Origin of the sequence: Enterococcus sp. E5-162, from assembly GCF_035725965.1 — a bacterium.
Classification (GTDB): Bacteria; Bacillota; Bacilli; order Lactobacillales; family Enterococcaceae; genus Enterococcus_B; species Enterococcus_B lactis.
The window spans coordinates 115,343-173,013 of record NZ_JAPRFV010000005.1 but is presented as its reverse complement, the minus strand read 5'-3'; the positions used below and the strand labels follow the sequence as shown (position 1 = coordinate 173,013).

General features: G+C 38.8%; 57 protein-coding genes, 1 pseudogene and 1 other annotated feature (2 of these 59 running past the window's edge). Of the genes and pseudogenes, 17 read left to right on the top strand and 41 right to left on the bottom strand.

All coding sequences use genetic code 11. From position 1 onward, the window contains the following. The 8 genes from OZZ83_RS07130 to OZZ83_RS07095 form a co-directional block, all read right to left on the bottom strand. Window positions 1–63 carry the start of an ABC transporter ATP-binding protein gene (locus OZZ83_RS07130; protein ID WP_002314060.1) on the bottom strand. Its footprint begins 690 nt before the window's first position, so the window shows 63 of its 753 coding nt (coding positions 1–63); it begins with the start codon at window positions 61–63; its stop codon lies off the left edge, out of view. Window positions 64–75: 12 nt separating this feature from the next. Next, the gene (locus OZZ83_RS07125) at window positions 76–438 is read right to left on the bottom strand and encodes a YxeA family protein (RefSeq protein ID WP_002310770.1); all 363 of its coding nucleotides are present in this window, start codon (window positions 436–438) and stop codon (window positions 76–78) included. 170 nt (window positions 439–608) lie between these two features. Next, entirely contained in the window at window positions 609–1,481 is an 873-nt protein-coding gene (locus OZZ83_RS07120; protein WP_002314059.1) for an SPFH domain-containing protein, read from the bottom strand. Window positions 1,482–1,530: 49 nt separating this feature from the next. Then, window positions 1,531–2,019 carry a DUF5348 domain-containing protein gene (locus tag OZZ83_RS07115; protein ID WP_002293229.1) on the bottom strand — a complete coding sequence of 163 codons (489 nt, stop codon included), beginning with the start codon at window positions 2,017–2,019 and terminating at the stop codon, window positions 1,531–1,533. Between the two features lie 137 nt (window positions 2,020–2,156). After that, window positions 2,157–2,987 carry a DUF4097 family beta strand repeat-containing protein gene (locus OZZ83_RS07110; protein WP_002310768.1) on the bottom strand — a complete coding sequence of 277 codons (831 nt, stop codon included), beginning with the start codon at window positions 2,985–2,987 and terminating at the stop codon, window positions 2,157–2,159. A 14-nt stretch (window positions 2,988–3,001) separates the two neighbouring features. After that, window positions 3,002–3,610, bottom strand: a complete 609-nt coding sequence (locus tag OZZ83_RS07105; protein ID WP_002310767.1) for a DUF1700 domain-containing protein — start codon at window positions 3,608–3,610, stop codon at window positions 3,002–3,004. Beyond that, a complete protein-coding gene (locus OZZ83_RS07100; RefSeq protein ID WP_002310766.1) occupies window positions 3,603–3,920 on the bottom strand; it encodes a PadR family transcriptional regulator in 318 nt (105 codons plus the stop codon). The genes OZZ83_RS07105 and OZZ83_RS07100 overlap by 8 nt, the downstream gene beginning before the upstream one ends. Window positions 3,921–4,075: 155 nt before the next feature. Continuing rightward, the gene (locus tag OZZ83_RS07095) at window positions 4,076–4,804 is read right to left on the bottom strand and encodes a DUF554 domain-containing protein (protein WP_278023838.1); all 729 of its coding nucleotides are present in this window, start codon (window positions 4,802–4,804) and stop codon (window positions 4,076–4,078) included. A 161-nt stretch (window positions 4,805–4,965) separates the two neighbouring features. On the opposite strand from OZZ83_RS07095, the gene OZZ83_RS07090 reads away from it, so the two are divergent. Next, window positions 4,966–5,847 (top strand): LysR family transcriptional regulator, encoded by an 882-nt coding sequence (locus OZZ83_RS07090; RefSeq protein ID WP_002310764.1) that lies wholly within the window; start codon window positions 4,966–4,968, stop codon window positions 5,845–5,847. A 262-nt stretch (window positions 5,848–6,109) separates the two neighbouring features. On the opposite strand, the gene OZZ83_RS07085 is transcribed toward OZZ83_RS07090, so the two are convergent. The 4 genes from OZZ83_RS07085 to OZZ83_RS07070 form a co-directional block, all read right to left on the bottom strand. After that, entirely contained in the window at window positions 6,110–6,403 is a 294-nt protein-coding gene (locus OZZ83_RS07085; protein ID WP_002310762.1) for a hypothetical protein, read from the bottom strand. Between the two features lie 35 nt (window positions 6,404–6,438). Beyond that, window positions 6,439–6,633: a hypothetical protein gene (locus OZZ83_RS07080; protein WP_002310761.1), complete on the bottom strand. Its 195-nt coding sequence runs from the start codon at window positions 6,631–6,633 to the stop codon at window positions 6,439–6,441. A gap of 365 nt (window positions 6,634–6,998) precedes the next feature. Continuing rightward, window positions 6,999–8,042, bottom strand: coding sequence for a HAMP domain-containing sensor histidine kinase (locus OZZ83_RS07075; protein ID WP_002316668.1), 1,044 nt, complete (start codon window positions 8,040–8,042; stop codon window positions 6,999–7,001). Between the two features lie 2 nt (window positions 8,043–8,044). Further along, a complete protein-coding gene (locus tag OZZ83_RS07070) occupies window positions 8,045–8,713 on the bottom strand; it encodes a response regulator transcription factor (protein ID WP_002310759.1) in 669 nt (222 codons plus the stop codon). Between the two features lie 141 nt (window positions 8,714–8,854). Between OZZ83_RS07070 and OZZ83_RS07065 the strand changes: the two genes are divergently transcribed. Continuing rightward, entirely contained in the window at window positions 8,855–11,191 is a 2,337-nt protein-coding gene (locus OZZ83_RS07065) for an ABC transporter ATP-binding protein/permease (protein WP_002314054.1), read from the top strand. Between the two features lie 263 nt (window positions 11,192–11,454). Here the strand turns inward: OZZ83_RS07065 and OZZ83_RS07060 are convergent, their stop codons facing one another. Beyond that, a complete protein-coding gene (locus OZZ83_RS07060) occupies window positions 11,455–11,766 on the bottom strand; it encodes a hypothetical protein (protein WP_002320403.1) in 312 nt (103 codons plus the stop codon). A gap of 179 nt (window positions 11,767–11,945) precedes the next feature. On the opposite strand from OZZ83_RS07060, the gene OZZ83_RS07055 reads away from it, so the two are divergent. Genes OZZ83_RS07055 through OZZ83_RS07045 form a run of 3 tightly spaced genes read left to right on the top strand, consistent with a single transcriptional unit; the run spans window position 11,946 to window position 14,473 of the window. After that, window positions 11,946–13,421: a UbiD family decarboxylase gene (locus OZZ83_RS07055; RefSeq protein ID WP_002314053.1), complete on the top strand. Its 1,476-nt coding sequence runs from the start codon at window positions 11,946–11,948 to the stop codon at window positions 13,419–13,421. A 46-nt stretch (window positions 13,422–13,467) separates the two neighbouring features. After that, on the top strand, window positions 13,468–14,052 hold the full coding sequence (locus OZZ83_RS07050; protein ID WP_002293209.1) for a UbiX family flavin prenyltransferase: 585 nt from the start codon (window positions 13,468–13,470) through the stop codon (window positions 14,050–14,052). A gap of 1 nt (window position 14,053) precedes the next feature. Further along, window positions 14,054–14,473: a prenylated flavin chaperone LpdD gene (locus tag OZZ83_RS07045; protein ID WP_002310750.1), complete on the top strand. Its 420-nt coding sequence runs from the start codon at window positions 14,054–14,056 to the stop codon at window positions 14,471–14,473. A 42-nt stretch (window positions 14,474–14,515) separates the two neighbouring features. Here the strand turns inward: OZZ83_RS07045 and OZZ83_RS07040 are convergent, their stop codons facing one another. From OZZ83_RS07040 to OZZ83_RS07030, 3 genes are all read right to left on the bottom strand, one after another. Then, on the bottom strand, window positions 14,516–14,800 hold the full coding sequence (locus OZZ83_RS07040; RefSeq protein WP_002310749.1) for a DUF1905 domain-containing protein: 285 nt from the start codon (window positions 14,798–14,800) through the stop codon (window positions 14,516–14,518). A 467-nt stretch (window positions 14,801–15,267) separates the two neighbouring features. Then, the gene (locus tag OZZ83_RS07035; RefSeq protein ID WP_252706924.1) at window positions 15,268–15,978 is read right to left on the bottom strand and encodes a DUF4811 domain-containing protein; all 711 of its coding nucleotides are present in this window, start codon (window positions 15,976–15,978) and stop codon (window positions 15,268–15,270) included. Then, complete coding sequence (locus tag OZZ83_RS07030; RefSeq protein ID WP_002293204.1) at window positions 15,975–17,447, bottom strand: MDR family MFS transporter; 1,473 nt, start codon at window positions 17,445–17,447, stop codon at window positions 15,975–15,977. The genes OZZ83_RS07035 and OZZ83_RS07030 overlap by 4 nt, the downstream gene beginning before the upstream one ends. A gap of 137 nt (window positions 17,448–17,584) precedes the next feature. Between OZZ83_RS07030 and OZZ83_RS07025 the strand changes: the two genes are divergently transcribed. Continuing rightward, window positions 17,585–18,058 carry a MerR family transcriptional regulator gene (locus tag OZZ83_RS07025; RefSeq protein WP_002293203.1) on the top strand — a complete coding sequence of 158 codons (474 nt, stop codon included), beginning with the start codon at window positions 17,585–17,587 and terminating at the stop codon, window positions 18,056–18,058. A 156-nt stretch (window positions 18,059–18,214) separates the two neighbouring features. Here the strand turns inward: OZZ83_RS07025 and OZZ83_RS07020 are convergent, their stop codons facing one another. Beyond that, the gene (locus tag OZZ83_RS07020) at window positions 18,215–18,769 is read right to left on the bottom strand and encodes a PadR family transcriptional regulator (RefSeq protein WP_002293202.1); all 555 of its coding nucleotides are present in this window, start codon (window positions 18,767–18,769) and stop codon (window positions 18,215–18,217) included. 104 nt (window positions 18,770–18,873) lie between these two features. Between OZZ83_RS07020 and OZZ83_RS07015 the strand changes: the two are divergent. Further along, window positions 18,874–19,404: pseudogene (locus OZZ83_RS07015) on the top strand (phenolic acid decarboxylase). 486 nt (window positions 19,405–19,890) lie between these two features. On the opposite strand, the gene OZZ83_RS07010 reads toward OZZ83_RS07015, so the two are convergent. Next, window positions 19,891–20,334, bottom strand: a complete 444-nt coding sequence (locus OZZ83_RS07010) for a GNAT family N-acetyltransferase (protein WP_002310743.1) — start codon at window positions 20,332–20,334, stop codon at window positions 19,891–19,893. A 15-nt stretch (window positions 20,335–20,349) separates the two neighbouring features. Then, a complete protein-coding gene (locus OZZ83_RS07005) occupies window positions 20,350–21,510 on the bottom strand; it encodes a class C sortase (protein ID WP_002314050.1) in 1,161 nt (386 codons plus the stop codon). A 503-nt stretch (window positions 21,511–22,013) separates the two neighbouring features. Here OZZ83_RS07005 and OZZ83_RS07000 point away from each other — a divergent pair. Beyond that, a complete protein-coding gene (locus OZZ83_RS07000; protein ID WP_278023697.1) occupies window positions 22,014–23,714 on the top strand; it encodes a hypothetical protein in 1,701 nt (566 codons plus the stop codon). A gap of 101 nt (window positions 23,715–23,815) precedes the next feature. On the opposite strand, the gene OZZ83_RS06995 is transcribed toward OZZ83_RS07000, so the two are convergent. Continuing rightward, window positions 23,816–24,646: an endonuclease/exonuclease/phosphatase family protein gene (locus tag OZZ83_RS06995; protein ID WP_002320399.1), complete on the bottom strand. Its 831-nt coding sequence runs from the start codon at window positions 24,644–24,646 to the stop codon at window positions 23,816–23,818. 188 nt (window positions 24,647–24,834) lie between these two features. Next, window positions 24,835–27,000 carry a PTS transporter subunit IIBC gene (locus tag OZZ83_RS06990; RefSeq protein ID WP_278023696.1) on the bottom strand — a complete coding sequence of 722 codons (2,166 nt, stop codon included), beginning with the start codon at window positions 26,998–27,000 and terminating at the stop codon, window positions 24,835–24,837. A gap of 258 nt (window positions 27,001–27,258) precedes the next feature. Here OZZ83_RS06990 and OZZ83_RS06985 point away from each other — a divergent pair, with 258 nt between their 5' ends. From OZZ83_RS06985 to OZZ83_RS06965, 5 genes are all read left to right on the top strand, one after another. After that, window positions 27,259–29,553 (top strand): glycoside hydrolase family 65 protein, encoded by a 2,295-nt coding sequence (locus OZZ83_RS06985; RefSeq protein WP_002310737.1) that lies wholly within the window; start codon window positions 27,259–27,261, stop codon window positions 29,551–29,553. Further along, window positions 29,546–30,211, top strand: coding sequence for a beta-phosphoglucomutase (gene pgmB, locus OZZ83_RS06980; protein ID WP_002310736.1), 666 nt, complete (start codon window positions 29,546–29,548; stop codon window positions 30,209–30,211). Before OZZ83_RS06985 ends, pgmB begins: the two co-directional genes overlap by 8 nt. Continuing rightward, window positions 30,204–31,211 (top strand): aldose epimerase family protein, encoded by a 1,008-nt coding sequence (locus tag OZZ83_RS06975; protein WP_002316657.1) that lies wholly within the window; start codon window positions 30,204–30,206, stop codon window positions 31,209–31,211. Before pgmB ends, OZZ83_RS06975 begins: the two co-directional genes overlap by 8 nt. A 21-nt stretch (window positions 31,212–31,232) precedes the next feature. Beyond that, window positions 31,233–32,258, top strand: a complete 1,026-nt coding sequence (locus tag OZZ83_RS06970; protein ID WP_002312769.1) for a LacI family DNA-binding transcriptional regulator — start codon at window positions 31,233–31,235, stop codon at window positions 32,256–32,258. A gap of 315 nt (window positions 32,259–32,573) precedes the next feature. Beyond that, a complete protein-coding gene (locus OZZ83_RS06965) occupies window positions 32,574–34,595 on the top strand; it encodes an RNase A-like domain-containing protein (RefSeq protein ID WP_325066031.1) in 2,022 nt (673 codons plus the stop codon). Here the strand turns inward: OZZ83_RS06965 and OZZ83_RS06960 are convergent. The 6 genes from OZZ83_RS06960 to tyrS form a co-directional block, all read right to left on the bottom strand. Continuing rightward, a complete protein-coding gene (locus OZZ83_RS06960; protein ID WP_252706959.1) occupies window positions 34,581–35,189 on the bottom strand; it encodes a hypothetical protein in 609 nt (202 codons plus the stop codon). The genes OZZ83_RS06965 and OZZ83_RS06960 overlap by 15 nt on opposite strands. A 38-nt stretch (window positions 35,190–35,227) precedes the next feature. Then, on the bottom strand, window positions 35,228–35,824 hold the full coding sequence (locus tag OZZ83_RS06955; protein WP_002345412.1) for a hypothetical protein: 597 nt from the start codon (window positions 35,822–35,824) through the stop codon (window positions 35,228–35,230). Window positions 35,825–36,066: 242 nt separating this feature from the next. Continuing rightward, window positions 36,067–37,434 carry a Na+/H+ antiporter NhaC gene (gene nhaC / locus OZZ83_RS06950; protein ID WP_278023695.1) on the bottom strand — a complete coding sequence of 456 codons (1,368 nt, stop codon included), beginning with the start codon at window positions 37,432–37,434 and terminating at the stop codon, window positions 36,067–36,069. A 108-nt stretch (window positions 37,435–37,542) separates the two neighbouring features. Continuing rightward, the gene (gene tyrP, locus OZZ83_RS06945) at window positions 37,543–38,940 is read right to left on the bottom strand and encodes a tyrosine-tyramine antiporter (RefSeq protein WP_002316652.1); all 1,398 of its coding nucleotides are present in this window, start codon (window positions 38,938–38,940) and stop codon (window positions 37,543–37,545) included. A 266-nt stretch (window positions 38,941–39,206) separates the two neighbouring features. Then, on the bottom strand, window positions 39,207–41,084 hold the full coding sequence (gene tdc, locus OZZ83_RS06940) for a tyrosine decarboxylase (RefSeq protein ID WP_278023694.1): 1,878 nt from the start codon (window positions 41,082–41,084) through the stop codon (window positions 39,207–39,209). 291 nt (window positions 41,085–41,375) lie between these two features. Next, window positions 41,376–42,632, bottom strand: a complete 1,257-nt coding sequence (gene tyrS / locus OZZ83_RS06935) for a tyrosine--tRNA ligase (protein WP_278023693.1) — start codon at window positions 42,630–42,632, stop codon at window positions 41,376–41,378. Window positions 42,633–42,737: 105 nt separating this feature from the next. After that, window positions 42,738–42,943: a binding site (T-box leader), on the bottom strand. 263 nt (window positions 42,944–43,206) lie between these two features. Between tyrS and OZZ83_RS06930 the strand changes: the two genes are divergently transcribed. Beyond that, window positions 43,207–44,508 (top strand): polysaccharide deacetylase family protein, encoded by a 1,302-nt coding sequence (locus OZZ83_RS06930; protein WP_002316650.1) that lies wholly within the window; start codon window positions 43,207–43,209, stop codon window positions 44,506–44,508. A 69-nt stretch (window positions 44,509–44,577) separates the two neighbouring features. Here the strand turns inward: OZZ83_RS06930 and OZZ83_RS06925 are convergent, their stop codons facing one another. Continuing rightward, window positions 44,578–45,177, bottom strand: coding sequence for a TetR/AcrR family transcriptional regulator (locus tag OZZ83_RS06925; RefSeq protein ID WP_002292597.1), 600 nt, complete (start codon window positions 45,175–45,177; stop codon window positions 44,578–44,580). A 252-nt stretch (window positions 45,178–45,429) separates the two neighbouring features. Between OZZ83_RS06925 and OZZ83_RS06920 the strand changes: the two genes are divergently transcribed. Further along, complete coding sequence (locus tag OZZ83_RS06920) at window positions 45,430–46,311, top strand: ABC transporter ATP-binding protein (RefSeq protein ID WP_002310716.1); 882 nt, start codon at window positions 45,430–45,432, stop codon at window positions 46,309–46,311. Between the two features lie 12 nt (window positions 46,312–46,323). Beyond that, window positions 46,324–47,934: an ABC transporter permease gene (locus OZZ83_RS06915; RefSeq protein ID WP_002310714.1), complete on the top strand. Its 1,611-nt coding sequence runs from the start codon at window positions 46,324–46,326 to the stop codon at window positions 47,932–47,934. Window positions 47,935–48,013: 79 nt separating this feature from the next. On the opposite strand, the gene OZZ83_RS06910 is transcribed toward OZZ83_RS06915, so the two are convergent. The 10 genes from OZZ83_RS06910 to dhaM form a co-directional block, all read right to left on the bottom strand. Next, window positions 48,014–48,673, bottom strand: a complete 660-nt coding sequence (locus tag OZZ83_RS06910) for a Crp/Fnr family transcriptional regulator (RefSeq protein ID WP_002314039.1) — start codon at window positions 48,671–48,673, stop codon at window positions 48,014–48,016. Between the two features lie 34 nt (window positions 48,674–48,707). After that, window positions 48,708–48,905, bottom strand: coding sequence for a hypothetical protein (locus tag OZZ83_RS06905; protein WP_002310711.1), 198 nt, complete (start codon window positions 48,903–48,905; stop codon window positions 48,708–48,710). Window positions 48,906–49,131: 226 nt separating this feature from the next. Then, window positions 49,132–49,395: a hypothetical protein gene (locus OZZ83_RS06900; RefSeq protein ID WP_325066030.1), complete on the bottom strand. Its 264-nt coding sequence runs from the start codon at window positions 49,393–49,395 to the stop codon at window positions 49,132–49,134. A gap of 18 nt (window positions 49,396–49,413) precedes the next feature. Then, window positions 49,414–49,725 (bottom strand): hypothetical protein, encoded by a 312-nt coding sequence (locus tag OZZ83_RS06895; RefSeq protein ID WP_002310709.1) that lies wholly within the window; start codon window positions 49,723–49,725, stop codon window positions 49,414–49,416. 16 nt (window positions 49,726–49,741) lie between these two features. After that, complete coding sequence (locus OZZ83_RS06890; RefSeq protein WP_325066029.1) at window positions 49,742–51,103, bottom strand: DUF2974 domain-containing protein; 1,362 nt, start codon at window positions 51,101–51,103, stop codon at window positions 49,742–49,744. Further along, the gene (locus tag OZZ83_RS06885; RefSeq protein WP_065763774.1) at window positions 51,103–51,624 is read right to left on the bottom strand and encodes a hypothetical protein; all 522 of its coding nucleotides are present in this window, start codon (window positions 51,622–51,624) and stop codon (window positions 51,103–51,105) included. The genes OZZ83_RS06890 and OZZ83_RS06885 overlap by 1 nt, the downstream gene beginning before the upstream one ends. A 380-nt stretch (window positions 51,625–52,004) precedes the next feature. After that, entirely contained in the window at window positions 52,005–52,664 is a 660-nt protein-coding gene (locus OZZ83_RS06880) for an HI_0552 family protein (protein WP_002345419.1), read from the bottom strand. A 125-nt stretch (window positions 52,665–52,789) separates the two neighbouring features. Next, window positions 52,790–53,395 (bottom strand): dihydroxyacetone kinase subunit DhaL, encoded by a 606-nt coding sequence (dhaL, locus tag OZZ83_RS06875; protein WP_002312751.1) that lies wholly within the window; start codon window positions 53,393–53,395, stop codon window positions 52,790–52,792. A gap of 28 nt (window positions 53,396–53,423) precedes the next feature. Continuing rightward, window positions 53,424–54,434 (bottom strand): dihydroxyacetone kinase subunit DhaK, encoded by a 1,011-nt coding sequence (gene dhaK, locus OZZ83_RS06870; RefSeq protein WP_278023690.1) that lies wholly within the window; start codon window positions 54,432–54,434, stop codon window positions 53,424–53,426. Continuing rightward, window positions 54,409–54,855 carry a dihydroxyacetone kinase phosphoryl donor subunit DhaM gene (gene dhaM / locus OZZ83_RS06865; protein ID WP_002316646.1) on the bottom strand — a complete coding sequence of 149 codons (447 nt, stop codon included), beginning with the start codon at window positions 54,853–54,855 and terminating at the stop codon, window positions 54,409–54,411. Before dhaM ends, dhaK begins: the two co-directional genes overlap by 26 nt. A 101-nt stretch (window positions 54,856–54,956) precedes the next feature. Between dhaM and OZZ83_RS06860 the strand changes: the two genes are divergently transcribed. Next, window positions 54,957–55,277, top strand: a complete 321-nt coding sequence (locus OZZ83_RS06860; protein WP_002292575.1) for a putative heavy metal-binding protein — start codon at window positions 54,957–54,959, stop codon at window positions 55,275–55,277. Between the two features lie 110 nt (window positions 55,278–55,387). Here the strand turns inward: OZZ83_RS06860 and OZZ83_RS06855 are convergent, their stop codons facing one another. From OZZ83_RS06855 to OZZ83_RS06845, 3 genes are all read right to left on the bottom strand, one after another. Then, the gene (locus OZZ83_RS06855) at window positions 55,388–56,245 is read right to left on the bottom strand and encodes an LPXTG cell wall anchor domain-containing protein (protein WP_002310702.1); all 858 of its coding nucleotides are present in this window, start codon (window positions 56,243–56,245) and stop codon (window positions 55,388–55,390) included. 106 nt (window positions 56,246–56,351) lie between these two features. Continuing rightward, entirely contained in the window at window positions 56,352–57,656 is a 1,305-nt protein-coding gene (locus OZZ83_RS06850) for a glycosyltransferase family 2 protein (protein WP_002310701.1), read from the bottom strand. After that, window positions 57,653–57,671: the end of a hypothetical protein gene (locus tag OZZ83_RS06845; RefSeq protein WP_002310700.1), read on the bottom strand. It continues 491 nt past the right edge of the window; 19 of the gene's 510 nt are visible here — the last part of the coding sequence; its start codon lies off the right edge, out of view; its stop codon occupies window positions 57,653–57,655. The genes OZZ83_RS06850 and OZZ83_RS06845 overlap by 4 nt, the downstream gene beginning before the upstream one ends.

Sequence of the window (57,671 nt, the reverse complement as noted above, 5' to 3'; positions counted from 1 at the left end):
CTTTTTCTCATTGTTTTTCCCGTATACTTTTGTTACATTCTGTACTTCGACTATTTTGTTCATTTCTTTCTTTCCCTACCCTTTAATTAGTTTTTCTAGTGCTGTTTTCGGCACATCTTTTTTTTCGACTTCTTCATATGAAGTGACACCTTTCTTTTTATTCCAGGTGATTTTTAAATATGCTCCTTTACGAAGCGGTCGAGTTAATTGCCCATTGAAATCTAGTTCTTTTTCCTTACCCTCTTTTGTATAACCAGGCAGGATATATCTATAGTTGACTGTTTCTTGTCCAGAGTCTGCTTTGGATACTGTTTTTGCACCATCTGTCGTAATCTGTACATAGTATTCTTCTCCGCCCATCACTACGTAATCTGCGATTTTCACCCCTGCAAGTGCCACAACGATGAAAACAAGTAGTCCGATCAGAAGTTTTTTCACTTTTTTTCCTTCTCTCTTACTTTATATATTGATTATAGAAAAAAAACGAACAATTCTGCCTTCGAATCATCTATCATTCTTCTTTCAATTTTGTCATTTTCTTTAAACAACTAAAAAAGAGTTTAAGACAATCGTCCTAAACTCCTTCTTCCTATTTTACAAAAAGTATGTCACTTACGTTCTTTCATGTCGCCTGTATTGATAACGGGTTGCGTTCCTTTGTCTGTAATGATTGAGACAAGTAAATTATTGATTAATTGGACTTTCCGGTCATCGGTGAAATTGATTTCTTGTCCTTCTTCGATTTGCTCCAAAGCCATTTGAGTGATCGTGACAGCTCCTTCAACAATGGTTTGTCGAGCAGACAAAATAGCTCTTGCTTGTTGACGTTGCAGCATGGCGCTGGCGATTTCTGTTGCATAGGCTAAATGGTTCAAACGTGTTTCGATTACTTCGACACCTGCTACTGCTAAACGCTCTTGCAACTCCTTTTTCAACTCGTCAGACACTGCCGTAGTGTTTCCTCGAAGCGTTAAATCATCATCATTGAAGGTATCATACGGATATTGGCTAGCGATATGCCGGATGGCCGTCTCACTTTGGATTTCTACAAAATCTTGATAATACGCTACATCGAATAATGCCTTTGCTGTATCAATGACTTTAAACACGACTACCGCTGAGATTTCGATGGGGTTTCCGTCTAAATCATTGACTTTTAAAACAGAACTGTTGAAATTCCGAACTTTCAACGAAACAGTCATTTTTTGTGCCAAAGGGATCGTAAGGAAAAAGCCATTTTCCCGGATCGTACCTAAATATTGTCCAAAAAACAAAATCACTTTTGCTTGATTAGGACTGACTACAGTTGCCGAACTTAGCAACAGTAACGCGATCAACCAAAGAAAAATACTTAAAAATAGTGCCCAAACTTTCGCTTGCCACATGCCTAAATAGAAGAAAAATAAACCAACTAAAGCTAATACGACCAAACCGACGATTCCTGCATAACCATTGATATAAATTGCTCTTTTTTCTCTCATTCTACTTTCTGCGCTCCTTTATCCTTCAATAAATATATAGCGTTGCTTTTTAATCCTTTTTTCGAATTCGCGCCATTGCACCTTCTAGTTCCAAATCTTTGTCTTCAGTGATGTACCAACCGCTTGCCTGTGTTCCTCCGGCTGCTTGCGGCAAATAATCCAATCTTGTTCGAACCCAGTGTTTTTCTTCTGTAAAATAGTCTTCTACCAAGATTTCTAGATCCATCCCTGCTGAAAGAGGCAAATCTTCCCGAACAGATTTAAAGATAAATCGTTCCTTCTCCCCATCATACTTCAATATTCCTGTATCGATAATCGGTAAAGAATAATAGTCCAGTTCTTTCTTCACCGTCAATAAATGTTTGAAAACTTCATGGTATACTTGCTCTAATTGACGACCTTCTGAATTGTTCGGATAGTTGACCATCACTTTTTCTTTATCTGGATCATAGAAGGTTTGACTTAGTTGAGTGATATAAGTATGTAATCTTTCCATTTCTGTTTTTAACTTTTCTCTTTGACCTTCTTCTGCCTTCATATACTTTTTCACCCTGTTTTCTTTATAGATATGTTCTTACTTATTTTACTATAGTTATGTGTGTTAAGCGATGAAAAACAGCAAAGATCCTTCCGATCTTTGCTGTTTTTTCTTAAACTATCCAGTTGATTGTAGAATCAATCTGTTTCATTGTCCTCTTGATCTGTCATGATATTGATAGAAGTGTCTTTGGCAGTAATCTTCAGCCGTTTCTGTCCTCGCTCTAACAACGTATTTGTTATTGGCTGGTAGTCTTTTTCAATATGAGATTCACCAGATGTTTGGAGAGTATAGCCACTGTTTTCCATCTCATGCAAAGATAAATTACTACTGTTTAGAGTAACTTTTCCTTCTTTACTGACCAAACTGTCTTCTAGATGTAAATTGCTGCTTTCTCCTATGACGGTCAAGTTATCCACCTTGACTTCATCTAAACGAAGAGAACCTAATTCATCTTTCGCCGTTATTGTTCCTCCCGTAAGTTCATTGAATGATACCCAACCATCGTGTGTCGTAGTATTCACTTTTTTGATTGATACTTCATTGATGTCAATCGCACTATTATTCCCTTCAATCGTCAATTCAGATAATTCCTGATCTGTAGGGACAACAATAGTGATTTGTGCACTGGTGTCTTCCAAACCAATAATCGCACCTTCTGATTTTTTGACTGCATTCACGGTCAATACACCATTTTTCTCCTTTATTTCTGGCTTTTCTGTCTTATCGTAGGTCGTTTTTATCTCAAAATCCAATCCGCGTATGACTGACACTGTTTGATGTTCTGCATGGATGACGATTTTGTTTGCCTCTTTGATTTTTTTCGTCTCCGTCACCATATTGATCAATCGAGGACCATTATCCCAAGTCAGACTCTTTTGAGCGCCTAATGTATAAGTTGCACCTGCTAGGAGTCCGCCAGTAACCATCAGGATAATACCGGTAATCAAAAAATGTTTTAATCTCATTTATCTGTCCTCCTTCAAACGCCCGCTGAATGTAGATCTCTTTTTGTAATAAAACGCCGCCCCATCCATTTAACAAAGTTCATCATGACATAAAAAAGCCATTTTGTTCCTTTCAGCAACAGTGGCGAAATAAATACTGCGCTTCCCGTGGCGAACAGACCGACACCGATAAAGAACAACCCACTCAGAATCGATTGACCAAACACACTGATTCCTGAGATGATCATGAATAAGCCAATACCTAAGATACTGATACATAGGACATAGATACTAAAAATGAGCGCCAGCAAAGCAATCAATAGTCCCCCAATAACCAATATAAACCCCAATGCTAGTGGAATGAGGACAGGAGAAGCAAATAAACCGATAATGATTAACCAAATCAGACGTATTTGTCTTTTTGGACTTCTCACTAACTCATCTTCTGCTTGTTCTTCTTCTGAAAAGTAACTGATTTTTAATTTTAAAGCAAACTGCTTTGGTGTACCATATTCATCAATGACCTGATCTAATGTTTTTCCGGAATCTAAAAAATATTCCTCATAATATTGGATCAAATCAAAACGATCGTCTTCAGGAATTTCTTGAAGATGATCCACAACTTCATTCAAATAATCATTCATTTGTGTTCTCCTCCAATAACCGGTCTAAAGAATCTCGAAAAACAATCCATTCATCAATAATTTCTTCTAAATGACGACTTCCTATTGGTGTCAACGAGTAATATCGACGGTTCCTGCCTTCAAAAGGTTCATCATAGGTCTCAAGATACCCTTCTTTTTTCAATCTTCTCAAAACCGGATACAGTGTAGATTCACTGACTGAGAGACTTTCTTGTACGATTTTTGTTAAGGCATAACCATACATATCTTCTTTGCTTAATGCTGCTAACACAGTACCATCAAGAAGAACAGTTGGAATCTGGATGTGCATTACGTCACCTTCTATTCTCAAGTGTAATATTTTATTCCAATCTATATTATACAACATATAATATAGTTTCAAAATCAGTTTGTCAAATACAAAAAAACTGACTAAAAGGTTTGATCCCTTTTAGTCAGTAAAAAATGGCTTCTCTTTGATTATTATTATAACAGTGGCATAATCCAATTCGTCCACATCCAACTTAGTGGCATAATAACGATCATCGCTGGTATCATGTCAGCTACTGGGAACATTTTCACGTTGATCATTCTAAAACCGGTAGCAACCATCAAGAATCCACCGCAAGCTTTAAAGTCTAAGATCATATCTGGTGTAGTCAATGGATAAATAAATTTTGCTAATAAGAACAAGATATAAAAAATAATGAATTGGGGAATCGCTACTACAGAAACGACATATCCTAAATTACATGCAAAAATTGCTGCTGTGAAAAAATCAAGGACAGATTTAGAAATCAAAATCGTACTGTCTCCAGTCATCCCAGAATCTAAGCTTCCATAAATCCCCGTACCACTTGCACAAAATAAAACAATGACCGTCACTAATGTGCTGATAAATTCATCGTGGGTCATACCAAGCTTTTCGCTAGGGAAGATTTTAGAAATAGGTACTTGCATCAACGCAGCACCCTTGTTTATCCCATTACCTAAATGAACAATCAGTCCAATCGCTGTTCCTATCACCAAAGCGAAAATAACAGCTGGCATATTTTTCATTGGCGCAATGGAATAGATCCCCATCCCCATCGAACACACACCAAAAACCATCGTCATCTGCGCTTTAAAGTGTTCGCTTAATTTATTTCCTACTAATCCGCCAATTAGTCCGCCAAGCAAAACGGAACCTACATTGATCAAAACTCCAGTTGGCATCAAAAAAACTCCTCTCTTTCTCTATAAAGCGAAAATTATTACAGAAAATTTTCTGCAATCATTGCTTTCATTGCAAGAAAGATTGTACCAGACAGAGTAGGTTACACCAATTCATTTTTTGTGTTAAAGTATTCTTTATTGGAATAAGTAGGAGGAATATGATGGATATCCATAAATTTGAAGTTTTTCTTGATTTAGCCGAAACAATGAATTTCACCAAAACTGCTGAACGACAATTCACCACCCAAGGAAACATTTCTAAACAGATTCTTTCGTTAGAAACAGAACTAGACGTCAAATTATTCGAACGTGCCCATAGAAAAATCGAGTTGACCGAAGCTGGAAGCTTGTTGCTCCCTTATGTAAAAAATGTCGTAGAACAATACCATGCCATGCAAGAAGTGCTTGAAACCTATACGCAAGAAAACAATCTTTCATTAAATATCTTAACGATACCAACCATGATCAATTACCAAGGCTTTTCCAAAATTACCGAATTTTTGAAACGCCATCCTGAATTTACGGTCCAGTTGAAAGAAGTGGAAAGTATCGAACTGACTTACGACGATACAAATGAACATAGTGATACGATCCACTTTGCCAGAAGCTTCCAGGCCCCACCAAGTTCGATTGAGTGGCTACCTACTGAAACAGACGATTTTGTAGCAGTTCTGCCTAAAACCCATCCTTTAGCTGCTAAAAAGAAATTGGATCTAAGTGAACTGAAAAAGGAAAATTTTTTGGTTCTTGGCCCTACTACGAACTTGTATCAACCTGTGCTGAACTTGTGTCGCGAAGCTGGATTTGAACCGAGAATCTCTTATAAAGGATCTAGGATCGACTTGATCATCAATATGATTGCAAATGACATGGGGATTGCTATTGTTATGGAAAAAACAGTCAGAAATCTGTTAAAAGAAAATACTGTGATCCTCCCCATCTCTCCAACAAAAGAAAGTTATCTCGCATTTACGCGTAAAATCGGTGAACATTCTTTGGCTTCAGATACATTTTGGGAGTATTTGAGACAAGAAGAACACTAAGCCCTTCATTTTTTGTCTATCTATCCATCCAAAAAGAGAGCAACTCATGACTTTCGCTCTCTTTTTTGCATCATGTCTTTGTTTCAATGACACATCTATCATTTCTCGTATTTCAATAAGAAAGCAGCGATTTTATGCCTAAAGAACAGTAAGAACAAGCCACTAAATACAAAAAAATTGTCTAAAGAAAAATCTCCATCACCTACTCCTGCCCAAAATAGACCAAACACAAAAATCACACTTGATAAAATGGATTGAGCCCTCATCCCTGTTGCCATACTGCTGTAGGAACAAGTAAATTTGTTGTTTTATTTCTAGAAAGTCTAACAATAATCCCTCTGTCAAGATTAATTCTTTCTGCAATAATAATGGTAACCGCTGTGGCAATTATTGAAACTCCAATCCCAGGAAACAATGCAGCAACTGCTGCAGCCCCTCCAGAAAGAGCCAATTTTGCTGTAAAACTGCTCATATACAAATATTTTAAATCATTACTCATAGTAATTAGTCTATTTACACCAGCTCTTGTCTGAATTGATTGATAGGCTTCTTGCAATTCCTGACGTGTCCATATTAATTCTGGGTTATAACCTAATTTTTTGCATGTTCAACCACATCTTTAGCTGTGACGTTATCAATTTTTTCAATGTCTTCTTGAGAGATATCTTCAGATTTAACTGTGCCTTCTTCTTTAATAACTTGACTTTCAGCAAAAACAGTCATATTTTGCAAACCCACCGAGCTAAAGACAATAAACGACAAACCAGCTACAAAATATTTTTTCATGGAAGACTGCTAATTGTTTTTTTATTTTTATTTCCTATTTTTTCCATTCTTTATAAAAAAGCTTCTTCACAAAATTGTTCCTACCCGCCTTCATTATTCCTATTGCAAATAAGTACATTAACTTTTCCTTTTTCTTCTTCAACAGCCATCCTTTTTCCTTTTCACAAGAAAATCATAGCATTTAATTTGATAAATAATAAAAGTAAATAATAAAAAAACGTTTTAGATTCATAAACGTTAAATAACTAATCATATAAAAAATATTCATAATATAAAGGGTTAAACACAAATAAAATAACTTTTATTTTTAAAAAACACCCCCCTAAAAACTTTCAATAGAATTTTAGGGGGTTTTATTCTTTTTCCTATTGTTTACTTAACCGTATCATTGCTGTCGTTCCTACTCCTTCGATACTGCTATAATCAATACGTCCATCATGCAGTTCTAGAATTTTTTTGACCAGTGAAAGTCCTAGCCCATTCCCAGAAATTTGACGGCTTGTATCTCCTTGATAAAATTTTTCAAACATTCGATCTCTGGTCTCTTCATTCATTCCTACACCTGAATCGGTCACTTCCAGTACAATCTCTGTGGCTGTCTCAAATAGTTTGATATGAATCTGTCCATTGACTTGATTGTACTTTATGGCGTTATCCATGATATTCAACCACACTTGGTACAAAAACTCTTCATTGCCTGTGTAATTTACTGCAGCAAGTTCGATATCCAATTCTAGCTGTTCTTTCTCCCATTTAGGCTGCAAAAAAACGATTACTTCTCGGATTTGTTCATCTAATCGGTACTCTTTCTTTTCCAGTTGGATACGCTGGTTTTCCAGTTTGTTCAATTTTAAGATGTTCTCTGTTAATTGTGAAAGCTGCGTGATACTTTCGATAATCCGATATAAAAATATTTGGCGTTCTTCGTCAGAGAGATTTGGGGATTGTAACAATTGTACATATCCTTGGATCGTTGCTAATGGTGTTTTGAATTCATGGGATACACTGGACACAAAATCATTCCTCAATGTTTCGATACTATTGAGTTCTTGGACCATAACATTGAAATCTTTATACAGTTGCTGTACTTCTGCTACTTTCTGATGCTCATCCATTCGAATCGAAAAATCTCCCGTTGCTACCAGACTCATATTTGTCCCTAGTGCACTGATTGGATGCAGAATACGCCGCCCAACAAAAATCGATATTCCTGTACCCACGATCATACTGAACCCTGCAAAGACGAATAACGGGTATAGCGTTGGTTTTCCAGCCGATTCAGCAGGTGAGATAGAATGCCGAGACAATAAGAAAATAAAACCGAGAAAACACAGCAGTGTCACTAAGATCGAAATGAAGACGATACTAGCAAAATAGATCCATAATTGTGAAAATAGCTTTTTTTTCATCTTTAAATAACCGCCTTATAGCCTAATCCCCGTACTGTCATGATTTGAAAGTCTTCCGTCTGTTCAAAACGGGTCCTTAAACGTTTGATATGTACATCGATCGTTCGTTCTTCTGTGTTCGTATCTAATCCCCAAATGTCATCCATCAACTGTTGGCGAGTGAAGATCTTATTGGGATAAGACAGTAATTTATACAGAAGCAGAAATTCTTTTTGAGGCAGAATCAACGAATGCTGATCTTGTAACACTGTATAAGTATCCAGCTCTAATTTTGTTTGTCCAATCATCAAGCTACTGCTGTAATTGATTTTTGAACGTCGAAGCAATGCTTCCACACGTAGGATCATCTCATTGACATCGATGGGTTTTGTCATATAATCATCTGCTCCTAATTTGAACCCACGTTTCTTATCCTCAAAATCGGCCTTTGCCGTAATCATTAGAACAGGTGTGTCAAATCTGGTGCTACGTAATGAGTCTAGCAAGTCATAGCCATCCATTTTCGGCATCATGATATCTGTAATGATCAATTCTATACGTGTCGCTTCTAGTTTTTTCAGCGCATCCTCTCCATTCAGTGCAGTGATAACTGAAAAGCCCGCTCGTTCCAACACAGAACGGTAAAGCAACTGTAATTGCGGATCATCTTCTACTATTAAAATACGATTCATTGTTCTCCCTCTGTTTTTTGAAAAATTTCTAGATTTTTTCTTGCAGTTCATCTTCAGTTAACATTTATTTCGTATACTACGTTTATTGTTCTGGTATACTTATTAGTATACCGAATATTTCAATACGGGAGAAGGGTGATTATGCTTCAATTAAAAGATATAAAAAAATATTATAAAGTCGGCGAAACCACCACTAAAGCATTGGATGGTGTGTCTGTTGCTTTCAGACAAAAAGAATTCGTAGCGATTTTAGGTCCTAGTGGTTCTGGTAAAACGACTATGCTGAATGTGATTGGTGGACTAGATAATTATGATTCCGGTGATATGGTGATTAACGGAAAGTCTACTAAAGACTTCAAGGACAACGACTGGGATGCCTACCGAAACAACTCTATCGGGTTCATTTTTCAAAGTTACAACTTGATTGGTCATTTAGGCATTATTGAAAATGTTGAACTTGGGATGACATTAAGTGGTGTTTCTAAAGACGAAAAACGAAAACGGGCAGAAGATGCTTTGCATCGAGTCGGCTTGACAGATCATATGCACAAAAAGCCAAATCAGCTATCTGGTGGACAAATGCAGCGGGTAGCAATCGCTCGAGCGCTAGCCAATGATCCAGATATCCTTTTGTGTGATGAGCCAACTGGAGCTTTAGATACAGAAACAAGTATTCAGATCATGGAACTGATCCAAGAGTTATCGAAAGAAAAATTAGTGATCATGGTCACACATAATCCTGAGCTGGCCAATCAATATGCAGACCGAATCATTGAATTTTCTGATGGTAAAATCTTAACAGATTCCCATCCTCACATCGAACGACCAAAAGATGATCAATTTAACCTGCGCAGAACGAAGATGAGTTTTTGGACAGCGTTGAAGCTTTCTTTCAACAATATCCGAACAAAAAAAGGACGTACTTTCTTGACTTCCTTTGCTTCCAGTATCGGGATCATCGGAATCGCGATCGTCCTTTCCCTTTCTTCTGGTTTCCAAAAGCAAATCGATAACACACAAGCTGAAACAATGGCGAAATTTCCGATCACTATTTCTAAGGTAACGACTAACCAGACCCGTGACGATGCTGGATTGGGTGCAAGCAAAGCAGATTATCCAGACAGCAAAACGATCACAGCAAAAGTCAGCGAAGAAGACAAAGCACAGCATACGAATAAAATCGATCAAACATACGTCGATTATGTAACAGACATCGATCCTAATTTAAGTAATAATATTGGGTTTACTCGTACAACAGGAATCAATCTTTTACGTGATGTAAATGGCAAAGTACAGCCTGTCAGCTTCTCGAATCAAAACCCTGATGCGGAATCTCTTTCCTTGTCTAGCACGATGTCAGCAATGACAGGGGTGGGAGTGTCAAGTTTCCCTACACAACTTGACACTAGTAAAGAAAACTTTTTAAAAGATAATTATTCTTTACTTGCCGGAAGTTATCCAGCCTCAGCAACAGATGTCGTGCTGATCGTAGACGGCAACAATAATACTAATATCAATGCATTGAAAAATCTTGGATTTGATGTGAAGGAAGACGAAAAACTTTATTTCGATGAGATCGTCGGTACAACATTCAAATTAGTAAACAACAATACTTACTATACAAAACTTCCAACTGGGAATTTTATCCCTAATACAGATTATGATGCGATGTATCAGAATGCTTCAGATGAATTAAAGATTTCAGGAATCCTACGGGTGAAGTCTTCTTCTACAATGAATCTCTTATCACCAGGAATCGCTTATAGTGATCAATTAACGACTCAAATCGTCAATGAAAACAAAGAATCAGAAATCGTCAAAGCCCAAAAAGACAGTGATGTAAATGTCTTAACTACTGAAAAAGTTGACGAAAGTACCAAACAAACATTGCTTAGTTATTTAGGTGGAGACAGCTTGCCTTCAAGTATCATGATTTATCCGAACAATTTTGAAGACAAAGAAAAAATCTTGGATTATTTAGATGATTACAATAAAGGCAAATCAGATGAAGATAAAATCATTTATACTGATTTAGCTGGAACGATGACTGAACTGACTGGCGGATTGATGGATGCTATCACTTATGTCCTCATTGCTTTTGCAGGGATCTCTTTAGTAACAAGTATGATCATGATCAGTATCATTACTTATACATCTGTGATTGAACGGACAAAAGAAATCGGTGTACTAAAAGCTTTAGGTGCACGGAAAAAAGATATCACTCGCGTATTTGACGCAGAAACGTGTATTTTAGGTATTTCTTCTGGGATACTAGGTGTGTTTATTGCCTGGCTAGCTACATTCCCTATCAATAGCATCTTGTACAGCATGACGGATCTAAAAAATGTTGCGCAACTAAATCCTGTCCATGCGATCATTCTAGTGATTGTCTCTACTGTATTGACGATGCTTGGCGGTCATCTTCCTGCACGAATGGCAGCGAAAAAAGACGCTGCTATCGCTTTGCGTGCAGAATAAAGCTATTCGTTTTTTCCGATTACTACAAAGGGTGGTGACAACAATTTTGTCACCACTCTTTTTTGCGAATAAACAGCTTTTCATAACCTCTCGATAAACGGCGTTCTCTTGCCAACTCCTCGGTCACAACCTCTGATTCACGGTGTTCTTGAAGTAACTTCTTCGGAAATAAGCCGAAATGTCACAAAAATTTGAGAAGCAATTTTCGTATATTCCTTCTTATTTCTTGAAGCTGACCACTTCTGTCACAACCTCTTGCCTATTTATAATTCTGGAATATGGTTTTCCCCTTTGAGCCACAGTTCTTGCGGTGTATATTTGTCTTTTCCATTTATGAATACTGTTCCATCTGCTTCAATCGTTACTTCAGTCCCAATCCACATATTAGTAGACAAAGCGAGAAGATTTTTTCTTTTTCCTCTTCCTTTTTTTCCAAATTGCAAGGCATCGGTTATCTCTTCTGTCCAATGAGATTTCACGTATTTTACTTCCCCGTTTTCAAATGTAACTTTCAAAATATTCGCTATATTTTCTACTTTTACTGCTTTAGGAAACGACTCCTCCATTTTTTTCACTTTCCTTCCATCAGCATTTAGTATGCGCTTTCTTATCGCTGTAAGTATATCATAGTTTATTCTATTAGCAAAAAACGTATTCATTCCATTAAGGAATATTTTATCAATCAAGTTGAATTGTTTTCCTCCTTTGCACCTTTTACTATAGATAGGTAAAGACAACTAAGGAGGAATTTTTCATGACAGATCAACCGTATGATTTAAGAAAAGTCATCGAAGAACTAAAAACACTTCCAGGTCAATATCACGAAACAGATATTGAAATCGATCCTGAAGCAGAATTATCTGGTGTTTACCGTTATATCGGTGCTGGCGGTACAGTAAAACGTCCAACTCAAGAAGGACCAGCTATGACTTTCAATAATATCAAAGGTTTCCCCGGCACACGTGTGAACATCGGGACAATGGCTAGTCGTAAACGTGTAGGTGAAATTTTGCACCATGATTATCGAACACTTGGTCGTTTCTTGAAAGACGCTGTAGAAAATCCAATCAAACCTGTGAAAGTAGACAAAGCAGACGCTCCAGCACAAGAAGTCGTTCATCTAGCTACCGATGCAGACTTCGATATTCGCAACATTTTGCCTGCACCTACAAATACTCCTGAAGATGCAGGTCCATACATCACGATGGGTGTAGTCTTAGGATCAGATCCAGAAAAAACAATGAGCGATGTAACGATCCATCGTATGGTCCTAGAAGACAAAGATACGATCGGTATGTACATCATGCCTGGTGGACGCCACATTGGTCACTTCCAAAAACAATTTGAAGCATTGAATAAACCAATGCCTATCACTATCAATATTGGTTTAGATCCAGCAATTGCCATTGGTACGACTTTCGAACCACCTACCACTCCACTTGGCTACAACGAACTATGGTGTGCAGGAGCTTTGCGTAACGAACCTATTCAAATCGTTGATGGTGTAGCAGTCGATGAAGTGGGTATTGCTCGTGCTGAATTTATCATTGAAGCAGAAATCATGCCAAATGAAACAATGCAAGAAGATATCAACACGAACTCAGGAAAAGCAATGCCAGAATTTCCTGGCTATACTGGGGATGCTAATCCAGCTGTACAAGTAGTGAAAGTCAAAGCAGTTACTCATCGAAAAGACAATCCAATCATGCAAACAACGATTGGTCCAAGTGAAGAACACGTATCTATGGCCGGTATTCCTACAGAAGCAAGTATTCTTGCCTTGGTTGATAAAGCTATTCCAGGAAAAGTAGTAAATGTCTACAATCCTCCTGCAGGTGGCGGTAAATTGATGACCATCATGCAGATCCGTAAAGAAAACGAAGCGGATGAAGGTATCCAACGCCAAGCAGCTATTCTTGCTTTATCAGCCTTCAAAGAATTGAAGACAGTCATTTTAGTCGATGAAGATGTTGATATTTTCGACATGAACGATGTAGTTTGGACTTTCAACACTCGGTTCCAAGGAGATAAAGACGTCATTGTGATCCCAGGAATGAGAAACCATCCATTGGACCCATCAGAATTACCAGAATATAATCCTGGCTCTATTCGTTTCCGTGGGATGAGTGCAAAAACTATCTTTGACGGTACAGTTCCTTTCGATATGAAAGAACATTTTGTACGTGCAAAATTCCAAGAAGTAGAAGATTGGGAAAAATATTTGAAATAATGAATGATCTGCAACTGTTTTGACATCATAAAAAGGAGTGCGGAAAATGGAACAATTGGCACAACGGAAGAAAAAAATTGTGATTGGTGTAAGTGGCGCTTCGGGCACCATTTATGCCATCAACCTAGTGAAGAAACTAAAAGAATATCCGATGGTAGAAACACACGGAATCATCAGTCCATGGGCAAAACAGAACTTAAAGCTGGAATCCGATTTATCCCTAAATGAATTCGAAAGCCTGTTTGATTACCATTATTCAAACAAAGATCTAGGGGCTGCTGTCGCCAGCGGATCATTTTTGACCGATGGAATGATCATCGTACCGGCAAGTATGAAAACAGTCGCAGGTATCTCTGTTGGTTTAGGCGACAACCTGATTGCACGTGCTGCTGATGTAACAATGAAGGAGCAACGAAAGTTAGTCATTGTCCCTCGTGAAACGCCATTAAATGCCATTCACTTGGAAAACTTGACTAAATTAGCACGACTAGGTGTGCAAATCATACCACCGATCCCTGCTTTTTATAATCAGCCTCAAACGATCCAAGATCTTGTTGATCACCATACAATGAAACTTTTGGATCAATTTGGGATTGTAAATGAACATTCAAAACGTTGGCAAGGTGATTAATATGGAAAAAGAAACGATAGTTGAAGTAACAAAACTAGGTTTCACGATCCAAGCTGCTGTTAAAGTAATCGGTAAAGACTTATTGATTACTTTAACAGGCGGAGATACACCACATATCGGAACAGTCACTACATTTTCTCGTGATACAGAGATCCAAACTGTACGTTTCCCTAGCCACGATGGTCGTTTCCACAAAGACGATGTCTTAGCCGAAAAAATAGCTGTGATCATCAAAAATGCCGTTCCAGGAAGCTGTACAATCACTTCCGGTATCCATGTTGACCATATCTCCAATGCACAAATCAACGCTTCTTTTCCGATGTCAGAAGAGTTAGGTTACAAGATTTTAGATTGGTTGGAAAAAACAGATTTCCATATCAAAGAACCAGTTTATTATACAGATGGTGAAAAACCATTATGAAAGAAGAGGTTGTGACACATCTTTTGTCATAACCTCTTGTTTTTATTTTTGCTTCACTGTAACTACTACGATATCACCAATATCTTTTCCGATGTTTTTACGAATATCTTTTCGTAGTCCAAGGATATAGCAGACCGAACCATCTAAATTTTTCACGCCCATATTCACGATACTGCCTTCGTACGGCACATTGTCAAAAGTTGCTTGGACTTTCACTCTTCCAGCACCGAATTCTTCTCTTATATCATATGGAAAAACAATATATGCGCCACCCTTGCCGACTTCGGAAGCATAGATTTTTGATTCAAAAGAATAAGTTTTCCTCATTTTATTTCTCCTATTTTTTATATCTAGTATAGCAAAAAAAGAAGGAACTGTGACAAAAGTCTTGTCGCAGTTCCTTTTTTCGAATAAACGGTGTTCTCCTACCAACTCCTCGGTCACAAGTCACAATATTCAATAAACATGAGAAGCTGTTTTTTGAAATTGCTCCTTGTGACTCAGAGTGAAACGGCAGGCTCACGACCTCTTCCTTAAACGGTGTTCAATCAGCTGACCCTCGGCATTAGCTCAAAAAACGGCAAAATATGAGGAGCTATTTTTCCGTTTTTTTCTCTAATACTCAGGTCAAAACACTGATTTCACAACCTCTTCCTTAAACGGTGTTCAAAAGCTTGCATCTACGGCACTAAGCCCAATCAGATGAAAAATATGGAGTGCTATTTTTATCTGATTGTTCTTACTGCTTGATGCAGAGCAGCTTTTTCACAACCTCCTACACGGTGTTCAAAATATTATTCGCCTTTTGCTTCTTTCACTAATTTCGCGAATGCTTGTTGTTGGAATTCAGCAGTTAAGGCTTTCGTACGTTGTTCTTGTTCTGCTTTGCTCATTTGCGGATTTTCAGTCATTGCTTTTACCATACCGTCTTGCACATAAGCTTTTGCTTCACTTTCCATCGTACTTTGCTGTTTCTTCACTAATTCAGCTAACTTGGCTGCTTGGTCCGTACTTAATTCTACCCATGTCTCTGGGATTTTGAATGTATTCACTCGGCTGTCATATTCGTGATTGTTATCAGCAATATTGAACCAGAATTTATACATATCGTTTTTGTATTCCCAATAAGTAGTTTTCGTCACTTTTTCAGCATCGCCGTCTGTCTTTTCTACTTTATTTGTTTCGTTATCCGTACCAGTTGCTTTTGGTTTCTCTTGTTTTTCATTCGTTCGGTAAAGATACACTTTTTCTTTTCCATTCCCTAAAGCTTTATACAAAAGCATATATGCTCCTTGGGAATCAGCACTGGAAACAATTTTTTCTGTTTTCGTTTCCGTTACTTTTTCCATTCCAAAGTGATTGGACAAATTAGCGACGATCAAACTTAGTGAAGCGACGAAGATTAGTCCGAAAATCAAAGATAAAAAGGTTTGCCATGTTTTTTTAGCGAACACGTTCGTTAAAGCAAAAGCAAGCAAGCTGACAATCAAAACTCCAATAATCATGCATTATCCCCCGCTTTCGTTAGAACAGGTTCTTTTTTCTTCAATAAAAAGGCAATAATAAAGCCAAGGATCCCAAAGATGATCGCTACGATAAACGCGGCATGGTAACCTGACAGTGTGGCATTGATTGCCTGATCTTTATAAGCTAATGGTGTATTGTCCAATACAGATTTGCTTGGGATATTTGCTTTTGTCACATTCGTCAACACACTGATCAAAATAGCTGTACCGATCGAGCTTGCAATTTGACGGAATGTATTATTTACCGCTGTCCCGTGACTGATCAAGTTATTTGGCAATGCATTCATACCAGAAGTCGTTACCGGCATCATGACCATGGAGATCCCAAACATACGGATCGCATAAAGGATCACGATATATAAAACTGGAGTCGTTTTTGTCAAGAAAGCAAATGGTGCAGTTGCGGCTGTCAAAATGAACATCCCTGTAATGGCTAAACGTTTCGCGCCGTATTTATCGAAAATCGCACCTGTAACGGGCATCATAGCCCCCATGATCAAAGCACCTGGCAACAACATCAAGCCAGAATGGAATGCTGATTCTCCGCGAATGTTTTGGATATACAACGGCACGACCATTTCTGCCCCTACCATCGCCATATTCGTTACACCGGCTAAAACAGCTGCAATCGTAAATGTAGATGATTTGAATACGCGAAGTTCCAAGAATGGATGTTCCAAATGTAATTGACGCCATGAGAACAAGGCGATGAAAATCACACCAACGACTAAGAAACCAATTACTTTCAAGCTTCCCCAGCCATCATCACCTACACTAGAAAATCCGTAAAGCAAACTACCGAACCCAATCGTTGACAAAATAGCTGATAAAATATCAATGCTAGGATTTGACAGTGGAATAACACTTTTCATTAGGAAGAATGCTAAAACCAAGACAAGAACAACGATTGGCAGTACCATACCAAACAAGTCACGCCAATGGTAGTTATCAATGATGTAACCAGATAATGTAGGGCCTAAAGCAGGAGCAAGCCCAATAACGATTCCTGACATCCCCATTGCTGATCCTCTTTTTTCTGGTGGGAAAATAGACAACATGATATTTTGCAATAATGGCATCGATACTCCCACACCGCAAGCTTGGATCAAGCGACCGATTAGTAATGTACTAAAATTAGGTGCTGTAAAACAAGTAATCGTTCCGATCAAAAAGATCGTCATGGCAGAAAGATATAAATTTCTTGAACTGAATTTATTGATCAGCCATGCTGTTATTGGGATCATGATCCCGTTGACTAGCAAGAAACCAGTCGTTAACCATTGCACATCAGACGCTGAAATATCGAAAGCTTTCATCAATGTAGGAAAAGCTGTCGTCAATAAGGTCTGATTCAAAACGGTACAAAATGTACCAATTAATAAGACAACAACTAAAAGTGTCCGATTATATGGTTTTCCGTAAATATCTACGGGTTGGTTGTTACTCATATTTCTCCTTCTTTCTGAATTTTTTCTGAAACTACTAGAATACTTTAGTCCTAAATCCACCATTTGTCAACCTACTTGACACATTAGTTAATACAGATATAATTAAAGAAAGTAAGAGGACAAAAGGAGTGACAAAAATGGTTGGGGCTTCCCTTAAACGTTTGTTGGAAAACGATCAATTGGTTGTTGGCATCAGTGAATTAAGTGATATCGTCGGTGTGTCTCCACGTCAATTACGGTATTGGGAACAAAAGGGATTCATTCGTTCGATCGAAGCTGATGCGAATTGTCCTAGAAAATATCGTTTGCCTACAGTTATAAAAGTAGAACTGATCAAAAAATACTTAGATGACGGATTTACCTTATCTAAAGCTGCAGAAAAGGCAGAAATCCGACAAAAGAAAATGCATCATGTCCGCAAAGTTTTTTCAAAAGCAATCAAAGATATCGAATTGATCGACGAACGCTATACGATTTTACAAATCGGTAACTTCAAAGAAGAGAATGCGAAGATGTACATCATTCATGACAACGAGACAGACGAATTGTCTTACAAACTCCTTCCTGTCGATGAAAAAGCTGACTACGAGCAGCTGTTAAAAGAACTCTAAGCTCCGCTAATCTCCTAAACATCAGACTTTTTAAAAAGTAGATGATACATATAACACTTAGAAAAAGCCTGCTTGAACATAAGAATATCCGAACGGTGATCTGCATTTCTTTCATATAGAAAGGAAGCATCCATCACTGTTCGGATATTTTTTAGTTTATTTTTTTCGGTTGTTTTCTTCTTCCAATACATCTGTCAGCCAACTTGCATATTCTGTTTCCCGATTGATCGCATGCGCTAAAATCAAGTAATGTCCGTAATTTTCATGTTTTTCTTTTTCTGTAGGAAAGATTGTTTTTTTCCGCTCTAATAGATGAAGGCGTTTTTCTTCATGAAGATCACGTTGCTGCTGGATAATTTCTACTAATGCCGGATCATTTACGTCTTTGACGAAATACAATTTTAAAACGAATTCGTCTCGATTAACCGGCAGTTCATTGGTCGGTGTATGAATCCACTCTGCTAATTGTTCCTTCCCTTCTTCTGTTAATTCATAAACTTTTTTTTCCAATTTTTCGCCTGTGATCTCTACTTGATGCTGAATGATTCCTTGCTCTTCCATTTTTGCCAGCTCAGGATAAATCTGACTATGTTTTGCTTGCCAAAATTCTCCTATTTCATTTTTGAATGATTGATTCAATTCATATCCTGTCATCTGCTTCTTACTTAATAACCCTAATAAAATATAACGAAGTGTATTTTTTCTTGCCATCAGTTTTTCCTCCTTGACAAATCTTTAAATCCATTCTATCATAAACAAGTAATCGAAAACATGTAGTTTATTACATGTTTTAATTTAGAGGGAGATGCTTAAACATGAAAGAATTTAAAGAATTGGAAGATTTTATTGGAACTCACTTTATTTATACGTATGACAACGGTTGGGAATATGAATGGTATGTAAAAAATGACCATACTGTCGATTACCGTATCCACGGCGGAATGGTCAAAGGTCGTTGGGTAAAAGACCAAGAAGCTGATATCGTTAAATTGACAGATGGCGTATTCAAAATTACTTGGACAGAACCAACAGGGACAGACGTTGCATTAGACTTTATGCCAAATGAAAAGAAACTTCACGGAATGATCTTTTTCCCTAAATGAGTTGAAGAACATCCAGAAATCACTGTTACTTTCCAAAATGAACATATCGCAGAAATGGAAGCAGCTCGTGAAAAATATGAAACTTATCCAAAATTACTTGTTCCTGAATTTGCTACGATCACTTATATGGGTGATGCAGGTATAGACAATGAAGATGTTATTAGTGAAGCACCATATGATGGAATGCCTGATGATATCCGTAGCGGAAAATATTTCGATGAAAATTATAAACGAGTAAAATAAGGTTGTGAAAGAGAGGTTGCGAAATCGGCGTTACGCTTTGAGTAATAAGAACGCTAGTCAGAAAATAGATTTTCATATTTTCTAGGCTAGTGGGCTTATTACCGAGAAGCAGCTGATTGAACACCGTTTATCAAGAGGTTGTGAAATCAGCGTTTTGACCTGAGTATTAGAGAAACAAACGGAAAAATAGTTTCTCATATTTTGCCGTTTGTTGAGCGAATACCGAGGGTCAGCTGATTGAACACTGTTTAGTGGAGAGGTTGTGAAAAAGCTGTTCTGCATCAAGTAATAAGAACAGCCAAACAAAAATAGCTCCTCATATTTTTTGTTTGGTTGGGCTTATTACCGCAGATGCAAGCTTTTGAACACTGTTTATCAAAGATTGTAACAACTGCATCTTCACACAGTTAAAAATAGTGACTTCAAAATGAAATAATGCTCCCAGCAAAAAAATAGGCTGGGAGCATTATTTCGTTATTCTGTTCATCAAAAATCAGTGGTTTGATTCCATTGCATCACAAGCTCCTCCTCATTTACTGCTTCATCTTTTTGCAGTATTTGAACGGTAAAGCCTTGTAAAAGATAGAAATGAATAGCTGATTGATTTTTTTGATAAACTGTCAAAGTCAATGTTTTATTGGTTTCTTTTATTTTTTTCATTAGTTGCGTACCGATTCTTTGTTGCCGGTATTCCCTTTTTACAAAGATTCCTGCGATGAACTGATCGATCACCCCAGCAAAACCGACGATTTCTTGATCTATTTCTGCTAAGTAAATCACCGCATCTGGTAAAGCTTTCCTAACAGATTCTACTTGATTCTCCCAATAAGTTGGTGAGATGAATCCATGAGAATCCAAATTAGCATGCAGCCAAATCGATAGAACAGTTTCCAGTTCTTCAGCAGACAACTCTGTTGTTGTACGAATCATTTTTTCTCTCCTTACTTAGTCATTGAGTTTAAACCAAAAACCATTTTTTTGAAGTTCTTTCACTAGTTTTCGCCCCTCAAAAAAGTACATCTTTTCTTGTTTTAATTTTCTGATACCAAAAGATGCAGCGACTTTAGGATCATCAACTGATACGATTCGATAAGTCCCACCAGGCAATTGATCCAGCTTGACTTTCCCATAATGATCGCTTTGCACTGAAAACGGCACACCATTTCTAGTAAGTGTTTTTTTCTTATGTTTCAAAATAAATGAGCCACCATTTACTGGATTTCCTGCTGAATCACTTATAATAAATGAAAAATCAAGCACTTTTTTACTTAACCGATACTGATAAATCAATCGACCAATAAACAGTAACAGTATGACTACAGCTATTATCGTTCCTGCAAGAATAAGCAACTGTCGCAAATTTCTTTCCTGATTTCCTTTTTCTTCTTCCTTTTTTACCGATTCACTATAAGGAATCCGATGTCCCGTCACTAGCAAACGATGCGTGTTGATCATATATGGTGTACATGTAAGCAAGGTGACTAAGTCTTTTCCTTCTTCAATCGTTAGAACAGACGTGTCATCTGGCAGTACCACTTGTATATTTTCAACTTGATAAGCCAATTTCTCCCCCAAAACAGTCAAAATAAACGTATCTCCGTGTTCTAAGCGATTTAACTCGGTAAATAATCGTCGATTGGGTAACCCGCTGTGAGCAGAAATCACTGAATGCGTCGAATTTCCACCAAGTGGGAAAGAAGTTCCTTGTAAGACGCCTGCTCCATTCTCAAGAATCATGCCGTTAAGCCGGTCATAAAGTGAAATACTTATTTGGATTTTAGGTATATTGACACTTCCGATCAGCCATTCCTCTAATTGGCTGGATGTCGTGCTTTCATTTCTGTTCTGTTCATCGAAAGGATCAGCCCCAGGATTGAATCCTTGGTCAGTTAATCGTTGGTTTTGCTCCTCCATTTTCTTTCGTTGCGCTTCATTTTCGGCTGCGGTTCGTTTTTGTACTTGTTCCATTCGTTTTTGATCCATAAGACTATTTAAAGAATCCACATAAAATGGATACAAAGCGATTAATAACCCTACGGCGATACATATCAATAAAAATAAACGAAACAAAAGCCGACGAGACTGTTTTTGCTTTCTCTGCTTCACATGTTTCCTCCCTTGCAAGTTTTTTTGTTCTTTCTTTTATTATATGGGTTCAGGAAAAAAATAGAAAATGAAAGCCGATGAGGTTGTGACAGAAGTGGTTAGCTTCAAGAAATAAGAAGAGATTTCTGAAGAAGCTACTTCTGGAACACCGTGAATCAGAGGTTGTGAAAAAGCTGTCCTGCATCAAGTCATAAGAACAACCAAACAAAAATAGCTCCTCATATTTTTCGTTTGGTTGGACTTATTACCGCAGATGCAAGCTTTTGAAGACCGCTTAAGGAAGTGGTTGTGAAAACTGCGTTATGCTTTGAGTAATAAGAGCGCTAGTCAGAAAATAGCTTTTCATATTTTCTAGGCTAGTGAGCTTATTACCCAAAACAAGGGAGGCGACATGGCTTTGTCACATCCTCTCTCCTTAGAAATTTCACTTGTGTTTTTCTTGTAAAATTCATAAATATTTTCATGAATTTTCTAATTTCTTGCCTCCCTATCGCATAGGATATATGATGAATTTATCTAAAGTTTGCAAAGGAGTTCGACAATTGAAAAAATATGGCCCGTTTTTAGCAATTTTTTTCATTGCTTTGGTATTTCTCATGCCTCATTTATTCACACATAAACTAATTTTGGGTGCTGATGCCCCCTTCCATTACAATCGGTTCTACGATGCTGCGCAACAAATCAAACATGGGGATTTCCATTATTTTCCTTCCCTTTATGGATTCCAGCAAAACGGTAGGATCGTTAATGCCGTTTACGGCCCATTTTTTGCTTATTTACAAGGATTGATCGTGTTGCTTGCAGGTAGTTGGTTTCACTATCAGATTCTTTCAAACTTCATTCTTTATCTTATTTCAGGATTTTCTATGCTGATTTTACTGAGATATGTCAATGTTCGGAACTGGGTAAGTGTACCAGTAGCCGTTTTATTCATGAGTACGTATTCTATTCAATATTGGTCTATCAATCAAGGATTCACTAGTTGGGGGACTTGTTTCTATCCTTTATGCATGATCCCTATTGTTGATTTCGTCCTTCATAAAAAGTTTCCTGTGATCAAAGTTGCGATCTCAGTTGGACTTATGACGCAGATTCATCTGCTGTCTTCGATCATGTTAGCCTTGATGTATATTCCTTTTTATCTTTATTACTTTTTTAACCAGACTGAAAAAGGAAAAGCACTGCTTCAACTGATCAAGTCGGTCTTGCTTTATTTTGTCCTGACAGCAAATATTTGGGCAGGACTAGCTATTGTTTACAGCGGGAATAAGATTCTTCCCCCCTTTGTTAACAGAGAAATGAGTCAAAAGGCGATTGACCTAGATGGCAGTTATTGGCTTCATTACCCTAAAGCCTTTCCGATATTGATATTGTCAGGTTTTTTGCTTTTTATTTTCTTTCAACAAAAGAACACCTTGTTCCAAAAAATCGTGTTGTATACAAGTCTTGTTTTCTTTTTTCTTTCTACTAGCTTGATTCCATGGACGACATTGATCGAAAAAAATGTACCTTTTATTAGCTTAATTCAATTTCCATTTCGATTTTTCGTCCCATTTACGCTATTGCTTCTGCTTTACCTTGCCCTATCACTAAATCAATGGTCTGAGCAAAAGTGGTTCCGTCTTTTAGGTATATTGGGTATTCTTATTTTTTCTGCACAGACGATCCAAAACTTATACCAGCATCTAGAAAAGTGGGAGAATGAAACATTTGTCAGTCGACATACTTATCTCTTCGATACACCGGAAGAAGCAAGGAAAACATTCTTCAGTAAAGATATGTCTACCAGCTTATTCGTTTTCCAAAAAACCACCCCTGACTATCTCCCAATCTATAAGGAGACAAAAGACAACAAATACGACCGATATAACGAAGAAATATTAGAAAACGAAACAACTTTCATAAAAACACATCCAGGCGGTCTTTTGACAATCAAGTGGAAAAATACTGGGGACAAAACGGTTCATATCCCTGTTATCGTTTATGATCGGACTGTACTACAGCAAAATGGAAAAACATTGACTGATTATGAATTAACGGATATCGGGACCCCAATTGTGAATCAGCAAAAAGGGATCAACGAGCTCACGCTTCACTATCGAACGCCAATCTATTTCTATTTCATTCTTTCTCTTACTTTGATTGGCTGGTTTACCTTGCTGTGCTTATTTATTTATCATAGATACAAGCATCTACATGCTTAGTCAAAACGGATGATACATCCAATCAAAAAAACTCTCCGAACGGTAGGATCGATCGGAGAGTTTTATTTTGTTTAGTTTTTTTGTGTCATATTTTTGTTCGTTCATCGTCCATCTATTTCGATTTCAGCCCCATAGTGATCACTGATGATTGGGCTATCGATCCCGTCAAAAATCCGTTGATATTTTTTTACTTGTACTCCTTCAGGGACAAAAATGAAATCTATACGCAATTTTTCTGTATTTTGTTCCCAACCATCAATCTTCTTTTCCACAGTAGCAGCCTTGCCTTTTTCATTCGCGATAACATACGAATCTTGAAGAAGAAGACCACTTTCCTTTACTATATGATAACCTTCAGAATCTGCTGGATTATTGAAATCACCTAGGAAAAAAAGTGGTGCGCGTGTTTCAAAAAAGTAGTTTTCCAAGTTTTTCCACTCAAAATAAAAGCCGCTTTTTTTATCTGTCCACCAAGAAAAGTGGCAGCTAGAGACAAAAATATCTTGATCATCTATCTTTGTTTTTCCAATCAAGATCTTGCGCGTCCGATAATCTTCTTTCTTTTGAGATTCGGAGACGGTGAGGACCTGACTTTCCAATGGTCTTTTCGTAAGCAGCGCATTTCCTTCTTCATATTTATCATAACCGATGTGGCTCATTTCCCAACTCCAAAAATACTCTTTTCCTTGTTCTTTTAAAAGCTGGACTAAACAGTAGGCAAAATTATCTTTGCGGATAGGAACTTGATTCTCTACTGGACAGAACTTCGTTAGTTTTGGAGGGTCTGCTTCTTCAGATTCCAGCAATTGGTTGATTTCTTGTAAAGCGATCACTTCATAATCTTCTAACAGGATCTTCTCTGCTAATTCCTGTAATTTTTTCTCTGGTTCTGGCTCAAGCCAGCTATGTGTGTTCAATGTCATGAATTTCATGGTTCTTCTCCTTCTTTTCATTTCGAAACAAAAGGGGTTGTGACAAAATTTTGTCACAACCTCCCCAGTAAACAGTGTTCAATCAGCTGACCTTCGGTATTAGCTCAAAAACGGCAAAATATGAGGAGCTATTTTTCCGTTTTGCCTCTCTAATACTCAGGTCAGGGCGCTGATTTCACAACCTCCCCTTATATTTTAATGGAGCCGATCACTTTACCAGCTGCCACTGTCCCTACTTGCTTGATCACTACTTCTTCCACTTTATCATTCGTAAATACGATCATGATCGTTGGATCTTTTTCTTCGTTTTGGATCACCTCAAGATTCATCTCAGCTAATTTCGTTCCTGTTCCTACTTCTTGTCCTTCTTTGACAGCAATCTCAAAAGCTGACTGATTCATTTGGACTGTATCAATCCCCATATGGATCAAAACTTCGACGCCATCTTTCGTTTCTAGCCCAATTGCATGTTTGCTAGGGAAAATACTTGTAACTTTTCCAGCGATCGGCGCAACAACTTCTCTTGACGTTGGAATAACAGCAAAGCCATCACCCATCATTTTTTGTGAGAATACTGGATCTTTTACTTCAGCTAATGGAATCACTTCCCCAGAAGCTGCGGAAACTAGTTCTTGTTCTATACCTAAGTAATGCTTACTATCTGCTTGTCCATTTCCTGTAGAAACCATTTGCGGCTCTGGAATCTCTGCTCCTGATTGCAACAAATCTTCGATATCTGATTTCAAGACATCTGCTTTTGGTCCATAAACTGCTTGGACTCCATTGTCTTTGACGATTAGCCCCATTGCTCCTGCTCGTTTCCAGGCTTCTTCAGTCCCAACTTTTTCCCGATCGTTTACACTTACACGTAAACGAGTCATACAGGCATCGACATCTTTGATATTTTCTTTTCCGCCCAACAAATGAATGATCTGGACCACTTGCTGATCTGCTGTTCCTGTTCCACTGTTAGATACAGTGATTTCTTCACTGTCATTGTCATAATTTCCGTTACGCCCAGGTGTAGCAAAGTTGAATTTTTTGATTAAGAAATTTGCTAAGAAATAAGTAACAACACCAAAAACGACTACACATAACACGAAGTTGATAAGATCTGCACCTAGACCCGCTTTGATAGCTAACGGTGTCCGCGTCAGCAATTCGATATTTCCAAATGAATGGACCCGCAATGGTAAAATGTCTGCCATTGCAAATGCCACTCCCTGAATGACTGAATAAATGGCATATAATGGTACAGCCGCAAACATGAACATGAACTCCAATGGTTCTGTTACACCTGTTAGAAAGACAGCTAGCGCTGCTGAAAAATACATTGATTTATATCTTGCTTTCTTATCAGGATCGACATTACGGTACATCGCAAATGCCATCCCCATCAAAATACCCGAAGAACCAATCATTTGTCCTACTTTGAAACGGGCCGGTGTCCAGTTATGCAGCACAAATTCATATTGCGCCATATCCCCTGCACCTCTAAGATTCACTAAATCAGTGGCCCAAGCTAACCATAACGGATCTTGTCCAAAAACTTGTGTTCCTGCCTGTGCACCTGATAGAATCTCGTACGATCCGCCAAGCTGTGTATAGTTGATAGGAATCGTCAGCATATGATGCAATCCGAACGGTAATAGCAAACGTTCCAATGTACCAAATAAAAACGGTGCTAGAATCGGTGCGCTTTCCTGGGATTCTGCAATCCATAAACCAAAATTATTGATTCCGGCCTGTACGTTTGGCCACACAACAGCAAGAATCAATGCCACAATCGTTGACCATAAGATAACGACAAACGGAACAAAGCGCTTTCCATTGAAGAAAGACAAAGCATCCGGCAATTTTCTATAATTATAGTACTTATTATAAGCCATTGCCCCGACAAAACCAGCGATGATCCCTACAAATACACCCATATTCAAAGCTGGTGCTTCCAACACACTTGTAAAGAACCCTTTAACCATAATCTTCGTACCGAAAAGAGTGTGAGTAAACGCGTCTTCATTCGCAAGCATGTCGCTTGTGACACCAAAGATGGCCCCAGTGATCCGATTGATCAGAATAAATGAGATCCCAGCAGCAAATGCCCCACCTGCTCGTTCTTTTGCCCAACTTCCTCCTATTGCTAAAGCAAATAAAATATGAAGATTACCAATAATTGCCCAACCAATATTTTCTATTACTCCGCCCGTTGTAACAAGCGGCGTCCACTCAGGATTGATCAAAGGAATTGATTTCCCTATACTGATCATCAATCCAGCTGCCGGCATCACTGCCACCACAACCATTAAAGCCTTTCCAAATTTTTGCCAAAACTCAAAACTAAATATCTTTTTCATTCCGTTTAGCTCCTTTACGCAATCGGTTTCGTTAAATGTATTATAGCGTGCGTTTTCTTTTTTGTAAATGCTTTATTTTTCATTCTTCTGTCTATACCATTCTTCAAACCCTATAGTACATAAGTTTCCTTCTATAAATAGCTCGAAAAAAATTTATTTTTATGCTTTTTTCTATGAAATATTTCTTATTGTCTATTGACTTGCGCAATCGGTTGCGTTTATTATGAACGTATAAAACAGCTCATTAGGAGGAGAACAATGAAACAGATCAAACGACTATTTGCTATTGATCCATGGAAAATAAGCACGACCCAATTAGATAAAAAAAATCTTCGACTGCAAGAATCTCTGACAAGTATTGGAAACGGTTATATGGGGATGCGTGGGAACTTTGAGGAAACTTACTCAGGGGATCACCATCAAGGTACTTATTTGGCAGGTGTCTGGTATCCTGATAAGACACGTGTCGGCTGGTGGAAAAACGGTTATCCAGAGTACTTTGGAAAAGTGATCAATGCCTTGAACTTTATCGCAATAGATATTTCGATCAACGATCAGCTGATCGACTTGGCTTCTTTGGAACCAGAAGATTTTTATTGGGAACTAGATATGAAAAACGGTGTGCTATCTCGTACATTCACAATCACTACTTCTACTAATAAAGTACGTATTTCATTTGAACGTTTTTTGAGCATTATCAAAAAAGAAGCGGCTTACATCCATTTGACTATAGAAATGCTTGAAGGTAATGGAACAGTCGACCTCGTATCGAAATTGGATGGAAATGTCCAAAACGAAGACAGCAACTATGATGAACATTTTTGGAATGAGATCGATCGTGGAACCATAGAAGAAATCGGCTATTTGACAACTAAAACTATTCCAAACAACTTTGGGATCGAACAATTCACTGTTACTGCAGCAATGCGTCATTTCGTTAACGGAAAAGCAGTCGTTCCTGACTATCACGAAGATACTTTAGCCTTACATGGTTGCCTGTCTGCTGAATTATCTCAAGGCGAGACATGGACAGTAGAGAAAGAAATCATCGTTCTTACTAGTCGAGATATCCCAGAAGCGCAGCAAGCAGAAAAAGCCCTCTCAGAATTAGCAAATCAGACAAACAGTTATATCCAAGCAAAAGAAGAACAAACAGCGGCTTGGGCAGAACGATGGAAGCTTGCCGATGTGGTCATCGAAGGAGACGAAGAAGCACAGCAAGGTATTCGCTTCAATTTGTTCCAACTATTCTCTACTTACTACGGCGAAGATGAACGATTGAATATTGGACCCAAAGGATTCACAGGAGAAAAATACGGCGGTGCCACTTACTGGGATACAGAAGCGTATGCAGTCCCTCTTTATCTCGCTTTAGCCAAACCCGAAGTAACTAAGAATCTTCTGAAATACCGGCATAACCAGCTGCCGCAAGCGATCCACAACGCTCAGCAGCAAGGATTAAAAGGCGCGCTTTATCCTATGGTCACCTTCACTGGCGTCGAATGTCATAACGAGTGGGAAATCACTTTCGAGGAGATTCATCGAAATGGTGCAATCGCCTATGCAATCTACAATTACACGAATTACACCGGTGATACAGAATATTTGAAAAATGAAGGTCTAGAAGTTTTAGCAGAAATCGCCCGCTTCTGGGCAGACCGTGTCCATTTTTCAAAACGAGCAAATAAATACATGATCCACGGAGTGACTGGACCAAATGAATATGAAAACAACATCAATAACAATTGGTATACAAATACGATCGCAGCTTGGGTCTTGCGTTACACGCGAGAAAATTATTTAACTTATCAAAAAGAAGCTGCTATCACTATCAGCGAAGAAGAACTAGCCAAATGGAAAGATATCGCAGAGAACATGTACTTCCCAGTGGACGAAGAATTGGGGATCTTTGTCCAGCATGACACATTCTTAGATAAAGATCTCATGCCTGTATCCGATATTCCCACAAGCGATCTTCCTCTGAACCAGCATTGGTCTTGGGACAAAATCCTTAGATCTTGCTTCATCAAGCAGGCAGATGTATTACAGGGGATTTATTTCTTCAACGATACTTTTACAAAAGAAGAAAAACAAAAAAACTTTGATTTCTATGAACCAATGACTGTCCATGAGTCTTCCCTTTCCCCAAGTATCCATTCGATTTTAGCAGCAGAATTAGGAATGGAAAACAAAGCTGTAGAAATGTACCAACGAACAGCTCGCTTGGATTTGGATAATTACAATAACGACACAGAAGACGGCTTGCACATCACTTCCATGACTGGCAGCTGGTTGTCGATCGTCCAAGGATTTGCACAAATGAAAACCGCCCATGATCAATTGAAATTCGCACCATTTCTGCCAAAAACCTGGAATGCTTATTCTTTCCATATCAATTATCGCGGACGTTTATTATTCATCTCAGTTACAGATGAACAAGTTACTTTCGAGTTATTAGAAGGTATGCCTCTGGAACTTTTCGTCTATGAACAGTCTTACACTTTAGAGGATCGCCTAGAAATAACGCTAAGAAAGGAGGAAGCAAATGTTTAAAGGGGTATTGTTCGATTTAGACGGCGTCATTACCGATACTGCCGAATTCCATTATCGTGCTTGGCGAAAGCTTGGTCAGGAAATCGGCATTACGATCGACCGTACATTCAACGAACAGCTAAAAGGCGTTAGCCGAGAAGACTCTCTCTCTTTGCTTTTAGCTTATGGCGGAAAAGAACACTCTTTTTCAAAGGAAGAATTTGCAGAATTAGCAAAAAGAAAAAATGATTATTATTTAGAGATGATCCAGACGATCGAACCAAAAGATGTCTTCCCTGGGGTCGTCCCTTTACTAGATTCTTTAAAAGAAGAAAAAATCAAGATCGCTCTTGCTTCTGCAAGTAAAAATGGGCCTTTCCTACTTGAAAAAATGGGTCTCACACCTTACTTTGACGCTATTGCCGACCCGGCAGAAGCAGCAAACGGAAAACCTGCGCCAGATATCTTTCTCCTTGCAGCAAAAGCTGTCGGACTAAAAGCAGAAGAATGTATCGGGATCGAAGACGCGCAAGCTGGTATCCAAGCCATCCTCTCAAGTGGTGCCCAACCAATTGGCGTGGGACGTGCTGAAGACCTTGGAGAGGAGATCCCGCTTGTCCCTGATACGACTTTTCTTACGATCGATTACTTGAAAGAAAAGTGGCATGACCATGGATAATCCAGAAATCTCCGTCGTACCAGTTCCAGAGACTGAAATAAAGAAAATCACGTTGAAGAACGACTATTTAGAAGTCGTTCTTCTCAACTATGGTGCCCGCCTGCATCAAATCTTCGCGCCAGACAAAGAAGGAAAATCAGAAAATATTTTATTGTCTTACGATCGTTTCGAAGATGTTCTAACAGATAAAAGCTTTTTTGGCGCAACTGTCGGACCTGTAGCTGGAAGGATCCGAGATGCTTCTTGGGGTGAGCATAGATTGGAAAAAAACTGCGGACCACACCATATCCACGGTGGCACGAAAGGCTGGTCTTTCCAGTATTGGGAAGTAGAAGTTTTCAAAACTCCTTCATCAATAGGCGTGGTCTTTTACTTAAAAGATGAATTTTCTACCTATCCAGGACCAATCACTGCTACGATCACTTACCGTTTGACAAAAAACGAGTTAGAGATGACGACCTCTGCCAGTAGCCTGGTCGAAACCATCTGCAATCCGACCAATCATGCCTACTTCAACCTTTCAGGAAATGGAAAAAGAGACATCTATGACCATCAGTTAACAGTCTTCTTAGATGGTATACTTGAATTAGATCAAGAAAAACTACCTACTGGAAATTGGACGAAAAAAGAAGACCTGCCCATCGACTTTAGAAAATCTCCAACACTGCAAGAAATCCTTGCTTGTTATCCAGCTGGACTAGATGATGTATTTCTTTTGCATCATCCTAGGCTTTCCAGAACTTCCTTACAATTATTCGAGAAGCATTCTGGTCGTCAAATGACTATAGCAACTTCCAATAAAAGTATGGTATTATTTTCTACGACTGGATTTGAAGCTGATTTCTCTGTCAACGGAAAACAGATGCATTCAAACTACGGATTAGCAATCGAACCGCAAGAAATCCCTGATATCGTTCATTTCCCCAACTTTGGATCGATCAACCTCCATCCTGGTCAAGAACGGATCAGTCAGACGATTTATCGGTTCTCTGCACAATAACAAGAGAAAGGTGTTTTTATCATGGCTATTACCGTAAAAGATGTGGCGAAAAAAGCCGGTGTTGCTACCTCGACCGTCTCTCGTGTTATCAATGATCATCCTAGTATTTCCGAAGCAACAAAGAAGAAAGTCCGAAAAATCATGGATGAACTAGGTTATGTTCCTAACATGACTGCCCGCAATCTAGGAAAACGCATTTCCAGTGCCATCGGCGTGATCTTACCCCCTCTTGATTCAAAAGAGCGGATCGGGAATCCCTTTTATCTTGAGATCATGGAAGCAATCAACGAAGAAGCGCGGAATTATGATATGACGACAGCGATTGCTACTGCTAAAAATTTTGATTTACTGTTAGAGAACGTCCAGCGTATGCATCTACAAAAACAAGTAGATGGTTTTATTCTAGTGTATTCAGATAGTCAAGACCCTGTCATTGATTATTTATACCAAAACCATATCCCTTTCACTTTGATCGGACAGCCTTATCATCACGAAAACGAAATCGTTTATGTAGATAATGACAACCAACTTCTAGGCAAACAAGCAACAGAATTTTTGATTCAGAACGGACATAAGAATATCCTATTCGTGACGAATACGACTCATGAGAGTTTGTATTTCGAACGATATTTCGGTTATCAAAAAGCGATGATGATGGCTGATTTTCCTGCGTTTTCCAGTGTAGTACTGGAACATACAGAAGATTATCTGACCTTTGAGAAAACGTTGAAAGAAAACGAAGCCACAGCATTGGTAGTCATTGACGATATCTTCGCCCTTCGCACGATGCAGTTGGCACAAATGTATGGTTATGTCATTCCAGAGACACTTTCCGTCATTAGCTTCAACAACTCGATCTTCTCAACATTGACACATCCTTACCTTACAAGCATCGATATCGATATCTCCGAATTAGGACGTGTCGCTATGCAAAAACTGCGTGAACTGATCCATGAAGAATTAAGTAGCGGCGTACGCTTGGTCATCCCTCATCGCTTGATCAAAAGAGAGACAGTTGTTCCTTTAGAAAGCACGAAACTTAGTTAAATCACTGAATTTGCTGACCATTTATCCTATGGTCAGTTTTTTACATAAAATATGTTATTTCTATAAGTTTGAAAAGAAAACATTAAATAACATTAATATTAAAATAAATAAATCTATCCCTTCTTTTTCTTTATCAGTTATGCGAACGATTATGCGTCCAAAACAAACGATTATTTGACATAACTACTGTCTTCCATGAGAATACACGAAGGAAACACCAATAATATAAAAAACATTTTTTTAAATTGATTTTTTCTATTACGCCTTGTATTCTTTTGTTTTTTCAAGAATAATTAAATGTGTAAGCGAATACGAATGAACGGAGGTGCAAAAGACCCCCTTGTCGATCAGCCGCACGTGTTCTTGAAAGGAGAAAACATGAAAAAACTCACTCATTTGTTTTTTGTTGTGTTGACACTTCTGCCATTTGCTGCCACGCCTGTCCAAACGCACGCCCAAGAAACGTATACGATTAAAGCAGAACAACATGCGACGACCGAAGTTGTTCCTGAACTCCCGTCTATCTCTCGTATCCCTGTCACTACCCAAGAACCAGATCCGCACAACGCAGCATTGGTTCCTTTAACCGGTGGCGTCAGTTTCTCCTCTTTTCTCTCTCCTTTTTCTGCTGTTGGTGCTACATTAAGTTCTGCATTGGTTTCCCTCCCTGCTTCTGCTGCAGTAGTTTCTGCTATCCTAGGAGCAGGACTTGGTTATAGTTTTTACCAATTAGGTTCCTCCTTAGGCGTCGCCACTGCAGACTTAATCAAAACGAATGCGAGCTTGTATGAATTATCTTCCAATAATCCTGCCCTGCAACAAGAATTGGCCGCTTTTGCCACTTCGGGAATTGATTCTACTACTAGTACCTATAATTTCTCGCAAGGTCTGCAAAAAAGATACGCGCAAGACGTGACCAGTCATGCATTGATGCGGGAATATTTGACAGGAACAACGGATCATGGTGCTTATCGCTTTTCGATCAATGACCATCCGGCTTTTCGTAAACTGATCTCTTATGGTTCTCTTTCTACTGAAACGGCTCGGACTGGCGTGATCGGACGTGATGCCTCGGTAGCTGATCGAATGTTCATCGAAGATCAATTCTTCTTACTGGAAATGGTTCGTGTCATGGAAACTCGAGTCGGCAGTGATACAACATTACTAACGATCTCCGGTCACAATTATGGCCATCGGGGTAGTCACGGTTCCTTTGTCCATGAAGTCGAATTAAGTGTCCCGATGTCTGTCTTGATGAGCCAGATCGCGACTCAAGAAGACTTTCTGGAATACATCCAGCAAAACACCACTTTTGAATTTGGGGTGATCGAAACACCCTCAAGAGAAGTCGCTGTCCAGACGGCTCAGCAAATGGCGCAAGCCTATCATACACGCACTGCCGATATACAAAAGAACTTAGCGGAAGTCTTGGCACCGACTGAAAACGGATTGAGCTTCGATCCTTCTGGTATAATCGCTACCTTATACGGACAAACGGTTGTCCTTGATGCAACAGGAAAGTTCGTGTACGCTGACACTCGAGTAGCCGTTCCAGAATACCAGTGGGGGGCGATCGATTTTGCTTACAGTGAAGCAGCCATCCCAATAGATGACTCGATCACGATCGATGGGCGAAGAGGTGTATTAGATGAAGAAACTGGAGACATCGTAGAAGATGGAACAGGTAAAACATTAGTTGAAGGCGCAATGGGCGCTGCATGGAATGCGTTGAGTCTTGCCCGCGTCCTTGAAGCAATCAAAAACTTCAAAGGGGATGACGATGATGACGATGAATTCGAATGGTATTCCCCTCTTGATTTGTACTATGACGAATGGTATGCAGACGGCGGGAAAGGGCATACGATGGAACGGCATGTGGGACAGACTGCGGATGCCCTACAAGCCCGATTAAAAGAAATAACCTATTCCGCTGCCTTCCATACTACGGAACAAGCTTTGATATTTATCAACTGCGCGATCTATACTGCCAATAAAAAATACTTAGAGGGTACGATCAAGTTACCTCTAGGTGATTGTTCTTTACAAGATGGTAATCGTGTAATCTATCGATCGTATAAATCGATTGCTCTTGGAAAGACATTAGGGTGGGGATTTTATAGATTAAACCTTGACAACTATATTCAATACGACTCGATCTATTACGCTAAAGTAGTTATTCAAAGAATGCCCAACATCGTATGGAAAAAACGAAAGTATTATATCCTAACCGCTTATCCTGACTTACGAAGAACTGTAAAAGAGGAGCCGCCAAGGGCGGCTCCTTCCTCTTCAAAATTTTTATTTATTTTTAGCCTGAAAAAATCAAATCATCACTAAACTAGCATCAAAAACAGTGAATCGCTTTCTCTTTTCGTCATACACTGACCACACATAAGCACCATCCCAATAACGACCATTATTATAATAATTCGTAAATTCATTATTCCAAAGGTAAATATGCAGATGATCTTTATCTGGGAAAAGACGATCATTCAACTGGTTAAATTCTTCTTCCGTTCCTGCCGCTCCTTGAGGCGCATTAAGAAAAGAAGTCCGATAGATACCATCCTCATCCCATAATGCTTTAGGGGTGACTCTTTTCGCCTTCATCATTTCTTTATTCACATAAATAGGATAATCTTTCATCTTGTCAAAAAATCGGATATCCGTATAGTTGATTTTTTCTTCTCTGAATTCATAAAATTTTTGTGCGTATGTTTTTTTAGAAATCATCGTTCCTTTTTCAATAGAATCACCGATTCGCCATAACCAGCAAGCTTGTAGTCTACTTGAGCAATTAAGAAATTCTAAAACTGCCTCCTGATGACTATTTAGCCCGTCATATTCTTCTTCCTTGAAAAAAGCATAAGTGAATGGGATTCGATTACGTTCCAAATAAAAATCAATACTTTCTTTTTCTAATAGTTCCATCTTCTCTCTCCTTTTTCCAGTTCACTATATGGAATAATTCAATCCAATACCAGTGTAGCATCGAAAACAGTAAACCGCTTTCTCTTTTCGTCATACACTGACCACACATAAGCGCCATCCCAATAACGACCTTCATTATAATAATTCGTAAATTCATTGTTCCAAAGGTAAATATGCAGATGATCTTTATCTGGGAAAAGACGATCATTCAACTGGTTAAATTCTTCTTCCGTTCCCTCTGCTCCTTGAGTTGCTTCAAGAAAAGAAGTCCGATAGATACTATCCTCAGCCCAAAATGATCCAGGCGTGATTCTTTTCGCCTTCATCATTTCTTTATTCACATAAATAGGGTACTCTTTCATCTTGTCAAAAAATCGGATATCCGTATAGTTGATTTTTTCTTCTCTGAATTCGTAAAGTTTTTGTGCATATATTTTTTTAGAAACTATAAGCCCTTCTTTGATTCGCCATGACCAACCAGCACACAATCTGCTTGAGTAATTGAGAAATTCTAAAACTGCCTCCTGATGACTATTTAGCCCGTCATACTCTTCTTCCTTGAAAAAAGCATACCGTAACACAGTCCAAGCACGCTCCAAATAAAAATCAATACTTTCTTTTTCTAATAATTCCATCTTTTCTCTCCTTTTGCTCTTCTAACGGCACTCCTGATACACTAACAAATCTACCCCTTTCATCTGCCACGTCAATACATATTTCTCTCGAATTTTATCTATCCATTTTTATTTTATCGCAACTATCAAGGCTTCTATTCCTATTATTTCTTTTTGAAGAAAAGATAGTTTTCAATCGTATAAATCGCTAGTTTCGCAAAAAAGGCTGTGACAAAAATAGTCACAACCTTTTGATCTTTTCTTCAATTTTTCACATGTCGGCGATTCAATAAAAAACCGCCTATTATTGTAAAGACAGGAGCAAGGATCGAGAAAAAAGCGAATGGCAAGTAATGCAACGCGCTAACTTTCATCGTCCCCATAATGAATGTGCCGCTAACTCCCCACGGTACAAGAGAATTGACGGTTGCTCCTGAATCTGCTAGCGTCCGTGTCAAATAGTTTTTTGATAAGCCAACCTCATCAAAGGAGCGTTTGAATGTTTCTCCTGGAAGAATGATGGACAAGTACTGCTCTCCAACGATCAGATTGACTCCGATACAACTCAAGGCAGTAAACCCGACTAAACGAGAAGGTCGATCCATCTTTTCTTTTAATTCTTGCACGATGGTCTCAACAATCAAATATTTGATCAATAAACCACCTAATGCCAATGCCAGTAAAATCAAACTGGCTGAGCCCAACATACTCATGATACCGCCTCGAGAAAGCAGTTCATCTAGCTTAGGATCAGGTGTATGCGCGACATAACCATTCATCAAGATGTCTGCTGCTTTTCCAATTGTCAAACTTTTCTCATGGATAAAGGAAAGAACGAGGGCGGCTGTCGATCCTGCTAATAATGTAGGGATAGCTGGAATTTTTTTGATTGCCCCGCCAAATAAAATAACTAACGGAATCAATGTCCAAGGAGAGATCCAAAAGCTTGCTTTCATATTTTGGATCATTTCATTGATACTGGCTAGGTCGGCTGAATGACCGTTCTGTCCTAATATCGTATAAAAAAGCAACGAAAGGACGAATGCCGGAAAATCCGTATAACGCATACCAGCGATATGTTCGAATAGATTGACTCCACCGATACCAGCTGCCAAGTTTGTCGTATCCGATAAAGGCGAGCAGTTATTCCCTAAAAATGCACCAGAAACGACCGCACCTGTAGTCATTGCATCGTTGAATCCAAGCAAATGTCCGATTCCCAAAAAAGCAATCCCAATCGTCGAAATCGTTGTAAATGAACTGCCGACTGTCACTCCGACAATTGCACAAACAAGAAATGCTGTCGGCAAAAAGAAACGTACAGAGACAAGTTTGAAACCATAAACCATGATCGTAGGGATGGTTCCAGATAGAATCCAAGAGGCAACCAAGACGCCAATCAAAAGAAAAATCAGGATTGGGATGATCCCCGGAGTGATTCCTTTGACGATCCCGTCATGGATCTCATCCCATGAGAACTTTTTAAATCTGCCATAAAACAACAAGCACATGAAAGCTGCAAGGATCGGGATATGTGGCGAGAGTTGGAATCCGATGATCAGTACTCCTAGGAGTGCCAACAACACGATCAATACAGCGATACTTTCTTTTAAAGAAATATTTTTATTCATCGTCGATCTCCTATTTCAAATGAAAAGGCCCTGCCATGAAAAAACTATTCACTTGGCAGGACCTCCTACTAAATCAGCGACAGATCGTCGGCTGAAAGACTTATTTTTTTATTTTTCTTCTAAACTTTTTTCTACCTCAATCCCCCAAGAATCTTTCTTGAAGTGATTGATGATCAATGGAATAACGAACATGACCACTGTGATAGCTGCTACTAATAATGCATCACTCAATGTCGCTGTACCTAATGTAGCAAATACGACAACGATGATAGAGAAGATCAGCATGCAGCTGACTACCCAAGCTAAGCCGTTTCCGTTTTTACCAATTCGGTAAGGGCGTTCGAATTCTGGATGTTTCTTACGCATTTTAAGCAATGAAACAGCAATCAAAATGTACACGATACAATAAATAACAGTTGTAGCATTTGTAAGTGTCAAGAATACAGCACTTACGTCATCCATTACACCATAAAGCAAAGCAAATAATGAAATAACGATTGATTGTGTTAGAACGACATTTCTAGATACGCCGTATTTGTTTTCTTTATGGAATCCGAATTTTGGTGGAAGGAATCCTTCACGAGCTACTTGGATGATTGTTTTTGATGGTCCAGTAACCCAAGCTGATAATTGTAAAAGCACACCAATAAATACCATGAAGCTGAAGATATTTCCGATCACTTCTGGTAAGCCTAGGATTTGGCAATCAATCAAGATTGGCTGCGTGATATTTGCTAATTCCATTTTTCCATCTGGTACGACATTGGCAACAAGCATCGCATTGATGACATTCAATAAAACTAATCCGATCAAAGCGATAAATACGCCTTTTGTATAATTTTTTGTTGCGTCTTTCAAACGAGGCATGTAAACAGAACTCATTTCGATCCCAACAAAAATAAATGTGATACCAGCTAAGTATTTCAATGAATCAATATGTTCCAAGTCAGGGAAAGCTTTTGACCATGAAAAGTCACCTAGATAGCCGTTTGAGACTAGTCCGACTTTGAAGGCTGCCAAAACACCTAAAACGAACATGATGACTACTGGGATATATACCCCTAGCCATACACCGATGTTCCCGCCGACTTTTGCCATATCGAATTTCAAGTTCAAGATCGTGATGATCCAGTAAATAACTAAAATACAACCTAAAACGAACCAATGATTATTGCCAAGTTCTACATTACCAAATGTGTTTCCTAACAATGGTCCTAAAGTAGAAGCGACCATTACCATACCTGGGAACATTTGCACCCATAATAGCCATGCAACGACAAATCCCCATTTGCTGCCCAGTGCTGTTTTTACCCATAACTGAGGACCGCCTTCTTGAGGAAGCATCGTTGAAAGTTCACCGGAAACCATTGATATCGGACCGGCAAAAAACAAAACTGCAAAAATTGAATAAAAAATCAATGTCCAACCGACTGCGGCTAACGTAGGAATACTCCGAACCGTTGCACACAGTGCCATTGTCAGACCGATAAAGGTCCCAAGACCCATTTTACTTACTTCAGATTTACTCACCGTTGACACTCTCCTTGATTTTTTGGATAAAATAACGGTGTCTTTGAAGTAGTTTCAGCAATAAACGAAACAATTCAGCGAATATTTGAGGGGATTCTTTGAGTCTATTGCTTGAAGGAGTTCTTCAAAGACAACCTCAAAACAAAGGGATCGAAGAGCTTAGGTCACCCCTTGCTCTTCAGATCCAAACATGCGTCAGAAACAGTTAGCATTCAAGCTGTTTTCTAACATGATTACCTTGCTTATTTTGCTTCGCTTGCCAATAATTGGTCTGCGTAGATTTTTTCCAATTTTTCTTGAAGAGCTGCTTTGATTTTTTCAGCATATTCTTCAAAGTGTTCTTCTTTGTTCATGTATGGTGTCATTACGCTGGCACGCAATACAGTTACTTTTCCGGCACGGTTCCATTCTTCATCTGAGAATCCTAGTTGGTTCACGAATTGCAATGGGCTGTTGCCATAGTCTGGGATAGCAAAGTCAGTATGTGAAGTTAAGAATTCATTACCGTAAATGCTTCCTTTCACGTATGAAGAATAATCATATACGTCATGGTTCAATTTATTCATCGCAACTAAATCGTCGTTGCCTTTTTCTTTGAATACGTAGTCTACCATGTTGAAATCTGGATAAGTTAATGGATGAACTTCGATTTCTTTGTCACCTACTTTGAATGACAAGTCATTCAAGAAGTTGTAGAAACGGTGTGCCCCTTCGATTGATGCACCCATCAATTTACCGTATCCTGTGACATTCAAAGGTAAGACATGGTGTGCTGCCCAAACGCTGGCTGCTGTTGCCCCTGCTTTTGAACCTTCCAAGATATACGCTCCAAGTAATGCTGGGATATCTGCACCTTTTTCAAATACATATGTTGCGAAGTAAGAGATAACGTCTCTCATGCGGATATCTTTGATGACGATACCACCGGCAGAATATGGAACATAGCCCATTTTATGTGGGTCGATCGTTACAGATTCTGCTTCTTCGATTGCTTTATATGCACTGTGTACTTCTTCTAAGATATAATCTTTGTTTTCTGTAAAGACGTTGTATTTGTAATGAACATCTTTTAAATCTTCGAATGGAATGAAGTTGTTGTCTTCGTCTAAGAAAATCGCACGACCGTATCCGCCATAAGCAGCATCTACATGCAAGTAGAAGTAAATACCGTCTTTTTCTAATACGCGACGCAATGCAACGATTTTATCGATACCGTCGATTGCTCCTTCTTCTGTTGATCCTACAACACCGACTACACCTAAGATTGGTGTTTTTTCAGCTGCTAGACCACGAACGATTTTTTCAAGTTCGTTGATGTCCATGCGGTAGTTATGGTCAACTGGCACTGGAATTACTTGGTCTAAACCGATACCGATGATGTCGGCAGCTTTTAACCATGAATAGTGTTTTGTTTGTGGAACCAACCATTTTCCTAATTTTTCTAAATGTTTTCCGCTACGTGCTGAGTGAGCTTTGATTTCGTCGATTTTTTCTGGAACACTGTCTAACAAGTTCATGATTTCTTCTGTTGACAAGTTCATCAATTCCCAATCGCTTTTTCCAGCAACTAGTTCAGGTGTCACTTTTTTCATAGCAAGTGGCAATGATTTGATGTTGCGGGCATACCAAAGTCCTTCTAAGTTTGCTAAAGAACCATCAGCAACGATGTGTCCCCAGCCATCTTTATAGCTCATTAATTTTGCAAATTCCATGCCTACTTCTTCTTCCATTTGGCTTGTTGCAGGAGAAGATTCGTAAGCAACGTTATTACCATTCCATAGCATAGCAAAATTGTACGCTAGTAAAGATGGCATCAATGTTTCAGAGTTCATATGACCCCAGTAGCGTCCGGCATTATGCCAAGGAACGGAATGGGTACGCATCCGCGCTGAAATTTCTGATAGAACATCTTTTGTTTTATTCACAGTGTGTTCAAAACTAGCACTGCTTTTTTCTTCTGGCGTAATGATAGGCATGTCTTGAGGCATGTAGTTTTGACGCCAGCCTAAATGTTCGTCCACCAATTCATTCAACAAAGCTTTATAGATTTGGCCGTTCTCAGCTTTGTCCCCAATGAATAGGGCATTTAGGTTTAGATCTTTCGACAATGATTCACTCATAGTGAAACCCTCCTAAAAAAAATATTTAAATTTTGTCGAGCCCTACATTACACCTGTTCTCCTATTCTGTAAACTAAGCTTCCGACCGTTTTTTAATCGTATTTTAATATGTATCAATTATTCGAATTGTTCGCACTTTTGAAATAATTAAAAAAAACGAGGGAATTTACAAAAGTAAACTCCCTCGCAAAGATTGTATTAACGACAACCAGCGTTCTATTTTAGGATGGGTTTCAAAATTGGAATGTTGTAATAGTATTCCCCTTTTTCAAGGCAAAAACTTACTAAATTCTAATCAATTACTTTGGCCAAAAAGTAATTTTTCTTACCTTTTCGAATAACCACAAACTTACCATCGAATTCATCGGATGGATTTATGACAAAATTTAAATCGGTAACGCGGTCACCGTTAATACTTATAGCTCCGTTTGAAACATCTTCCCGTGCCTGACGTTTAGATGGTTCAATTTTTGTGGAAACAAGTAGCTCCACGATATTTTCAGGTGTGCTTGAAATTTCAACGTTCGGCATTTTACCGAATCCTTGCGCGATTTCTTCCGCATTTAGTTCTTTAATATTTCCAGAGAACAATGCTTGCGTTATTTTTTGCGCTTCTTTCAAGTCTTCTTCACTATGCACAAATCTTGTAACTTCTTCTGCCAAACGGCGTTGTGCTTCACGTTTCTCAGGTTCTGTCTCTACTTTTTTCGCTAATTCTTCAATTTCTTCTTGAGATAAGAACGTAAAGAATTTCAAGTATTTCACTACATCACGATCATCTTGATTCAACCAGAATTGGTAGAATTCAAATGGTGAAGTTTTCTTAGGATCAAGCCAAATGGCACCGCCTGCGGTTTTTCCGAATTTCGTTCCGTCCGCTTTCAACATCAATGGAATCGTTAAACCGAACGCTTCTGCTTCTGGTCCTTCTAATTTTCGGATCAGGTCTAAACCAGCTGTGATATTTCCCCATTGGTCTGCTCCACCGATTTGTAGTTGTACATCGTATGTTTTATGCAGATGTAAAAAGTCGATGGATTGCAGGATTTGGTAAGTGAATTCTGTGAATGAGATCCCTACTTCCAAACGGCTGGCAACGATATCTTTTGCTAACATCGTGTTGATGTTGAAGTTTTTACCGTAGTCTCTCAAAAATTCAAGTAAAGAGATTTTTGATAACCAGTCGTAGTTGTTCACAAATGTGATATTTGCGTCTTTACCAAACAATTTTCTCATTTGATTGGAAAGTGCATCCACGTTATGTTGTACTTGTTCCATCGTTTGCAACACACGTTCTGTTTTACGGCCGCTTGGGTCGCCGATTGTTCCTGTTCCGCCGCCAATCAGAATATATGGATGATGGCCTGCCAATTGGAATCTTTTCATCATCATAAATGGGATCAAATGTCCGATATGCATCGAATCACCAGTTGGATCAACGCCGCAATAAAGTGAAATGCTCTTTTCTTCAACGAGCTTGCGAAGTCTTTCTTCGTTTGTTTGCTGATTAATGGCGTCGCGCCAAGTTAATTCATCAATAATATTCATTTTACTGACCTCCGTGTAGTTTTTTTATGAAAGCAGGAACCTGCTAGCATGCGTCATTAAGTATTTCTTCGGGATGGAAAATAAAAAAAGTCCCTTGGCATATAGCCAAGGGACGAAATCTCGCGGTACCACCCAATTTGTATGTCTAGATATCCAACATACCTCTCGAACATTTAACGCTGTCGCGTGGCAATCACTGCCAGAGACTCCTGAAATGTAATTCGCTTTAAAGCATGTACTGGTTTGCAGCAACCACCAGCTTTCTGAAACATTGGCTTTAACAACTACTTCGTTTCAATCTTCGTCTTGTTATTATTAATATGTGTCTATCATAGAGCGCAACTTTTTCTTTGTCAACAGAAAAAGAATATTTTTTTTTAAATTCCTCATTTTTTCTTTTTTGAATCCGCTCTAATCCCGAACATTTTATTTTCAACTATTGTTAAAAGAAACTATTTTTTCTGTATTTTTTCTGCAATTTATCGAGAAGTCACTTTACTTTTCCTCTTATTCTTTCTTCGTTACAATGAACAACGGTACGAGTAAAAAAATGAAAAAGTAAGGGACGAGGTATATGGAAAAAAAGCAAAAAATTATTTTAGGAGCCACTTCTGCTTTAACTGTCGTTATTTTAATTTTAAGTCTTTTTTTTGTCATCCGAGCATACACAAAAAAAGAACCGATTATTCATGAAAAAAAAATAACAGAAAAGACAAAAGAGCCAATGGATGATAAGCAACAGCTAGTGACTCAAGCAAAAAATCTGGCACAAAGCTATGATTATGACCAAGCGATTGCTTTATTGGAGAAAAACAGTAAAAACGGATCTGCGGAAACACAGCAGCTTCTTCAAACACTGAAAAAGGAGAAAGAACAACTAATTGACTGGTCTGATCCTACTCAGATCTCTCACGTCTTTTTTCACAGCTTGATCGTGGACCCACAAAAAGCCTTCCACTCTCAACAGGCTCAAGGATACAAAGACTATATGGTAACTGTTGAAGAATTCAACCGTTCAATCGAACAACTCTATCAAAATGATTTTGTTTTAGTCAATTTGAATGATTTGATCCAAAAAGACGAACAAGGGAATCTTTCCTTTAACGGGCTTGCGCTACCTGAAGGAAAAAAACCATTAATTCTTTCACAAGATGATGTCAGCTATTATGAATATATGGATAATTCCGGTTTTCCTAGCCGATTAGTCGTATCAAATAACAATGAAATCAAAAATGTTTATAAAGAGAATGATAAGGAAGAAATTGGGGACTTTGACATGGTTCCTCTGATCGATGCTTTTGTCAAGAAACATCCTGATTTTTCTTATCGAGGCGCAAAAGGCACCTTGGCCCTGACAGGTTACAACGGTGTTTTAGGTTATCGAACATCCAAGTCTCAATACGGAGATAACGAAAAAACAAAAAAAGAGAGCGAAGAAGCTAAAAAAGTGGCTGATCAGTTGAAGAAAGATGGTTGGAGCTTTGCTTCCCATACCTGGGGACACTTGAATATGACTCAAGCTTCATTAGAGGATGTCAAAAAAGACAATGAATTATGGCAGCAAGAAGTTGCACCTATCCTAGGAAAAACAAATATCCTGATTTATCCATTTGGTGCAGATATTAGCGACTGGCAGCCTTATTCAGCAGAAAATCAAAAATTTGCTTACTTGAAGAGTCAAGGTTTCGATATTTTCTGCAATGTAGATGCTTCTACTCCCGCTTGGGGACAATTAGGTACGGATTTCTATCGAAATGCTCGAATCAATATTGATGGCATTCGGTTCCAATCAGATTTAGACGGACAAAACCCTATTCTTGATCCATTCATCAATGTTCATGAGGTCTACGACAAAGAAGCACGCGAATCCGCTTGATTTTACATCATTTATAAACAAAAAAAGCCGAACTGACATTTTATCGTCAGTTTCGGCTTTTTTTATGCTTTATTTCTTCTTCGGCGCGATACCTTTGATCAGGACTTCTGTCCATTCTGCTGTATATGGAAGCAGTTTTGCGTATATCTCCGGCTTAGAAATTCCTTCTACCATTGCTTGAAAATAGAGGATCAAAAACTCATCCGAATATTTCAAATCCACTTTTCCTTCTTTACGTCCTCGGTGGAAAAGATCAAGCATGATACTGAAACTTTCTTGCGTATACGCATCCATCGCGTCAGAAAATTCTTTTTTTTCTTTTTTTGTATAGTATGTCATCAAATCGATATAAAATTGTTTGTTCACTCGATTGAGATAGCGGATTTTATTTTCACTCATAGCAATCAGCGTTTCTTCAAATGGAAGATTTTCCGCAATCAACGCTTTCGCTTCTTGCCCTAAATCATTCATAAATGTGAAAAATACTTCATAAATCAGCCCTTCCTTGCTGCCAAAATATTTAAAAATCGTCGCTTTACTTACCTGAGCGCTCTCAGCAACCTTATCCATCGTCACTCCAGCGGTTCCTATGTCTGTGTTCATCAAGTCAAAAGCTGCTTGTAAAATCTCTTTCTTTTTCTCTTGTGCTCTCTTTTCAAAACCGTTCATTTATAGAGCCTCCCGTAATTTTAAACTTTTATAATATATATAGTTCAAATTTATTCTGAGGTTTATTATAACTATCTATTGAGAAAGTATCAAGCTAGCAATTCCTTGTTTATGAATTCATTGACAGAAATTTATAAAAAGAATATTATGTACTAAAATATAAAAAAAGTTTTATAAAAAGGTATAAAACCATTTTATTAAACTGATTAATATTTTTTAGTATATATTTTAAGAAAAAGGAGTGGGGTTTTTATGGCAGAAATCGTCAAAGTCACACATTTGAAAAAGAGCTTTGGTCGTTTCGAAGCTTTAAAAGACGTCTCTTTCACCGTACATTCAGGTGAAGTCGTTGGATTTATCGGACCAAATGGTTCTGGAAAATCCACGACGATTCGGACACTTTTAGGGATTATAAAAAAAGACGGCGGAACGGCAACGATTTTTGGTCAAGATGTATGGGAAGATAGTTTATCTATCCATGAACGTCTTTCTTATGTTCCAGGTGACATCTCTTTATGGGGAAATTTGACTGGAGGAGCGATCATCGATCTCTTCATGAAGCTTCATGGAAAAGGGAATGCTCAAAAAAAGGACGAACTGATTCAACGTTTCTCTCTTGATCCTAAGAAAAAAGCAAAAAACTATTCAAAAGGAAATCGTCAAAAAGTGGGCTTGATTGCTGCTTTAGCTGTTGATTCGGATCTCTATTTATTTGATGAGCCTACTTCTGGTTTAGATCCCTTGATGGAAACCATTTTTCAAGAAGAAGTTGAAAAACTGAAAGAACAGGGCAAATCCATCCTGCTTTCTTCTCATATTCTCAGTGAAGTCGAACGGCTGGCAGATAAAGTCGTGATCATCCGCGAGGGAACAGTCGTAGAAGAAGGAACACTCGATGAATTGCGTCATTTGACCCGCTCGACCATTACTATAGAAACAGAAGCAGATAACAGCCACTTAGCACAATTGAACGGTGTCCATGATTTTGTGCAAAAAGGCCACCTTGCTCAATTTGCTGCTGACAACGAAGCTTTCGATGTGATTTTAGCTGAAACTTCCAAATTAGGTGTGAAAAAATTTGAATCTATTCCACCGACTCTTGAAGATTTATTCATGAGGCACTATGAAGGATGAGGAGGAATCGAAATGACTGATAAATTTTCACGCTGGTCTACCCTTTTTTCTCAAAACCTTAGCCGTGACTGGAAAAAGATCTTGATATGGCTAGTCGGTGTCACTGCTTTTTCTGGTGGTTTTGTCCCTGCGTTTGAAGAATTGACTTCAGGACAAGGGTTAGCTGGATTATACGAAACAATGCAAAACCCGGCAATGATAGCAATGGTCGGACCAACTCCCGCTTCGAATGCTGCTGAGTATACTTTAGGAGCGATGTATGCAAATGAAATGTTGCTTTTTTGCAGTTTGTTTGCTGCTGTGATCTCTGTTTTGCATGTGGTGAGCCAAACGAGAAAAAAAGAGGAGCTTGGTCTGATTGAACTTATTCGTTCCTTTCGAGTCGGACGTCAAGCAAACTCTTTAGCTGTCATCGCTGAAAGTATTCTGATTAATTTGCTTTTAGCAATATCGATCAGCTGTACGATGATTTTTTTTCAAGCAGATTCGATCACTGCAGAAGGTGCTTGGCTTTTTGGGCTATCTGTAGGTAGTACGGGGATTTTGGGGAGTGCCGTTGCACTGTTTGCTTCACAACTGATGCCAAGTGCAGCCAGTTCGAATGGTCTGTCTCTAGCGTTTTTAGGTGGACTTTACCTTCTAAGAGCAATAACAGATGTAGCTGATTCCTCCCTTTCGATGTGGAATCCTTTAGGCTGGTCTTATTTGTCCTATCCATTTACAACTAATAACTGGATTCCTTTGCTTTATTTGTTTTTGTTCAGTCTCATCTTGATAATCAGTTCATTTGTTTTAGAGGAACATCGAGACTTGAACACCGGCTATATCCCCGAACGTGAAGGAAAACCGTATGCTAAACGTTCTCTTCTATCCTTGCGTGGTTTATTATTCTATCTAAATAAAGGAATGACCATCAGTTGGCTTATCACTTTTGGTTTGATGGGGGCGGCATACGGCTCTATCTACGGGAATATGCAACAGTTTTTAGAAAGTAACGACTTAATGAAACAGATGTTTATCCAATCTGGCGTCTCAATTGAAAAAAACTTTACAAGCACGATCATGGTCGTCTTGATTTGTCTAGCTGCTATTTTACCAATTGCTAGCATCAATCGTTTATTTACAGAAGAAACCCACGGACGTATGAATCAGCTGTTCGCAACAAAAATTTCTAGGAACCAACTTTATTGGACAAATCTGTTACTAGCGATCCTGTTTTCTATATTGTCGATTCTGATTAGTTCTGGTGCGCTAGGACTTTCTGCTTTGGCATCGATGAAGGATGCGAAAGATATGGATCTATTGCTGTTTCTTAAAGCCGGATTCAACTTTCTGCCTGCTGTTTTAGTGTTTATCGGAATGAGTGGCTTTCTATTCGGATGGCTTCCTCGAATGGGTAAATTTGCTTATATCTACTTAGCTTACTCCTTTGCGCTCAATTACTTTGGCGGGATTTTGGATTTACCAGAATGGTTCTCCAAAACAGCGGTCCCTAGCTGGGTACCACGGATGCCAAACGATTCTTTCGATCTTTCCGTATTCCTTACATTATCCTGTATCAGCCTTGCACTGATCGTCCTTGGTGCTATCGGTTATAGGAGAAGAGATTTAGTGGAAGGATAACAAAAAAAGAGCATGTTCAATTTCATGCTAGCCTCCAAATTGGGATCAAAAATCCAACATTTGGAGGTCATTTTTGTATTTACATGTCTTCTAACTGTTCTTTATCAATGATCCAGACTTCCCGATTCTCTCTTTTTACATAACCATTCTCCTCTAATAATTTAAATTTTCTAGATAAAGTTTCGGGGGTCGTACCGATAAATGCAGCAAGTTCTTTCATTTTCATTGGTAGGAAAAAGTGATCCTTCCCTGTCGCTTTAGCTAAGTCAAGCAGATAGACAGCGACTCGTTCTTCTACTTTTTCCATCATCAAAAAAGTTGTCTGCTGCTGTACTTTTGTTAATTTCTCAGCGTTGATTGCTAAAAGTTTCAGACTAAGGGCGGGATAATGCAGTAAAAGTTCCGAGAAATCTTTTTGTCTCAATACGCAAATTTCCGTTTTTTCTAGTGCTTCGCCAAATAAAGATTCATTTGGAACGCCTAACAACTGGCTCTCTCCCTCATATCCGCCCGGCTCTACTACTCGTAAAAGCTGTTCCTTTCCGCTAGCAGATAATTGATACACTTTCATACTTCCAGAAGCCACGATTACTAATTGAGACTCTCCATTCGGCGCAAGAAGCTGTTCTCCTTTTTCCACTTTTCTGTGTGTCACTAACGAGTGGATTTTTTGCTGATCTTCTATCTCGAGATGATTGAATAATGGAACGAGTGAAACACACAATCCTTCATGTCTCATAGCAGATTCCTCCTTTGGATTTCTTCCTTGTTTGTTATTCTACTTGTTCGTTTAACTTGGGTAATTGTTGTATCAAGATTTTTCTTTTTGTGCGATAAGTAAGCAGACACATGCCGTTTATGACCACGATCAGAATACTCATTTCATGGAAAAGCATACCGTTTGCCACCTCGGCCACTAGGATCAGACTCTCGGTAATAATGGCGGTGAGTGTTTTATGCCTTAAAATCATTTTTTGATACTATCTATAAGTAAAATTGAAAATTGCCTCTTATGTCAAATAGGAGCTGTGACAAACGCCTTGTCGCAACTCCTATTTTTTGAATAAATGGTGTTCTCCTGCCAACTTCTCGGATACAAGTCACGATATTCATCAAACATGAGAAGCTGTTTTTTGAAATTGTTCCTTGTGACTCAGGGTTAAACGGCAAGTTCACAACCTCCGAGATTCACAGTGTTCAAAAACTTACTAACATTCGGCTTTTTTTACTAAATGCCGCTGTTACTTGTTTGCCGAAACGACCCTTTACTGCTTTTTCCAATCCAGTCGTTGCAGAGGATACCGCTTTTTTTGCCGTACTTGCTTCCACCTCTGCGGCTTGTTTCGCCTTTTTGCCTTTCGTGACTTTGTCTTGAGTCATCGCAATCCCTAAAGCTCTTGCTGAGATTTTTTGTATCTCTTTCTGGTAATCTTCCCAAATTTTTTCCTCTAGAATGATCACTTATTATCTCCTTTCTTGTTACTTTTTGTTTAATCGTTGCAGATCAGCACGATAACGGCGTTCGACTTCATCTTGCTGATCATAGATTTTTTTTCGTTTCTGCATCAATTCATGAGAGAACCTCTCTTCTAAACGTCTGAGTTCTTTTTGTGCAAAATACAAAGAATCCTTCGGGCATTCAAAGGAACACACCGAAAAACGTATATTGGAATAAGTCGTTTCTGCCAGCTGCTGCATGTTCTTTTGCATCTGTCTGAGCTGATCTTCCTGATTTTCTAGCTGCAGTCGTTCTTTTCGGTATGTTTCATGAATCTGGTTTTCTTTTTCCATCTCACTACTCCTTGTTTTAAAATAATTGTCGTGCCAAGTCTCGATCACGTTGGACCAGCTCATTGATTTTCGCTTCGATCTCTTTTGCCAAGGTAGAGAATTCTGCTGAAAGCTGCTTGATTTTGAAGATTTTTTCCCTGAATTTCTGCGTAGGTTCATCAACGATCGTCTGCTTTGTACAATCGACTTCTCGCAGAGCATCGAGCATTTCGTTCTGAGACAAAAGCGGTGTCTGTCTGCGGACCATCGCAAGACCATCTGCCCACAGCTGTTCCAAATCACGAATTCCACGCTGGTAAATGACTAGCACTTGTTCCATCGCTTGATTGAAGACGGAAGCCGCATGTTTCACGATCATCAGCGCCTGCTGGTCGTCTAAATAGATCTGTTCATTGGTCGACAGACCGCCGCTGCTAGCTGTGAATCTTTTCAGCCAAGTCACTAGCTTGGAGAAAGCACTGATTTGTAGCTGGAGCCACTTGTTTTCTTCTTTCAGTTGACTGATCCGATCTTTCTCCCATTGATTTTTTTCGCCATATGTCTCCATTTGACGGATCATAGCTTTGTTTTTGATGATTTGCTGGGCGAGTAAGGTCTGTTCGAGGGCGACCCCTCCATGTTGGTCGGAATAGATGACGATATCGCCATATTTATCGATGTAATTCCCGTTTTTGTCGAGATTGAACTGATTTAGATCGTGTCCATAGTTTTTCCAGCCGATGTTGTCGATTCCGAAACTGTGAAATGGCAGTTGGCCTTTCCCACCAGTCAGCCAGCCACTAGTCACGATGTCTGAAGTGTCATACAGATTGATGATCTGCCCTTCATAATTATTGAGCTGTTTCTCACTCAGGCCTGGGCCTGCCGCTGCATATGTAAATCCGTGATAGCCTTTTAAAACAGCGACATAGATTGCCTGCGCTCCACCTAAGGAATGACCGGTCGTGGAAATGGTGTAGCCGTCTTTGACAGAATAGGTCTTTTCGATTGCATCGGCATACGCTAAAGCCGACTGGAAGGCGCCGTTGTCGTGTTTGTCCTCAAAGCCGACTTCTCGGATGTTCGTTTTCCAGTCCTGCCAACTTTTGGTACCTGCGTAGGCGATAGTCGGGTCTTTTTTGATGACGGATTTGGGGTAGCCGGAAATTTGCTGTAATTGATCTTGCTTCTTACTTTTATATTCATCTTTGATTTCAGCCACGACCATGGCCTGCATACCGTTTTTCTTTGGTGTTTTTTCTTTTCCGATTGTATGTTTGTCGGTGTTTACCGTATCAAGAATTAAATATTCATTACGTTTCCCCGTTCTATCACCATTTTTAATTTTTCCTACTTCTACTTGATAAACTGTTTCTGAAAAAACTTGATTCTGATCCATCAGTCGATCCCCCCATCATAGAATGTGACGATATTCATGGGTATGCTCCTATTGGTCTCTTGGTCTTTTCTACTGAGATAATGATCTTGCCCCGGTTTTTCTATACCACTATCAATCCTATAGATCCACTGACCTGTTTCTGCAGACTTTACTCCTAATGTCGCAGTGTGGGAGAGCAGGTCATTGATTTCGAAGTGTACCTCTAAAGATTTCATAGGGGTTACAGAGAAACCTGTAAATTCTATTTTCTCAATATCAATATACTCAGTTATAGAATCTAATCTTTCAAAAAATTCCTGTTCAGTCATGTCTCCTTTACCTTGATTAAATTCTTTGAAGATTTCCTTTTCTCGCTTTTCATCTACTGTTGAAATCTCATAATGATTATACAAATAATTTGCCAGATCGGTTTGGATGGTACGCAGTTCTTCGTTGTCTTTTTCTCTTCTATCCATCAATATTTTCCCTCCTATACTTAGTGCGATGATGACTATGACTCCTCTGAAAATGATTTTTTTCATACTTGCTCCTTCTTACTTCTCTTCGTGAAGAAAACGCTTTAAACGGATTTTACCATAGGCTTATCAGTGAAAAAAGAAGCCTTGTTCTTACTTTTCCTTGTTTGATAACGAAATGAATATTTTTTCATTTTTTCTGTTATGTAATTCGAAACATATATACAAAAGAATGAGCGGGACGCAAGCAATCGTCGTTTTTTAGAGATTGTTAACTGTTATGTTTTTAGATTTGTTTAAATTTTTATTCTGATTTGACTGATGGAAAAACCAAACAGACACCTGCAAAAAAATGATTTTTCGCAGGTGTCTGTTTATATTGCATCATGAGAGCAGTGGATTCGATGATGTGCCATCTATTTAGTACGCAACGCAAATCAGCTTTTTCATAACTTCTTTTTTATCGCGTGATACAATGGCGCTAGTTCTTTGAGTGCCTTAGCAGCTTTCTCTTCGATGTTTGTGTATTCATTTGGAGAAAAAAACAGTTTGCCAAGTTGGAAGGTTCGATCGCCCATTGTTTCTCGCAGCTCTTCTTGCTTGCTCTTATCTGATAAATAAACGGATAAAGGCAAATGATCTTCCAGCTCATTTTCAGGCTGGGGCCAGATATAATAATCTTCAATCGCTACCTGGGTACTCCATTCCTGCAGTAAAGATAGCAATTGATTGTATCCTTCAACGCTTCCTTCTCTCGTGTCACTTTTATAGTGCTGATACATCAAATAGATTTGGTATTGTTTTTGATTCAACAAAACTGCTAGACAGGCATTCTCGTTTTGCCGATCTTCACTTCGATAAGCACTCCAAAAATGACTGCGTAAATTCCAGCCATTCGTCCAGCTTTCGATTTTAGGTTTGCTCATGCCATACGTATCAGGCAAAAGTGCAGCTGTCTGGAGCTGGATCTCTTTCCATTTTTGCCAGTGTGCTTTGTATTCTTGTTTGATTAGTTCGACTTCATCTGGTGTATGTATTTCTTTGAGTTGTTTGAATGCATAATTGTCTCTGTCAAATAACTGATAGTCTTCTTTCATTAAATCCATTTTGTTCCCTCTTTTCTTTTTTATTTTAACTATGTTATTTAAAAGAAACAACTGTAAAAAAGCTGAATCGAAAAAGCAACTGCTTGCTTTTCGAGTTCAGCCTCTGTTTCCATTTACAGGAATGGTCATGAAGTTTTGATCACATCGAGTAGTGACGTAAATAAAATGGCACTGGAAGCAGCTCCCGGGTCGATATGTCCGATTGCACGCTCTCCTAGATAGGAAGCTCGTCCTTTTTTAGCTACCAAGTCTTTGGTGTGTTCTTTTGCCTGGTCAATAATTTCTTTTGTTAGATTCCCTGCTTTCAACGCCTCTGTAACTGGTAGCCAAACATCTAACATCGTTTTATCGTCAGCTTCTGCCTTTCCTCGGCTTTGAATACCCGCTGTTCCCTGCTCGATCACTTCTCCTAATTTTTCTTGAGAATCAATAGAATCGACCCCTTTTGTCGCTTTCATCATGTTCATGAATGCAGATCCGTATAACGGACCAGAAGCCCCACCAACTTTCGATATCATCGCCATAGAGAATACTTTGAATGTATCACTAATTGTTCCAGGATGATCGGTTTGAAAAGCTTCTTCATAAGCTGAAACCCCTCTTCCCATATTATTTCCGTGGTCTCCATCGCCAATCGGGGTATCTAGATCACTGAGATATTGTTTGTTCTGATTGATTGCCTCTGCAAATTGTGAGAGCCATTCTTGGATTTCTTGAACGGTTAGTTTCATATTATCACCCTTTTATCTTGAGATTGTCTTACCATGAAATCGTCTGTACATTGCTTTCTAAAGAATCTTTCCATTGTGTCTCCGTCAAGTCGATCAGCGTAAGAGAAAGGCCTTGCATATCTAGTGAGGTCATAAAATTACCGACTTTTCGGAAAACTACATTGACGCCTCTTTCTTCCAGCAGAGCTAAAACATCATTCATGAATACGAACTGTTCCATCAAAGGCGTCCCGCCCATTCCGTTGACGAATACACCTGCTTCTTTTGGCAAATTCGAGTAATCATCTAAAATCTTAGTAACAAGTTCCTTTGCCAGTACTTTAGAAGGCTGCATCCTTTCTCGACGATAGCCTGGCTCACCGTGGATACCAACACCGTACTCGATTTCATCTTCTCCTAGTTCGAATCCTGGTTTCCCTACTTCTGGTACAGTTGCTGCTCGAAGCGCTACACCGATTGTTTTAGTTGCCTGTACGACCTTTTCTCCCAATTCTTTCAACTCTGCTAGGGAAGCACCGTTTCTTGCTGCATCGCCCACGATTTTGTGTACAAGGACAGTACCTGCGACTCCGCGTTTTCCAGCAGTATACGTACTATTTTCAACGGCGATATCATCATCTACGATTACACTTTCTACTTCAATATCGTCCATAGCAGCTAGTTCCTTTGCCATATCGAAGTTCAATGCATCCCCTGTATAATTCTTAACGATTAGTAAAACTCCTTTGCCACTATCCGCTTCCTTGATAGCCGTTTGAATCTGATCTGGAGTTGGAGAAGTAAATACATCACCGAGCACCGCTGCACTTAACATTCCTTCCCCTACAAACCCGGCATGGGATGGTTCATGTCCGCTTCCTCCACCAGAAACCAAACCAACTTGTTCCGATTTCTGATTCTTGGCTACAACACGGGAAGATTCTACACGATGAACAAGTTCTGGATAGCTTTTTACTAATCCTTCCAGCATTTCTTCGACAATATTGCTTGGATCATTCATGATTTTTTTCAATTTATTCCCATCCTTTCTTTCCGGCATTTTGTGCTTCTGTTAAGATTTGCTGAGTATCATCCGTTATACCGGCAGTGATGGCTGCTGCAAAAGCTCCTTCCACTAAAGGCGCATCCACCAGATGATAACGTTGCTGCTGTTCTTCTTCCAACATGTCTTTTGCCAGTTCCGAATTCAATACCGCGCTGCCGATATCCGCAAAAACAAAATAACTAGCTGCATCACTTGATTCATTGACAGCTTCTACGATTTTCATCGGGTCTGATCCGATCTCGCCATTTATTCCGCCGAGAGAAAAGATCTGCACCTCTTGGGATTTTTGCATCTGCTCAATCATTTCTTTAATACCATCTGTTACTTTTTGACTATGAGAAATAAGCAAAATACTCTTTTTCACAAGAATCTTCCTTTCTTTTACATAGTTGCTAACGATTGGTTTCGCTTTCATTAATGAACAATTCAAGTATATAATAAATTCCTAATTTTGGGAAAATATGTGTTGCGCATCTTGAACTTTGTTATACTTTCGTTAAAGAGAGGAGTGATTGAATGATTACAACAACCACGAATAGTGTGGAAGGAAAAACCGTAGTAGCTTATAAAGGAATCGTTTTTGGTGAAGTTATTACTGGGATCAATGTATTGAAAGATTTTGGGGCTGGTTTGCGAAACGTCTTTGGCGGTCGTTCAAAAAGTTATGAAAATGAACTAATGGGCGCAAGAGAAGAAGCACTTGCGGAAATGGCCGAACGTGCAAAAGCATTAGGAGCTGATGCAATCATTGGCGTAAAAATGGACTACGAAGTATTAGGTAGCGACAATGGTATGCTGATGGTCACATGTAGTGGAACAGCTGTCTCCACAAGATAAGTAGGAATAGCTGTCTTAATAAATAAAAAGAGATGGGACATGTAGTGGGACCCAAGAGTTAGATTTTTCAGTCTAACTTCGAGGTTCACTACCTTCCCATTCTCTCTTTTTTATTTCTTTTTGCGAATGATTCCGTAAACTGCTGCAACTAGCACACCTGTGCCTACGAAGGAATAATTGACAGAAGCTGTTTTTTCATTTGTTTTTGGTAAAGTCTGACTTGTTGATTCGGATGGCTCTGTCGTTTGATGAACTGTTTCTGTCGTGGTTCCAGAGGCCACTGATTTTTCTCCTGCCGAATGCAAAATATCTTTTATTCGTTGGAAACTAGCTGCTAAGTCTGCTTTTTTTGCTTCAAAATCATTAGCAACTGTTTGCGCTTCGCTGATCTTTCCATGGATCGCTTGACTGGCCGCTGTGATATCCGCTTGAGTTTGACTTAGCTTTCCAGAAGCTGTTTGAGCAACCTGATCTAATTGTTGATTGAATTCTTTTGCTTGTTGGATCTTCCCGTCAAGATCTGTTTGGACAGCTTCCGCTTTTGCTTTCGCTTCAGCAAGCTTTTTCTCAAGTTGTGCACGGTCATTTCCCGCTTTATTTTTAAGATCAGCTAAATCTTGATCGATTGCTGCTTGGTCTTCTTTCAATTTGTTTTTTGCAGCTTCTAATGCTTCTTCGAGTTCTTTTCTTTTATTTTCCAAGTCTTGCAAATGATCGATTTGGTCAGAAGAGGTAGAACTATTCGTTGATGTATCTTCTGAAGACGAAATCGTTTCTCCTGAGTTATCTGTCGGTACATTGGAAGTCATTTCTGTTTCTGAGGTTCCTTTTTCAGCATCAGAAGAGCTTATAGTTGTTGAAGGCTCTGTTTGAGCAGGTTCAGAAGTTTCTGCAAAAGCTGTTTGTCCGAAGAAGAAAATACCGAAAACAGCAATCGGCCAGATCAACGGCTTCATTCTTTTTTTCATCACTTTCCCATCCTTACTACTTTTTAACTAATTTCTTATTATAAGCAAAAATGTCTGGAAGAACCATAAACACAATAGGCTGTTTGTCTAAAAAACGGTGCATCTTTTATTTTTTTGTACGTTCCGGACTTTTCCATGTCCCGCTTCCATAACCTAAAATCGTTTTGACCGCTGGAATGAAAGTCGTCACGATCGTTATCGCGTTCACTATCCAGAACAAAAGCATATATAGGGGTGCGAAAAGAAGGTATTTCAATTTTCTTCGTCGATCATCTACAATCAGCGAAGCTAACAACTGGAAAAATCCTGCGACCATTTCAAAGCAGATGAACACAAAACTGAATGTAAAAGTGACATAGATCTGTTCATAGTTTCCTTGGTACACATAATGCCCAATCAATCCAATAAAAAGAATCACGGAAATACAAAAGAATATTGACCAGACAATACTCAATGTTTGATCAATGAAGATGATCGTTCTTCCGATATGTTCAAAAGGATGGAGCATCGCTTTTTTGAAATTCGTCAGCCAGACTTCTGTTCCACCTTTTGCCCAACGTTTTCTTTGTCGATATAGCATCTTCAACGTCACAGGTACTTCCATGAAAAAGATGATCCCAGGAGCAAAAACAGATACCCAATCATTCAACTGATGATCCCAAGCAATACTGATGTCTTCTGTCGCTCGATCTTGTCTGAATCCGCCCACATCGATCAAGGCTTCTTTTCGATACATCGTATTTGCCCCACTGTACGCATAAAGGCCACCGAAAACAGCTGACTGTGTTCGTTTGATAATACCAACGATACTTGAGAATTCAACCGTTTGCGATTTTGCAATCAACTTTGTACGATTTTGGACATCCATATTTGCAGTGACCGCAGCAATATGTCTTGCACCAGGGCGAATAAAATAATTCACATACCTGTTCAGTGCATCTGGCTCCGGTACCGTATCTGCATCATTGCTTAAAATCAATTTCCCTTTTGCAAAGGCAAGTCCGATATTAAACGCATGGGCTTTTCCTTTATTTTTTTCGATCCGAACCACACGAAGATTAGCGTATTTTTTCATCAGTCTGGCTAATATTTCTGGTGTTTGGTCCGTTGAACCATCATCTGTCACTAATACTTCATAGTTGTGATAATTCAATTTCGTCATCAAATACTCGATCGTATCTTCGATCACAATCTCTTCATTATGGGCTGGTACCATGATCGTAATGAACGGTTCGACACCTGATGGAACATCTACCCATTCTTTTTGTTTATGTTTGTATAAAAAAACATAACACCAGACACCAATAAACCATGCAAATCCGCCTAAAATCGGGTAAGAAACGAGAAAAAAATACATGATAGACAAACAAGTATCTAGGAATTGATTACCTGTATGAGTGATTGAGGTCATTTCAGTTCCATCCCA

Bases quoted from the DNA above. Each gene is read 5' to 3' on its own strand.
- OZZ83_RS07120 (WP_002314059.1), bottom strand. From the start codon at position 1,481: ATGAGAGAAAAAAGAGCAATTTATATCAATGGTTATGCAGGAATCGTC.
- OZZ83_RS07115 (WP_002293229.1), bottom strand. From the start codon at position 2,019: ATGAAGGCAGAAGAAGGTCAAAGAGAAAAGTTAAAAACAGAAATGGAA.
- OZZ83_RS07110 (WP_002310768.1), bottom strand. From the start codon at position 2,987: ATGAGATTAAAACATTTTTTGATTACCGGTATTATCCTGATGGTTACT.
- OZZ83_RS07105 (WP_002310767.1), bottom strand. From the start codon at position 3,610: ATGAATGATTATTTGAATGAAGTTGTGGATCATCTTCAAGAAATTCCT.
- OZZ83_RS07100 (WP_002310766.1), bottom strand. From the start codon at position 3,920: ATGCACATCCAGATTCCAACTGTTCTTCTTGATGGTACTGTGTTAGCA.
- OZZ83_RS07095 (WP_278023838.1), bottom strand. From the start codon at position 4,804: ATGCCAACTGGAGTTTTGATCAATGTAGGTTCCGTTTTGCTTGGCGGA.
- OZZ83_RS07090 (WP_002310764.1), top strand. From the start codon at position 4,966: ATGGATATCCATAAATTTGAAGTTTTTCTTGATTTAGCCGAAACAATG.
- OZZ83_RS07080 (WP_002310761.1), bottom strand. From the start codon at position 6,633: ATGAAAAAATATTTTGTAGCTGGTTTGTCGTTTATTGTCTTTAGCTCG.
- OZZ83_RS07075 (WP_002316668.1), bottom strand. From the start codon at position 8,042: ATGAAAAAAAAGCTATTTTCACAATTATGGATCTATTTTGCTAGTATC.
- OZZ83_RS07070 (WP_002310759.1), bottom strand. From the start codon at position 8,713: ATGAATCGTATTTTAATAGTAGAAGATGATCCGCAATTACAGTTGCTT.
- OZZ83_RS07065 (WP_002314054.1), top strand. From the start codon at position 8,855: ATGCTTCAATTAAAAGATATAAAAAAATATTATAAAGTCGGCGAAACC.
- OZZ83_RS07055 (WP_002314053.1), top strand. From the start codon at position 11,946: ATGACAGATCAACCGTATGATTTAAGAAAAGTCATCGAAGAACTAAAA.
- OZZ83_RS07050 (WP_002293209.1), top strand. From the start codon at position 13,468: ATGGAACAATTGGCACAACGGAAGAAAAAAATTGTGATTGGTGTAAGT.
- OZZ83_RS07045 (WP_002310750.1), top strand. From the start codon at position 14,054: ATGGAAAAAGAAACGATAGTTGAAGTAACAAAACTAGGTTTCACGATC.
- OZZ83_RS07040 (WP_002310749.1), bottom strand. From the start codon at position 14,800: ATGAGGAAAACTTATTCTTTTGAATCAAAAATCTATGCTTCCGAAGTC.
- OZZ83_RS07035 (WP_252706924.1), bottom strand. From the start codon at position 15,978: ATGATTATTGGAGTTTTGATTGTCAGCTTGCTTGCTTTTGCTTTAACG.
- OZZ83_RS07030 (WP_002293204.1), bottom strand. From the start codon at position 17,447: ATGAGTAACAACCAACCCGTAGATATTTACGGAAAACCATATAATCGG.
- OZZ83_RS07025 (WP_002293203.1), top strand. From the start codon at position 17,585: ATGGTTGGGGCTTCCCTTAAACGTTTGTTGGAAAACGATCAATTGGTT.
- OZZ83_RS07020 (WP_002293202.1), bottom strand. From the start codon at position 18,769: ATGGCAAGAAAAAATACACTTCGTTATATTTTATTAGGGTTATTAAGT.
- OZZ83_RS07010 (WP_002310743.1), bottom strand. From the start codon at position 20,334: ATGATTCGTACAACAACAGAGTTGTCTGCTGAAGAACTGGAAACTGTT.
- OZZ83_RS07000 (WP_278023697.1), top strand. From the start codon at position 22,014: ATGATGAATTTATCTAAAGTTTGCAAAGGAGTTCGACAATTGAAAAAA.
- OZZ83_RS06995 (WP_002320399.1), bottom strand. From the start codon at position 24,646: ATGAAATTCATGACATTGAACACACATAGCTGGCTTGAGCCAGAACCA.
- OZZ83_RS06990 (WP_278023696.1), bottom strand. From the start codon at position 27,000: ATGAAAAAGATATTTAGTTTTGAGTTTTGGCAAAAATTTGGAAAGGCT.
- OZZ83_RS06985 (WP_002310737.1), top strand. From the start codon at position 27,259: ATGAAACAGATCAAACGACTATTTGCTATTGATCCATGGAAAATAAGC.
- pgmB (WP_002310736.1), top strand. From the start codon at position 29,546: ATGTTTAAAGGGGTATTGTTCGATTTAGACGGCGTCATTACCGATACT.
- OZZ83_RS06975 (WP_002316657.1), top strand. From the start codon at position 30,204: ATGGATAATCCAGAAATCTCCGTCGTACCAGTTCCAGAGACTGAAATA.
- OZZ83_RS06970 (WP_002312769.1), top strand. From the start codon at position 31,233: ATGGCTATTACCGTAAAAGATGTGGCGAAAAAAGCCGGTGTTGCTACC.
- OZZ83_RS06965 (WP_325066031.1), top strand. From the start codon at position 32,574: ATGAACGGAGGTGCAAAAGACCCCCTTGTCGATCAGCCGCACGTGTTC.
- OZZ83_RS06960 (WP_252706959.1), bottom strand. From the start codon at position 35,189: ATGGAACTATTAGAAAAAGAAAGTATTGATTTTTATTTGGAACGTAAT.
- OZZ83_RS06955 (WP_002345412.1), bottom strand. From the start codon at position 35,824: ATGGAATTATTAGAAAAAGAAAGTATTGATTTTTATTTGGAGCGTGCT.
- nhaC (WP_278023695.1), bottom strand. From the start codon at position 37,434: ATGAATAAAAATATTTCTTTAAAAGAAAGTATCGCTGTATTGATCGTG.
- tyrP (WP_002316652.1), bottom strand. From the start codon at position 38,940: ATGGGTCTTGGGACCTTTATCGGTCTGACAATGGCACTGTGTGCAACG.
- tdc (WP_278023694.1), bottom strand. From the start codon at position 41,084: ATGAGTGAATCATTGTCGAAAGATCTAAACCTAAATGCCCTATTCATT.
- tyrS (WP_278023693.1), bottom strand. From the start codon at position 42,632: ATGAATATTATTGATGAATTAACTTGGCGCGACGCCATTAATCAGCAA.
- OZZ83_RS06930 (WP_002316650.1), top strand. From the start codon at position 43,207: ATGGAAAAAAAGCAAAAAATTATTTTAGGAGCCACTTCTGCTTTAACT.
- OZZ83_RS06925 (WP_002292597.1), bottom strand. From the start codon at position 45,177: ATGAACGGTTTTGAAAAGAGAGCACAAGAGAAAAAGAAAGAGATTTTA.
- OZZ83_RS06920 (WP_002310716.1), top strand. From the start codon at position 45,430: ATGGCAGAAATCGTCAAAGTCACACATTTGAAAAAGAGCTTTGGTCGT.
- OZZ83_RS06915 (WP_002310714.1), top strand. From the start codon at position 46,324: ATGACTGATAAATTTTCACGCTGGTCTACCCTTTTTTCTCAAAACCTT.
- OZZ83_RS06910 (WP_002314039.1), bottom strand. From the start codon at position 48,673: ATGAGACATGAAGGATTGTGTGTTTCACTCGTTCCATTATTCAATCAT.
- OZZ83_RS06905 (WP_002310711.1), bottom strand. From the start codon at position 48,905: ATGATTTTAAGGCATAAAACACTCACCGCCATTATTACCGAGAGTCTG.
- OZZ83_RS06895 (WP_002310709.1), bottom strand. From the start codon at position 49,725: ATGGAAAAAGAAAACCAGATTCATGAAACATACCGAAAAGAACGACTG.
- OZZ83_RS06890 (WP_325066029.1), bottom strand. From the start codon at position 51,103: ATGGATCAGAATCAAGTTTTTTCAGAAACAGTTTATCAAGTAGAAGTA.
- OZZ83_RS06885 (WP_065763774.1), bottom strand. From the start codon at position 51,624: ATGAAAAAAATCATTTTCAGAGGAGTCATAGTCATCATCGCACTAAGT.
- OZZ83_RS06880 (WP_002345419.1), bottom strand. From the start codon at position 52,664: ATGGATTTAATGAAAGAAGACTATCAGTTATTTGACAGAGACAATTAT.
- dhaL (WP_002312751.1), bottom strand. From the start codon at position 53,395: ATGAAACTAACCGTTCAAGAAATCCAAGAATGGCTCTCACAATTTGCA.
- dhaK (WP_278023690.1), bottom strand. From the start codon at position 54,434: ATGCCGGAAAGAAAGGATGGGAATAAATTGAAAAAAATCATGAATGAT.
- dhaM (WP_002316646.1), bottom strand. From the start codon at position 54,855: ATGAAAGCGAAACCAATCGTTAGCAACTATGTAAAAGAAAGGAAGATT.
- OZZ83_RS06860 (WP_002292575.1), top strand. From the start codon at position 54,957: ATGATTACAACAACCACGAATAGTGTGGAAGGAAAAACCGTAGTAGCT.
- OZZ83_RS06855 (WP_002310702.1), bottom strand. From the start codon at position 56,245: ATGAAAAAAAGAATGAAGCCGTTGATCTGGCCGATTGCTGTTTTCGGT.
- OZZ83_RS06850 (WP_002310701.1), bottom strand. From the start codon at position 57,656: ATGACCTCAATCACTCATACAGGTAATCAATTCCTAGATACTTGTTTG.